Origin of the sequence: Pseudonocardia humida, from assembly GCF_023898865.1 — a bacterium.
GTDB classification, from domain to species: domain Bacteria; phylum Actinomycetota; class Actinomycetes; order Mycobacteriales; family Pseudonocardiaceae; genus Pseudonocardia; species Pseudonocardia humida.
In genome coordinates this window covers 56,419-112,926 of sequence record NZ_JAGSOV010000061.1, presented here as the reverse complement: position 1 = coordinate 112,926, position 56,508 = coordinate 56,419, and the positions used below count along the sequence as shown (strand labels likewise).

Annotated in this window: 50 protein-coding genes (2 of these 50 cut by a window edge); 20 read left to right on the top strand and 30 right to left on the bottom strand. The window is 74.3% G+C overall.

What is annotated here, in order from left to right; all coding sequences use genetic code 11:
• The 4 genes from KDL28_RS29045 to KDL28_RS29030 form a co-directional block, all read right to left on the bottom strand.
• A protein-coding gene (locus KDL28_RS29045) for an ABC transporter permease (protein WP_252443689.1) crosses the window boundary here: on the bottom strand, window positions 1-224 show its 5' portion. 568 nt of this gene lie to the left of the window's left edge; 224 of the gene's 792 nt are visible here — the first part of the coding sequence; it begins with the start codon at window positions 222-224; its stop codon lies beyond the left edge, outside the window.
• A 4-nt stretch (window positions 225-228) separates the two neighbouring features.
• Complete coding sequence (locus KDL28_RS29040) at window positions 229-1,041, bottom strand: ABC transporter permease (RefSeq protein ID WP_252443687.1); 813 nt, start codon at window positions 1,039-1,041, stop codon at window positions 229-231.
• Between the two features lie 21 nt (window positions 1,042-1,062).
• Window positions 1,063-2,025, bottom strand: a complete 963-nt coding sequence (locus tag KDL28_RS29035; protein ID WP_252443685.1) for an ABC transporter substrate-binding protein — start codon at window positions 2,023-2,025, stop codon at window positions 1,063-1,065.
• A gap of 315 nt (window positions 2,026-2,340) precedes the next feature.
• The gene (locus tag KDL28_RS29030) at window positions 2,341-3,150 is read right to left on the bottom strand and encodes an IclR family transcriptional regulator (RefSeq protein WP_252443683.1); all 810 of its coding nucleotides are present in this window, start codon (window positions 3,148-3,150) and stop codon (window positions 2,341-2,343) included.
• A gap of 96 nt (window positions 3,151-3,246) precedes the next feature.
• Between KDL28_RS29030 and KDL28_RS29025 the strand changes: the two genes are divergently transcribed.
• Window positions 3,247-4,857: an FAD-dependent monooxygenase gene (locus KDL28_RS29025; RefSeq protein ID WP_252443681.1), complete on the top strand. Its 1,611-nt coding sequence runs from the start codon at window positions 3,247-3,249 to the stop codon at window positions 4,855-4,857.
• A gap of 81 nt (window positions 4,858-4,938) precedes the next feature.
• Here the strand turns inward: KDL28_RS29025 and KDL28_RS29020 are convergent, their stop codons facing one another.
• Window positions 4,939-5,499: a dihydrofolate reductase family protein gene (locus tag KDL28_RS29020; RefSeq protein ID WP_252443679.1), complete on the bottom strand. Its 561-nt coding sequence runs from the start codon at window positions 5,497-5,499 to the stop codon at window positions 4,939-4,941.
• Window positions 5,500-5,815: 316 nt separating this feature from the next.
• Here KDL28_RS29020 and pdxR point away from each other — a divergent pair, with 316 nt between their 5' ends.
• The 4 genes from pdxR (at window position 5,816) to KDL28_RS29000 (ending at window position 10,103) form a co-directional block, all read left to right on the top strand.
• Window positions 5,816-7,273: a MocR-like pyridoxine biosynthesis transcription factor PdxR gene (pdxR, locus tag KDL28_RS29015; protein WP_252443677.1), complete on the top strand. Its 1,458-nt coding sequence runs from the start codon at window positions 5,816-5,818 to the stop codon at window positions 7,271-7,273.
• 418 nt (window positions 7,274-7,691) lie between these two features.
• Window positions 7,692-8,831 carry a Tm-1-like ATP-binding domain-containing protein gene (locus tag KDL28_RS29010; RefSeq protein ID WP_252443675.1) on the top strand — a complete coding sequence of 380 codons (1,140 nt, stop codon included), beginning with the start codon at window positions 7,692-7,694 and terminating at the stop codon, window positions 8,829-8,831.
• A complete protein-coding gene (locus KDL28_RS29005; protein ID WP_252443673.1) occupies window positions 8,828-9,661 on the top strand; it encodes a phosphoenolpyruvate hydrolase family protein in 834 nt (277 codons plus the stop codon). The genes KDL28_RS29010 and KDL28_RS29005 overlap by 4 nt, the downstream gene beginning before the upstream one ends.
• Before the next feature lies 1 nt (window position 9,662).
• Window positions 9,663-10,103 carry an SRPBCC family protein gene (locus KDL28_RS29000; RefSeq protein ID WP_252443671.1) on the top strand — a complete coding sequence of 147 codons (441 nt, stop codon included), beginning with the start codon at window positions 9,663-9,665 and terminating at the stop codon, window positions 10,101-10,103.
• A gap of 254 nt (window positions 10,104-10,357) precedes the next feature.
• Here KDL28_RS29000 and KDL28_RS28995 read toward each other — a convergent pair whose 3' ends face one another.
• From KDL28_RS28995 to KDL28_RS28985, 3 genes are read right to left on the bottom strand one after another with little or no spacing between them, the layout of a single operon-like run.
• Window positions 10,358-11,227: an NAD(P)-dependent oxidoreductase gene (locus KDL28_RS28995; protein WP_252443669.1), complete on the bottom strand. Its 870-nt coding sequence runs from the start codon at window positions 11,225-11,227 to the stop codon at window positions 10,358-10,360.
• 13 nt (window positions 11,228-11,240) lie between these two features.
• On the bottom strand, window positions 11,241-12,818 hold the full coding sequence (locus KDL28_RS28990; protein WP_252443667.1) for an MFS transporter: 1,578 nt from the start codon (window positions 12,816-12,818) through the stop codon (window positions 11,241-11,243).
• The gene (locus tag KDL28_RS28985; protein ID WP_252443665.1) at window positions 12,815-13,453 is read right to left on the bottom strand and encodes an NADPH-dependent FMN reductase; all 639 of its coding nucleotides are present in this window, start codon (window positions 13,451-13,453) and stop codon (window positions 12,815-12,817) included. Before KDL28_RS28985 ends, KDL28_RS28990 begins: the two co-directional genes overlap by 4 nt.
• A gap of 122 nt (window positions 13,454-13,575) precedes the next feature.
• Between KDL28_RS28985 and KDL28_RS28980 the strand changes: the two genes are divergently transcribed.
• From KDL28_RS28980 to KDL28_RS41175, 4 genes are all read left to right on the top strand, one after another.
• A complete protein-coding gene (locus tag KDL28_RS28980) occupies window positions 13,576-16,803 on the top strand; it encodes an AfsR/SARP family transcriptional regulator (RefSeq protein ID WP_252443663.1) in 3,228 nt (1,075 codons plus the stop codon).
• Between the two features lie 159 nt (window positions 16,804-16,962).
• Window positions 16,963-17,571, top strand: coding sequence for an NADPH-dependent FMN reductase (locus KDL28_RS28975; RefSeq protein ID WP_252443661.1), 609 nt, complete (start codon window positions 16,963-16,965; stop codon window positions 17,569-17,571).
• Window positions 17,568-18,782 (top strand): MFS transporter, encoded by a 1,215-nt coding sequence (locus KDL28_RS28970; protein ID WP_252443659.1) that lies wholly within the window; start codon window positions 17,568-17,570, stop codon window positions 18,780-18,782. The genes KDL28_RS28975 and KDL28_RS28970 overlap by 4 nt, the downstream gene beginning before the upstream one ends.
• 27 nt (window positions 18,783-18,809) lie before the next feature.
• Window positions 18,810-21,833 (top strand): ATP-binding protein, encoded by a 3,024-nt coding sequence (locus KDL28_RS41175; protein ID WP_308216078.1) that lies wholly within the window; start codon window positions 18,810-18,812, stop codon window positions 21,831-21,833.
• Window positions 21,834-22,036: 203 nt separating this feature from the next.
• On the opposite strand, the gene KDL28_RS28960 is transcribed toward KDL28_RS41175, so the two are convergent.
• A complete protein-coding gene (locus KDL28_RS28960; protein WP_252443657.1) occupies window positions 22,037-22,900 on the bottom strand; it encodes a CPBP family intramembrane glutamic endopeptidase in 864 nt (287 codons plus the stop codon).
• Window positions 22,901-23,011: 111 nt separating this feature from the next.
• Between KDL28_RS28960 and KDL28_RS28955 the strand changes: the two genes are divergently transcribed.
• Both KDL28_RS28955 and KDL28_RS28950 read left to right on the top strand, forming a co-directional pair.
• Window positions 23,012-24,247 carry a sensor histidine kinase gene (locus KDL28_RS28955; protein ID WP_252443655.1) on the top strand — a complete coding sequence of 412 codons (1,236 nt, stop codon included), beginning with the start codon at window positions 23,012-23,014 and terminating at the stop codon, window positions 24,245-24,247.
• On the top strand, window positions 24,235-24,888 hold the full coding sequence (locus tag KDL28_RS28950) for a response regulator (protein WP_252443654.1): 654 nt from the start codon (window positions 24,235-24,237) through the stop codon (window positions 24,886-24,888). The genes KDL28_RS28955 and KDL28_RS28950 overlap by 13 nt, the downstream gene beginning before the upstream one ends.
• On the opposite strand, the gene KDL28_RS28945 is transcribed toward KDL28_RS28950, so the two are convergent.
• On the bottom strand, window positions 24,861-25,145 hold the full coding sequence (locus tag KDL28_RS28945) for a hypothetical protein (protein WP_252443653.1): 285 nt from the start codon (window positions 25,143-25,145) through the stop codon (window positions 24,861-24,863). The genes KDL28_RS28950 and KDL28_RS28945 overlap by 28 nt on opposite strands.
• A gap of 125 nt (window positions 25,146-25,270) precedes the next feature.
• Here KDL28_RS28945 and KDL28_RS42235 point away from each other — a divergent pair, with 125 nt between their 5' ends.
• Window positions 25,271-25,891 carry a dihydrofolate reductase family protein gene (locus KDL28_RS42235; RefSeq protein WP_372497101.1) on the top strand — a complete coding sequence of 207 codons (621 nt, stop codon included), beginning with the start codon at window positions 25,271-25,273 and terminating at the stop codon, window positions 25,889-25,891.
• A 106-nt stretch (window positions 25,892-25,997) separates the two neighbouring features.
• On the opposite strand, the gene KDL28_RS28940 is transcribed toward KDL28_RS42235, so the two are convergent.
• Window positions 25,998-26,852 carry a universal stress protein gene (locus KDL28_RS28940; protein ID WP_252443652.1) on the bottom strand — a complete coding sequence of 285 codons (855 nt, stop codon included), beginning with the start codon at window positions 26,850-26,852 and terminating at the stop codon, window positions 25,998-26,000.
• A 281-nt stretch (window positions 26,853-27,133) separates the two neighbouring features.
• Between KDL28_RS28940 and KDL28_RS28935 the strand changes: the two genes are divergently transcribed.
• Window positions 27,134-29,857, top strand: a complete 2,724-nt coding sequence (locus KDL28_RS28935; RefSeq protein WP_252443650.1) for a winged helix-turn-helix domain-containing protein — start codon at window positions 27,134-27,136, stop codon at window positions 29,855-29,857.
• Window positions 29,858-29,885: 28 nt separating this feature from the next.
• Here KDL28_RS28935 and KDL28_RS28930 read toward each other — a convergent pair whose 3' ends face one another.
• The 9 genes from KDL28_RS28930 to KDL28_RS41735 form a co-directional block, all read right to left on the bottom strand.
• The gene (locus KDL28_RS28930; protein WP_252443648.1) at window positions 29,886-31,067 is read right to left on the bottom strand and encodes a serine hydrolase domain-containing protein; all 1,182 of its coding nucleotides are present in this window, start codon (window positions 31,065-31,067) and stop codon (window positions 29,886-29,888) included.
• Window positions 31,068-31,105: 38 nt separating this feature from the next.
• Window positions 31,106-32,743, bottom strand: coding sequence for a flavin-containing monooxygenase (locus KDL28_RS28925; protein ID WP_252443646.1), 1,638 nt, complete (start codon window positions 32,741-32,743; stop codon window positions 31,106-31,108).
• A 212-nt stretch (window positions 32,744-32,955) separates the two neighbouring features.
• Window positions 32,956-33,381 (bottom strand): DUF1810 domain-containing protein, encoded by a 426-nt coding sequence (locus tag KDL28_RS28920; protein WP_252443644.1) that lies wholly within the window; start codon window positions 33,379-33,381, stop codon window positions 32,956-32,958.
• A 67-nt stretch (window positions 33,382-33,448) separates the two neighbouring features.
• Window positions 33,449-34,360 (bottom strand): SDR family NAD(P)-dependent oxidoreductase, encoded by a 912-nt coding sequence (locus KDL28_RS28915; RefSeq protein WP_252443642.1) that lies wholly within the window; start codon window positions 34,358-34,360, stop codon window positions 33,449-33,451.
• Window positions 34,361-34,516: 156 nt separating this feature from the next.
• Entirely contained in the window at window positions 34,517-36,124 is a 1,608-nt protein-coding gene (locus tag KDL28_RS28910) for a class I adenylate-forming enzyme family protein (protein WP_252443641.1), read from the bottom strand.
• A gap of 3 nt (window positions 36,125-36,127) precedes the next feature.
• Entirely contained in the window at window positions 36,128-37,384 is a 1,257-nt protein-coding gene (locus KDL28_RS28905; protein ID WP_305882257.1) for an ABC transporter substrate-binding protein, read from the bottom strand.
• Window positions 37,381-38,556, bottom strand: a complete 1,176-nt coding sequence (locus KDL28_RS28895; protein ID WP_252443639.1) for a branched-chain amino acid ABC transporter permease — start codon at window positions 38,554-38,556, stop codon at window positions 37,381-37,383. The genes KDL28_RS28905 and KDL28_RS28895 overlap by 4 nt, the downstream gene beginning before the upstream one ends.
• A complete protein-coding gene (locus tag KDL28_RS28890; RefSeq protein WP_252443637.1) occupies window positions 38,549-39,439 on the bottom strand; it encodes a branched-chain amino acid ABC transporter permease in 891 nt (296 codons plus the stop codon). The genes KDL28_RS28895 and KDL28_RS28890 overlap by 8 nt, the downstream gene beginning before the upstream one ends.
• A complete protein-coding gene (locus KDL28_RS41735) occupies window positions 39,436-41,019 on the bottom strand; it encodes an ATP-binding cassette domain-containing protein (RefSeq protein ID WP_308216077.1) in 1,584 nt (527 codons plus the stop codon). Before KDL28_RS41735 ends, KDL28_RS28890 begins: the two co-directional genes overlap by 4 nt.
• Before the next feature lie 177 nt (window positions 41,020-41,196).
• Between KDL28_RS41735 and KDL28_RS28875 the strand changes: the two genes are divergently transcribed.
• Complete coding sequence (locus KDL28_RS28875) at window positions 41,197-42,096, top strand: PaaX family transcriptional regulator (RefSeq protein WP_252443635.1); 900 nt, start codon at window positions 41,197-41,199, stop codon at window positions 42,094-42,096.
• An 81-nt stretch (window positions 42,097-42,177) separates the two neighbouring features.
• The gene (locus KDL28_RS28870) at window positions 42,178-42,867 is read left to right on the top strand and encodes a class I SAM-dependent methyltransferase (RefSeq protein WP_252443634.1); all 690 of its coding nucleotides are present in this window, start codon (window positions 42,178-42,180) and stop codon (window positions 42,865-42,867) included.
• 94 nt (window positions 42,868-42,961) lie between these two features.
• Here the strand turns inward: KDL28_RS28870 and KDL28_RS28865 are convergent, their stop codons facing one another.
• Genes KDL28_RS28865 through KDL28_RS28850 form a run of 4 tightly spaced genes read right to left on the bottom strand, consistent with a single transcriptional unit; the run spans window position 42,962 to window position 46,057 of the window.
• Window positions 42,962-43,261: a hypothetical protein gene (locus KDL28_RS28865; RefSeq protein ID WP_252443632.1), complete on the bottom strand. Its 300-nt coding sequence runs from the start codon at window positions 43,259-43,261 to the stop codon at window positions 42,962-42,964.
• Window positions 43,258-43,872 (bottom strand): response regulator transcription factor, encoded by a 615-nt coding sequence (locus KDL28_RS28860; protein ID WP_308216076.1) that lies wholly within the window; start codon window positions 43,870-43,872, stop codon window positions 43,258-43,260. Before KDL28_RS28860 ends, KDL28_RS28865 begins: the two co-directional genes overlap by 4 nt.
• Window positions 43,869-45,065, bottom strand: coding sequence for a sensor histidine kinase (locus KDL28_RS28855; RefSeq protein ID WP_252443630.1), 1,197 nt, complete (start codon window positions 45,063-45,065; stop codon window positions 43,869-43,871). Before KDL28_RS28855 ends, KDL28_RS28860 begins: the two co-directional genes overlap by 4 nt.
• Window positions 45,062-46,057, bottom strand: a complete 996-nt coding sequence (locus KDL28_RS28850; protein WP_252443628.1) for a sensor histidine kinase — start codon at window positions 46,055-46,057, stop codon at window positions 45,062-45,064. Before KDL28_RS28850 ends, KDL28_RS28855 begins: the two co-directional genes overlap by 4 nt.
• Before the next feature lie 315 nt (window positions 46,058-46,372).
• Between KDL28_RS28850 and KDL28_RS28845 the strand changes: the two genes are divergently transcribed.
• A complete protein-coding gene (locus KDL28_RS28845; protein WP_252443626.1) occupies window positions 46,373-47,023 on the top strand; it encodes a dihydrofolate reductase family protein in 651 nt (216 codons plus the stop codon).
• Window positions 47,020-47,559, top strand: a complete 540-nt coding sequence (locus KDL28_RS28840; protein WP_252443625.1) for a hypothetical protein — start codon at window positions 47,020-47,022, stop codon at window positions 47,557-47,559. The genes KDL28_RS28845 and KDL28_RS28840 overlap by 4 nt, the downstream gene beginning before the upstream one ends.
• 870 nt (window positions 47,560-48,429) lie before the next feature.
• On the opposite strand, the gene KDL28_RS28830 is transcribed toward KDL28_RS28840, so the two are convergent.
• From KDL28_RS28830 to KDL28_RS28810, 5 genes are all read right to left on the bottom strand, one after another.
• Window positions 48,430-48,924: a DUF1772 domain-containing protein gene (locus tag KDL28_RS28830; RefSeq protein ID WP_252443623.1), complete on the bottom strand. Its 495-nt coding sequence runs from the start codon at window positions 48,922-48,924 to the stop codon at window positions 48,430-48,432.
• Window positions 48,925-49,000: 76 nt separating this feature from the next.
• Entirely contained in the window at window positions 49,001-49,492 is a 492-nt protein-coding gene (locus tag KDL28_RS28825) for a nitroreductase/quinone reductase family protein (protein WP_252443621.1), read from the bottom strand.
• A gap of 69 nt (window positions 49,493-49,561) precedes the next feature.
• Window positions 49,562-50,131 carry a dihydrofolate reductase family protein gene (locus KDL28_RS28820; protein ID WP_252443619.1) on the bottom strand — a complete coding sequence of 190 codons (570 nt, stop codon included), beginning with the start codon at window positions 50,129-50,131 and terminating at the stop codon, window positions 49,562-49,564.
• 48 nt (window positions 50,132-50,179) lie between these two features.
• On the bottom strand, window positions 50,180-51,001 hold the full coding sequence (locus tag KDL28_RS28815; protein WP_252443617.1) for an alpha/beta fold hydrolase: 822 nt from the start codon (window positions 50,999-51,001) through the stop codon (window positions 50,180-50,182).
• Between the two features lie 269 nt (window positions 51,002-51,270).
• Window positions 51,271-52,425, bottom strand: coding sequence for an MFS transporter (locus KDL28_RS28810; RefSeq protein WP_252443615.1), 1,155 nt, complete (start codon window positions 52,423-52,425; stop codon window positions 51,271-51,273).
• A 5-nt stretch (window positions 52,426-52,430) separates the two neighbouring features.
• Between KDL28_RS28810 and KDL28_RS28805 the strand changes: the two genes are divergently transcribed.
• The gene (locus KDL28_RS28805) at window positions 52,431-53,003 is read left to right on the top strand and encodes a MarR family winged helix-turn-helix transcriptional regulator (RefSeq protein WP_252443613.1); all 573 of its coding nucleotides are present in this window, start codon (window positions 52,431-52,433) and stop codon (window positions 53,001-53,003) included.
• A 239-nt stretch (window positions 53,004-53,242) separates the two neighbouring features.
• On the opposite strand, the gene KDL28_RS28800 is transcribed toward KDL28_RS28805, so the two are convergent.
• Window positions 53,243-54,364, bottom strand: a complete 1,122-nt coding sequence (locus KDL28_RS28800) for a LacI family DNA-binding transcriptional regulator (protein ID WP_252443611.1) — start codon at window positions 54,362-54,364, stop codon at window positions 53,243-53,245.
• Between the two features lie 161 nt (window positions 54,365-54,525).
• Between KDL28_RS28800 and KDL28_RS28795 the strand changes: the two genes are divergently transcribed.
• Complete coding sequence (locus KDL28_RS28795; protein ID WP_252443609.1) at window positions 54,526-55,620, top strand: ABC transporter substrate-binding protein; 1,095 nt, start codon at window positions 54,526-54,528, stop codon at window positions 55,618-55,620.
• A 57-nt stretch (window positions 55,621-55,677) separates the two neighbouring features.
• A protein-coding gene (locus tag KDL28_RS28790; protein WP_252443607.1) for a sugar ABC transporter ATP-binding protein crosses the window boundary here: on the top strand, window positions 55,678-56,508 show its 5' portion. It continues 705 nt past the right edge of the window; the window shows 831 of its 1,536 coding nt (coding positions 1-831); it begins with the start codon at window positions 55,678-55,680; its stop codon lies beyond the right edge, outside the window.

Here is a 56,508-nt window from a genome sequence, read left to right as displayed (position 1 = left end):
ACGGTGTAGCCGACGGCGAAGTGGCCCAGGCTCGACCACAGCTCGCGCCGGGCGTCACCCACGATCCACAGGGCGTGCAGGCGTTCCAGGATGCGCTGCAGCGGTGGGAAGAACGTCGACGTGCTGTCCGCGGAGAGCACCCACCAGAGCACCAGGATCGCGGCGGAGAACCACAGCCGCCAGACGTTCGACCAGACCCACCGCAGCGCGACCGCACCGGTCATCGCCTCACGCCCCCGTCGGCGCGAGGTTGCGCTGGCTCTCGTGCCAATGCAGGACACGGCGCTCGAGCCGGGCGAACGCGCTGGTCACGACCACCCCGGCCACCCCGGTGACGAGGATGAGCGCGTACGTCGCCGGCAGCCGCTGCGGACCGGCGTTCACCGACGTGAGGATGCTCAGGCCCAGGCCCTTCGCGCCGCCGATGAGCTCGGCGATGATCGTCAGGATCAACCCGACGGCCGCGGCGACCCGCAGGCCGGTCGCGATGAACGGCGCGGCACTGGGCAGGGTCACGCCGACGAACCGGCGCACCCCCCGCAGCCGCAGGACGACGGCCGTGTCCCGCACGACCGGGTCCACGGCGCGGACCCCGTAGATGACCTGGATGGTCAGCGGCCAGAACACCCCGAACGCGACGAGGAAGACCTTCATCTGCAGCGTGGCGCCCCAGACGACGATGGCCAGCGGCAGGATCGCGATGACCGGGACCGTCTTCAGGAACTCGACGACGGGGATGACGCTGAGGTAGGCGAAGCGGTTCAGGCCGAGCAGGGTGCCCACCAGGACCGCCAGCGAGCCGCCGATCGCCAGGCCGGTCGCCCAGCCCCGGACGGTGTTCCAGAGCGCGGTCCAGAGGTCGGCGGACAGCAGTTGGCGCGCCAGCTCCGCCATCGTGTCCGTCATGCTCGGGAACGAGCTCGCGTCCAGCGATCCGGACGCGCTGAGGTACTCCCATCCGGCGAGCACGGCGGCGACGACCAGCAGCCGCGCCGCGATCGGCGACCAGCGCCTCTCGACTCCGTCGCTGCTGGGGCCCACGTCATCGCTCCCGGTCCGGGCCTATCCCTGCGGCTGCCAGACGACGTCGGCCGGGTCGACGCTGCTGTCGATCGCACCCTGCGCGCGCATCAGGTCCTGGATGGTCGTGATCGAGTCCAGGTTGATCTCGGGGACGTAGTTGCTCGGGATGATCTGCGCCTGTGCCTGCTCCGGGGTGAGCTGGAGGTGCTCGACCAGGGTCGCCTTCGCCTCGTCCTCGTGCTGTCCGGCGTAGGTGATCGCCTCCGTCATGGTCTCCTGGAAGGCGCGGGCGAGCTCCGGGTTGTCGGCGAGGAAGCGGTCCGTCGCGGCGTAGCAGTAGATCGTCCCGGTCGGGAACAACTGCGAGCTCGGGTTGGCCAGGGTCACCGCACCGGCGTCGAGCGCGGTCTCCACGTACGGCGAGGTGATCACCGCGGCGTCGACCCGCCCGTCGGCGAGGGCCTGCGGCATCTGCGGGAAGGGCATCGCGACGTACTCGGTGCCGGTGGCGCCGGCGTCCTCGATGAGCTTCTTGGCGCCGATCAGGTTGATGCTGGCCAGTTGCACGACGGCCACCGTGCGGCCGGACAGGTCGTCGAGGGAGTCGATGCCGCTGCCGGCCGCGGCGACCAGCGCGCTGGAGTCGCGGTCCGGGCTGACCTGACCGTCGACGGGGCTCACGCACTTGATCGGGGTGCCTTCGCGGTTGGCGTTGATGAGCACCGGTGTGGTGACGAAGCCGAACTCGGCCTGCTCGGCGACCAGCGAGGCCACGACGGGGATGGGCGAGGCCGCGGGCTCCACGGTCACGCTCAGCCCGCGCTCGGCGAACATCCCGCGCTCCATGGCCAGGAAGAGCACCGCGTTCGGGCTGAACGGGACGATGCCCACCGTCACCTCGGTCAGCTCGGTCCCGTCGGGGGCGGTGGCCGCCTCACCGCCGCAGGCTGCCGCGGCGACCGCCACAGCGGCCAATACGCACGGCATCAGGCGGTTGCGCATGTCGGCCTCCCGAGGTCGTCCACCGCGGATGGGGTGTCGGGTGCCAGGTGCCGTGTCGACGCCGACCCCGCAACCTCCCGCTCCCGTCGTGGCGAAGCGAGATGCGGGTCACACTAGGGTCGCGGCAGGAGAGATGTCCACGCATGCGGACTCATGTGAGGACTAGTTCCGCTCTGTCGAACGATCGCCCGCACGCCGGGCATGCACGGGCTGCGGTCGACATCGCAGGATGGAGCGGGTGTCGCAGCCATGGCTGGGTTCTCGCAGCGCGCGGGCGGGCTGCGAGAACACCGCTGGGTTTGCGAGGTGACCGAGCTACTCGGGCGCGCGCAGCCGCTCCAGCACCATCTCGGCGCCGCGCTGCACGGCCGGGGCGAACGCGCGGATCCCGTCCAGGCTGGTCACCCGGCTGCTCGGGGCGGCCACGCCCAGCCCGGCAAGGGGCTGGCCGACGGTGTCGCGCAGCGCCGCCGCGACCGCGCACACCCCGTCGGTGCTCTCCTCCCAGTTCAGCGCGTAGCCCTGGGCCCGGACGACCGCGATCTCGGCCCGGAGCGCGGCGACCTCGGTGAGGGCGGCGGAGGTGGTGGCGGGCGGCAACTCGTCACCGGGGTAGCGCCGGTCCAGTTCGGCGTCGGGCAGCCCGGCCAGGATGGCCTTGCCGACCGCGGACGCGTGCGCGGGCCGGACCACCCCGATGCGGTTGCCGACCCGGACCGAGCGCGGGCTCTCGACGCAGTCCAGGAAGCGCACCATCGTCCCCTCCAGCACGGCGAGGCTCGCGGTCTCCTGGGTCATCTGCTGGATCTGCTCGAGCACGGGGCGGGCGACGCGGCGGATGTCGATGCGGCTCACCGCGGCCAGGCCGATCTCGTACAGCGCCGGACCCGGCCGGTACGCCCCGTTGGGGCGGTCCTGCATCACGAAGCCCCGCCTGCGCAGTGCCGTCAGGAGGCGATGCGCGGTCGAGCGGGCGACCCCGAGCAGGTCGGCCGCCTCGGCCACGCGCAACGCCTGGTGCTCCCCGACGAGTTGCAGCAGCCACAGCGCGTTGTCCACAGACGTCGACGTCGCGCCGTCGAGGGCCGGAGCGGCAGGCGTCCTGCGGCGACGCGGATTCGACATGGGGGAATTCTAGGTGAGTTCCTTCGTGGGATGCGGAATCGTAGCTAGCCTGCTGCATGGCGCGGCCCCGCGGGTCGGTCGCGATCAGGGGGATCCATGACGGACGGGCACCGGGTGGTGATCGTGGGGGCCGGCCCGGTCGGTGCCGGGCTCGCGCTCGAGTTGGGGTTGCGCGGTGTGCGGTGCGCGCTGGTGGAGCGGCGGACCGGGCTCGGCACCATCCCCAAGGGGCAGAACCTGACCCAGCGCAGTTTCGAGCACTTCCGGTCGTGGGGTGTGGCCGAGCGGGTGCGGGCCGCGGCGGTGATGCCGCCGGGGTGTCCCACCGGGATGGTGACGGTGTACGGGGACCTGCTGGCCGAGCACTGGCTGGCTCCGCCCGGCCGCGAGGCGATGAGCGCCTACTACGCGCAGGCGAACGGGCGGCTGCCGCAGTACCGCACCGAGCGGGTGCTGCGCGAGCGGATCGCGGAGGTCGATCCGATCGACGCCCTCCTCGGTTGGCGCGCCGTCGAGACCGGCCAGGACGCCGACGGCGTCCGGGTGCTCGTCGAGAAGGAGGGGGAGCGGAAGGTCCTGCGGGGCGACTTCCTCGTCGGCTGCGACGGCGGCCGCTCGCTGGTGCGCGAGCACGGCGGCATCGCGCGGCACGGCACCGACTTCGACGCGCTGATGGCGCTGGTGGTGTTCCGGTCGCCGGAGCTGGACCGGGTCCTGCGACGGTTCCCCGAGCAGGCGACCTACCGGGTCATGCATCCGGACCTGCGGGGCTTCTGGCGGTTCTTCGGCCGCGTCGATCCGGCGAGCGGGTTCTTCTTCCACGCCCCGGTGCCCCGCTCCGCCGCGGCCGACCTGGACGTCCGGCGGGTCCTGCACGAGGCCGCCGGCTTCGAGTTCGCCTGCGACATCGAGCACACGGGCCTGTGGGACCTGCGGGTCCGGATCGCCGACAGCTACCGGTCGGGGCGGGTGTTCCTGGCCGGCGACGCCGCGCACACCCACCCGCCCTACGGCGGGTTCGGGCTCAACACCGGGCTGGAGGACGCGGTCAACCTCGGGTGGAAGCTGTCGGCGGTGCTCGACGGCTGGGCGGGCGACGCCCTGCTCGACTCCTACACCGCAGAGCGCCGGGCCGTCGTCGACGACATGGCCGAGAACGTCATCGCCGCGACGATCCGGCAGGAGGCGGCGTTCCTCGAGGCGCACGACCCCGGGCGGGACGGGGACGGCTTCGGGGCGGGTCTGCGGACGCTGCTCGGCGAGACCGCGGCCCGGCTGCGTGAGGTCGAGCCGCACTACGAGGGCTCCCCGGTGGTGTTCGGCCCGGCCGGCGGCGCGAGCGGGGCCAGGGGTGCGCACTCGTTCGCCGCGCGGGCGGGACACCACCTCGCGCCCGGGCCGCTGCCGGACGGCCGCGACGTCTTCGACGAGCTGGGCAGGGGCTTCACCCTGCTGGCCCTGGACGCCGACCCGACCGGCTTCGCCGCGGCGGCCGAGGCCCTGCGGCTCCCGCTGACCGTCGTCAGGGGCACCGGCGATGGGCCACTCGGGCGGTACGGGGCGCGGCTGGTCCTGGTCCGGCCGGATCAGTACGTGGCGTGGGCGGGCGACGAGGCGCCGGCGGACCCGCCCGGGATCCTGCGCCGGGTGGCGGGCAGGGATGGCAACGGCTCACTGCCCACCCTTGCCGAGGGCGGAAACCGATGACCACGGCAACCCCGGGCAACGGGGTCGTGGTCGCGGGACGGACAGTCTCGACGGGCGCGCAGCGGCGTCCCGGTCGGGGGCTCACGGCCGCCGGGGTCGGTAGCGCACGTTGACCTCGGCAGTCGGGTCCGGGACGCACATCCGGTCGAGCCTGATCGGTGCGGCGCCGGGATTGTCGTAGAGGCGGATCCCGTCGCCGAGCAGGATCGGCGCGATGTGCAGGTCGATCTCGTCGATGAGACCGAGCTCGAGGAGCTGGCGGCCGATGTCCGCCGAGAACACCTCCACGTTCTTGCCGGCGGCGGCCTCCAGGGCGATCGCCACCGCCTCCTCGACGGGGCAGCTGAGGATGGTGATGTCGCCGACCGGCCGCGCGTCCTCCGGGTGGTGGGTGAGCACGAAGAGCGCGCCCCTCCACTGATCGCCGTAGGGCCTGGCGTCGCCGATCGCGCTGTCGAAGGCGTCGCGCCCGGCGAGGACGGCCCCGGTGGTCGCGACGTACTCGTCGGTCAGGCTGGGCCGGTTGGAGAAGCCGTTCATCCAGTCCATGGCGTGCCCCGGACCGGCGACGTAGCCGTCCAACGACATGGCGAAGTGCCACAGGACCTTGCCGTCGGCGCTCTGCGGGTCGGTGTCGTACACGAGGATCTCCTGTTGGTGGGTGCGGGAATCCGGAAACCGACGAGGCCGACCACCACCGGCAGCACGGCCGCGCCGACGGCGGACGCAGGACGACGACGGCCATGCGGCCCTGGGGGAGTGCCCGGAGGAGGACGATGCCGGCGGCCGCGCTGCCGAGTCCCGCAGCAGGCGCGGTCCCGATGCTCATGTCCGGTTCTCCTGATCGGTGGCCGTGCTGGACGCCTCCAGCCTCGCGCTGAATCGGTCCATTGCGAAGGTCCACTCCGAGCTCGACGAAATGGTCCATTTCGGCACTCTGCGCGCTAGGGTCGGCCCCATGCCCGTCGACTTCTCCGGGGTCGTGCCGGAACTCATGCTGGCGGTGGACCGGGCCGCAGGCACTCCGCTGGGGCAGCAGGTGCAGGAGGCCCTGCGCACGGCGATCCGCACGGGACGGCTGCGCTCCGGCGAGCGCCTGCCGTCGACCCGGCAGCTCGCCGACCAGCTGGGCGTGTCCCGGGGCCTGGTGGTCTCGACGTACGAGCAGCTGCTGGCCGAGGGCTACCTCGTCTCCGCCGTCGGCTCCGGCACACGGGTCGCGGACCGGGTCACCGGAGACGCCCACCCGCGCGCGGCGGGCGCCGGGGCACCGCCGGCCGACCCCGGTCCGAGGCCGCTCATCGACTTCGGTTACGGCGTTCCCGACCTGCGCGCGTTCCCCGCCCGCGACTGGCTGTGGGCGCTGAGCGATGCCATGAGCGCGCTGCCCACGGCCGCCCTCGGTGACGGCGCGACCGAGGGCGACGACCACCTGCGCGACGTGCTGGCGGGGTACCACCGCCGGGTGCGCGCCGGGTGCGCCGACCCCGCGGACACGGTCGTCGTGGGCGGCTTCCGGCAGGGCCTGACGTTCGTCCTCGGTGCCCTCGTCGCGCACGGCATCGACCGGATCGGCCTGGAGGACCCGGGCCCCAGGTACCACGACCGCATCGCGCGACGTGCCGGCCTGCGGGTCTCGGCCGTGCCCGTGGACTCCCAGGGGGTCCGGGTCGACGACCTGCACGCCAGCGGCGCACGCGCCGTGCTCCTCACCCCGGCGCACCACTGCCCGACCGGGGCGGTGCTGAGTCCGTCCCGTCGCCACCAGTTGGTGGAGTGGGCGCACCGGGTCGACGGAGTGATCCTCGAGGACGACTACGACGCGGAGTTCCGCTACGACCGACAGCCGGTCGGCTCGCTCCAGGGCCTGGCGCCCAGCCACGTGGTCGCGCTGGGGTCGGTCAGCAAGACCCTGGCACCCGCCCTGCGCATCGGATGGGTCCTCACGCCCCCGCGCTTCCGCGACGCCGTGCTGGCCGAGAAGGCCCTCTCCTGCCGCGGGGTCCCCCAGCTCGACCAGGCAGCGCTGGCGCGGCTCATCGAGACCGGCCGCTTCGACCGGCACCTCCGCAAGGTCCGCGACAGCTACCGCAGACGTCGCGACGCCCTCGTCACGGCCGTGGCCGAGCACATGGCCGGCGCTTCGATCACCGGGCTCGACGCGGGTCACCACGCGCTCCTCCGACTGCCGGCCGACGTCGACGAGTCGCGCGTGGTGGCGCGCGCGGCGGCAGCGGGGGTGGCCGTGCGCGGCGTCGGCGACTACCGGGTCACCCCCGACGACGACGGCCCCCGCCGTCCTCTCCCGCCCGCGCTGGTGCTCGGCTTCGGCAACGTCACCGTGAGCGAGATCCGCCGCGGCGTCAGCGTCCTGGGGCGGCTGTCCGACCCGGTTCCGGCGCCGGTGCCGGTGTAGCCCGCTCCACCGGGGTGCTGCGACGGGCCGGCACCCCACAGCGGGACCGGGGAACCAGGGCCCGTCCGCGCGCGGCAGGGTCTCCCAGCGCGGGGTCGCGCCGTCGCCGGGCAGCCAGCTCTTGCGGTTCAGGTGGGCGAGCTCGGCCCGTCCACCGTGCACCGTGCCCTCCGCGTGGGCGGTCCGCTGGCCCCCGGACCGGCCGCCGCTGACACCGAGGTCGTCCCAGGTGCCCTCGCCGCCGCGGCTCGATGGGTCGTGGTGCCGGTCGTGGCGGTGGCGCGGGTCCGGAAGACGCTGCCGTCTGTGGACGACGGCGTGACGCCACGGCGACTGACGGCGAAGTGGCCCATGGCTTACATGCTCCTTCGAGAACAGTCGGCTGCGCGAGGCGTGATCATGAGGTAGGACTCGTGTCATGGGTCCTGCGTTCGTGATCGGTACGCACGACACCAAGGGCGCGGAGCTGCGCCACGTCGCGGACCTGCTCCGCGCCGCGGGTGTGGCCGTGACCTCGGTGGACGTGTCCACCTCCGGCGCGCCGTCGACCGCGGACGTCACGCCGTCCGACCTCACGGGCCCGCTGTCGCGCGACCGCGGCGAGGCCGTCGCGGCCATGGCCCGGGCCCTGGCGGCCTGGCTTCCCGGACAGGTGGTCGGCGGCGTGATCGGGCTGGGCGGGTCCGGCGGGACCGCGCTGATCACCCCGGCGATGCGGGCGCTGCCGGTGGGCGTGCCGAAGGTGATGGTCTCGACTGTCGCGTCGGGGGACACCGCGCCCTACGTCGGCGCCGCGGACATCGCGATGCTCTACTCGGTCACCGACGTCGCCGGGATCAACCGGATCTCCCGGCTGGTGCTCGGCAACGCCGCGCACATGCTCGCCGGCGCGCTGCTGCGCGAGGTGCCGGCGGGGGAGGACAAGCCCGCGGTCGGACTGACCATGTTCGGTGTGACGACGCCGCTGGTCACGGCGGTCGTCGAGCGGTTGGGCTCGGAGGTGGACCCGCTGGTCTTCCACGCCACCGGTACCGGCGGCCGGGCCATGGAGAAGCTCGTCGACGACGGCTTGATCTCGTCGGTGCTCGACCTGACCACCACCGAGATCGCGGACCTGCTGGTCGGGGGCGTGATGGCGGCGGGACCCGACCGGCTGGACGCGATCGCCCGCACCGGGGTGCCCTACGTCGGGTCCGTCGGCGCCGTCGACATGGTGAACTTCGGCGCCCGGGTTCCCGAGCGGTTCGCCGGTCGGCTGCTCTACCGGCACAACCCGCAGGTCACGCTCATGCGCACGACACCGGCGGAGAACACCGCGATCGGGGAGTTCCTGGCCCGCAAGATCGCCGCGTTCACCGGGCCCGCGGTCTTCCTGGTCCCGACCGGCGGCGTCTCCGTGCTCGACGTCCCGGGCGCGCCGTTCCACGATCCCGAGGCCGACGCCGCGCTGCTCGCGGCCCTGGACGGGGTCGCGGCCGTGCGCACCGTGCCGGCCGCGATCAACGACCCCGAGTTCGCCGACGCCGTGGTCACGGCGTGGCGGGAGGTGACCGCATGAGGTTCGCCCGGTCGCAGCTGCTGGAGCGCTTCCACGCGATGGCCGCCCGCGGCGAGCCGATCGTCGGCGGCGGCGCCGGCACCGGTCTGTCGGCCAAGTGCGAGGAGGCCGGCGGGATCGACCTCATCGTCATCTACAACTCCGGTCGCTACCGGATGGCCGGACGCGGGTCGCTGGCCGGGCTGCTGGCCTACGGCAACGCCAACGACATCGTGGTGGAGATGGCCGCGGAGGTGCTCCCGGTCGTCGCGCGCACGCCGGTGCTGGCTGGCGTCAACGGCACCGACCCGTTCCTGCTCACCGACCGGTTCCTGGACGAGCTCGCCGACCTGGGGTTCTCCGGCATCCAGAACTTCCCGACCGTCGGGCTGATCGACGGCGTGTTCCGGGCCAACCTCGAGGAGACCGGGATGGGCTTCGGGCTGGAGGTCGACCTCGTCGCGGCCGCCCGCGCCAAGGACCTGCTGACCACCCCGTACATCTTCTCCGCCGCCGATGCCCGGGCGATGACCCGGGCGGGCGCGGACATCGTGGTCTGCCACATGGGGCTGACCACCGGCGGCTCGATCGGCGCGGAGACGGCCAGGACGCTGGACTCCTGCGTGGAGCTGATCGACGACTGGGCGGCCGCGGCCCGCGCCGAGCGCGACGACGTACTGGTGCTGTGCCACGGCGGCCCGATCTCCTCACCCGACGACGCCGCATACGTGCTCTCGCGCACCGCGCACTGCAACGGCTTCTACGGCGCCTCCTCGATGGAGCGCCTGCCCACCGAGACCGCCCTCGTCGCGCAGACCAGGGCCTTCAAGAACGCTCTCACGAAGGAGTGACATGCCGCGCCCGTACGCCAGTGGAGTCGTCGCCGCGCCAGCCGACAAGGTCTGGGCCCTGCTCCGGGACTTCAACGGCCTGCCGAACTTCCTGCCCGCGATCGGGCACAGCGAGCTCGTCGAGGGGGTCGACGGGCAGGTCGGCGCCGTCCGCAGGCTCACCCTCGCGGCCGGCGGCGACCCGTTCGACGAGCGGCTGGTCCACCTCGACGACACCGATCGCACCCTGACCTACTGCTTCACCGGCGCGAACCCGTTCGACGTCCGCCGCTACGTCTCGACCGTCCGGGTCGCACCGGTCACCGACACCGGCGAGTCCTTCGTGGAGTGGTGGTCGGAGTACGACGCCGACGCGGGCCAGGAAGAGGCCCTCAACCGCATGTTCGCCGATGACGTCTACGCGGGCGGGATCGCCGGCCTGCGTGCTGCGCTCAGCTCGTAGTTCGTGGCTCGCCAGTGCCCGCGACCTCGACGCGCCCTTCATCCACGTGTGGCGCTTCGCCGGGGGCGAGATCGCAGGGTTCCGGACCAGCTTCGACACCCAGCGGTGGCTCGAGGTGATCGGCAGCGCGCCGAGCTGACCCGGCCCGCGATCGCGTGTCCTGGGTTCAACCTGGCCGACCGCCTCGTCGGCGTCGAGTGATCAGGTACGTCCCGCGTCCGGTGTGACCGGCCGGCTCGTGGCGATGGCCACGATCATCTCGCCAACAACTCGAACAAGCTCGAGAAGCCCTGATCGCCGTGCCCGTCGGCGATCCGACGATCCATCAGCTCCTTGACCTCCCGCATCCGCACGGACTCCACGCCGAGGGATTCCCGGTGGCTGATCATGTCGTCCATGAGTGCGGCCTGGACGTCGAGCGAACCGAGGTCGGGTCCGTACTCGCCGCTCTTGACCGCCTTGCCGAACGAGGTCAACAACGGCGGGTAGCCGGCCAGCGAGCCGGCGACGCGCTCCGCGAACTCGGCGACGTCGACGCCTTCCGCCTGAACGAGTCGGAGCGTGTGCAGGAAGCCGATGAGGAACTCGTAACCCACCGCGACCTGGGCCATGAACTCGACGGCGGCCGATCCTGGGTCTTCGCCGTGGTAGGCCACGGTGCCCAGTTGCCGCAGCGTCGATCCGTGAGCCTCGAACGCGCTGCGGGAACCGCTGAACGCGAACATGACGTTCGGGGTACCCACGTACGGTGGATCGCCCATGATCTTGCCGTCGAGGTAGTCGGCCCCGCGGTCGCGGGCCCAGCGTTCGTTCGCCCGCGCCCGCGCGGGGGAGCCGCTCGTGAGGTTCACCAGCACCTTGCCGGCAACCGCACCCTCGACCGCAGCCAGTACTTCGTCGACCGCTGTGCCGTCGAGCAGGCAGACCACGACGAGCGGGCTCGCCGCCGCGGCCTCCGCAGCGGTCGCGGCCGCCGCCGCGCCGGCGTCGACCAGCGGCGCGCTCCTGCTCGCGGTCCGGTTCCAGACCGTCGTGCGATGTCCGCGGTCGACGAACGTCTTCGCGATCGCCGACCCCATGGCGCCGAGGCCGAGCACGGTGACTGGCGTTGTCGTCGTCGTCATGTCGTTCCTTCCATCAGTGAGAACTCGGGGCCCGGTCGCCCTGCGCGTCGTCGGTGTCCGCGCCGACCGGACGGACGTGGCGGAGCACGGTCACCGCGACGACGGCGAGGGTGAGCGCGAGGGCGGCGGTGAGGGCGGCGGCGGCGTTCAGCCCGCTGGTGAACGCCGCGCGGGCAGGTTCGAGCAGCGCGGTGCCGAGCTGACCGGGCAACCGCTCAGCCGCTGCGACCGCAGCGGGGAGACCGTCCGCAGTGGCAGCGGCGGCCTCGGGCGGGAGGCCGGCGGGCACGGAGTCGGCGACGTGGTTGCGGTAGACCGCGGTCCCCACGCTCCCGAGTACGGCGATGCCGACCGACACCCCGAGCTCACCGCTGGTCTCCGACATCGCGGCCGCCTGCCCCGCCTTCTCCTGCGGGGCAGAGGCGACGATCAGGTCCATGCTCAGGGCCATCATCGGGGCGCTCCCGATGAAGGCGACGACGGTGCCCGCCATCAGCACCGCGAGCCCGGTGGTGGCGTCGACCTGGGTGAGGACGAGGTAGCCGATCGCCGAGGTCGTCAGTCCGGCCCCGACGACGTAGGCCGGCGGCACCCGGCGCGCGATCACCGGGGCGAGGAGGGCGCCGACGATCTCGCCCACCGCGGCGGGGATCATCCACGTGCCGGCCTGCAGCGGCGACAACCCGGCGACCAGCTGCAGGTACTGGGTGACGAACAGGTAGGTGCCGGCGAGCGTCGCCATCCCGACCGTCAGCACGCCGAGCGCGGCGCGGAAGGTGCGATCGGCGAACAGGCCGACGTCCAGCAGCGGGTCGGGCAGAGCACGCTGCCGGCGCACGAACACCGTGCCGAACACCGCGCCGGCCACGATCGAGAGCACCGGCAGCCACGCCGGTCCGCCGGCGGCCAGTTCCTTGAGCCCGAAGACGACCGGCAGGATCGCCGCCAGCGACAGCGCGACGCTCGTCAGATCCACCCGCGCGGCGCCCGGTGCCCGGTACTCGGGGAGCAGCAGCGGCGCGGTGACCAGGAGCAGCACCACCACCGGGACGCCGAGCAGGAACACCGAGCCCCACCAGAAGTTCTCCAGCAGCGCCCCGCCGACCACCGGGCCGATGAGCGTGCCGCCGGAGAAGCTGGCCATCCAGACCGCGATGGCCATGCCCCGTTGCCTGCGGTCCCGGAACATGGTGCTGATCAGCGCGAGCGTGGACGGCATCATGGTCGCGCCGGCGAGCCCCAGCAGCGCACGGGTCGCGATCAGCATCTCCGCGCTGGTCGAGTACGCGGCGACCACCGAGGCGGCGGTGAACGCGGCCGCGCCGGCCATCAGGAGCCGGCGCCGGCCGATCCGGTCCCCGAGGGTGCCCATCGTGACCAGGAACCCGGCGATCATGAACCCGTAGCTGTCCATGATCCACAGCAGTTGGGTGCTGCTTGGCCGCAGGTCCGCGCTGAGATGGGGCAACGCCAGGAAGAGGACGCTCGCGTCGAGGGCGAGGAGCAGGGTGGTGAGGGTGAGCACGGCCAGTCCGAGCCACTCGCGCGTGCCGGCGCGCGGCGGCTGCGGAGGTGCAACGTGGGAGGTCATCGGTGCGGTCCTCGGGGAAGGGGATGGTTGTCGGGTGGCACGTCGCAGCGGGTGTCCGGCGGCGGGCCGGCTCGGTTGTCGCGCAGCAGTGCGGCCCACCAGGTCAGCTGGCCGAGCAGCGCCGTGGCGGCCGCGTTCGTCGTGCCGCGGTCGAGGGGGCGACCCGCGGAGTCGAACCGGTCGCGGTGGTCGCGGAGGCTGACGGTCTCGCGGATCGGCACCGCGCCGACCGCCGTGAAGACCAGGCGCAGCTGCTCGACCGCTCGCAGGCCCCCGGCCGGGCCGCCGTAGCACACGAAGGCGACCGGCTTGGCCCGCCACTCCTCCCGGAACCAGTCGATCGCGTTCTTGAGCGCCCCCGGGAAACCGTGGTTGTACTCCGGGGTGACGACCACGAACGCGTCGGCCGCAGCCAGCCACGGGGCGAGGTCCCGGACCGGCTGTGGGGTGGGCAGGCGGGCGCGCACGTCGGGCAGCACCTCGGGCAGCCACGCCTCGGCGAGGTCGACCACGTCCACCTCGACGTCGTCGCGCTCGCTCGCGTGCGCGGCGAACCAGCCGGCCGCGGTCGGGCCGAACCTGCCCCGACGGATGCTGCCGATGATGACCACCACCCGCAGCCGTTCCACGCTCATGACCCCTCACCTCCGTCCGCTGCACCACTGTCGCGAGCGGGCCTGTGGGTCGGCTGCCGGTCGGCTGTCGCTCGGCTGCCGCGCAGCACGGTCCGGAGCACGGGCAGCGTTACCGTTGTGGCGTGCACTTCGGGCTGCTCGGTCCACTGGCGGTGTGGACGGCCGACGGCCGGCCGGTGAGGCTGCCCGAGCTGAAGGTCCGTGCGCTGTTGGCCCACCTGCTGGTGCACCGCGGCCGGCTGGTGTCCGCCGAGCGGCTGATCGACGACCTCTGGGGCGCGGCGCTGCCCGCCAACCCCGCCAACACCCTGCAGGGCAAGGTGTCGCAGCTGCGACGGGTGCTGGACGCGGCCGAGCCGGGTGGCCGAGGTCTCGTGGCCTACCGGCAGGGCGGGTACCTGCTGCAGGTCGAGGCCGACTCGGTCGACGCCGACCGGTTCCACGCCCTGACCGAGCGGGCGCGGCGGGCTCCCGACCCGAGGACCGGGGCGGGGCTGCTGGGTGACGCGCTGGCGCTGTGGCGCGGTGACGCGTTGGCGGACTTCGCGGGCGAGGCCTTCGCCCGGGCGGCGATCGTGCGACTGGAGGAGGCACGGCTGGTCGCGCTCGAGGAGCAGGCCGCCGCGCGGCTCGAGTTGGGCGAGCACCACCTGCTGGCCGGTGAGCTGAGCGACGTGGTCGCGCAGCATCCCCTGCGGTCGAGGCTGCGGGAGGTGCACATGCGGGCCCTGTACCGCGCCGGCCGGCAGAGCGAGGCCCTCGACAGCTACCACCAGCTGAGGTCGCGGCTGGTCGACGAGCAGGGCCTGGAACCCGGTCCGGAACTGGCCGCACTGCAACAGGCCATCCTGCGGCGCGCCCCGGAACTCGACGCGCCGGCCGACCCTCCCGCCGCGGCCCGGATGTCGACGAACCTGCCCACCCCGCTCACCGACCTGATCGGCCGTGAGGATGCGGTCGCCGCCGCGCGGTCGCTGTTGGCGTCGGGTCGGTTGGTGACCCTCACCGGACCGGGCGGTGTCGGGAAGACGCGGCTGGCGGTGGAGACCGCAGGCGGGATGGCCGGCACCTTCCCCGACGGGGTGTGGTTGGTGGAGCTGGCCTCACTCGGGGGCCGGGCAGCCCAGGGCCCGGCCGCACTCGCCGGCGCGATCATGGCCGTCCTCGACATGCGTCCCGACATCTGGGCGCCCGCGGCGCGCGCCGACCCCGTGAACGTCCTGGCCGCGGCTCTGGGCGCCAAGCAGCTGCTGCTGATCCTGGACAACTGCGAAGGTCTGGCCGACCCCGTCGCCACGCTGGCCGCGCGGCTGCTGGAGGCGGCTACCGGTCTGCGGATCCTGGCGACCAGTCAGGAGCCGCTGCGCGTCCCCGGTGAGCTGCTGCAGGTGGTCGAGCCCCTGGCCCTGCCCGACCCTGCGGCCGCCACCGACCTCGGGGTCGTGCGTCGCTCAGCGGCTGTGCAGCTGTTCGAGGTCCGCGCCACCGCCGCGGCGCCCGGGTTCGTGCTCGACCGGAGCAACGCCGCGGACGTCGCCGCGATCTGCCGGGGCCTCGACGGGATCCCGCTGGCGCTCGAGCTCGCGGCCGCGCGGGTCCGGGCGCTCGGGGTGCGCGAGCTCGCCTCGCGGCTGTCCGACAGGTTCCGGCTGCTGGCCTCCGGGTACCGGGACTCGCCGCCGCGGCAGCAGACCCTGCGGGCGGTGATCGACTGGAGCTGGGAGCTGCTCGACGAGCCCGAGCGGATCCTGCTCCGCCGGGTGGCTGTGCACTCGGGCAGCTTCGCGCTGGAGGCCGCCGGGTCGATCTGCTCCGGGGACGACCTGCCGGCCGGCGACATCCCGGAGGTGCTGGCCCGGTTGGTGGACCGCTCGCTGGTCGGCGTCGATGCGCACGCCGACGGGCACCGGTACCGGCTGCTGGAGTCGGTCGCGGCGTACGGGCGCGAGCGTGCCGGCGCCATCGACGAGCTGTCGTGGCTGCGGGAGCGCCACGGCCGCTACTACACCGCGCTCGCCGAACGCGCCGCGTCGCAGCTGCGCGGTCCCGGTCAGCGGACGTGGCTCGACCGGTTGGACGCCGAGACCGGCAACCTGCGCAGCGCGCTCGAGTCGGCGGTCGGCGACCGCGGTGCGGTGCTCGCGCTGCGCCTGGTCAATGCGCTGACCTGGTACTGGGTCCTGCGCGGCAGGCTCAGCGAGGGCAGCCGGTCGTTGGCGACGGCGCTGGCCCTCGACGGCGAGGCACCCTCCGTGGCTCGCGCCCGGGCCGTCGCAGCGCATGCGGCCATCCTGCTCGGTGCCGGCGAGGCCGCCGAACCCACCGCCGTGGCCGAGGCGGCTCTGGAACCGTTCGACGGGGTCGACGACCCGCACGCGCGAGCGCACGCCGAATGGATGATCGGCTACGGGCTGACCTTCGGCGTCGGCGAGACGGGCCTGGGCGAGGAGCTCGTGGAGCGCGGGCTGGCCACGTTCCTTGCCCTGGGCGACCAGTGGGGCATCGCGGCAGCGCTCGGCGTCCGCGCCGTCCAGGCGCTGGCCAAGGGCGATCTGGCCGCGGTCGCCCGCGACAGCGAACAGAGCCTCGCGATGTTCCGAGCGCTCGGTGACCGCTGGGGGCAGCTCATCGCCATGCAGGGCCTCGCCGACCTGGCCAGGCTCACCGGCGACTACGACCGGGCCGCGCGACTGCACCGGAAGGCGCTGCGGACCTCCGAGGAGCTGGGCCTGTGGGCCGAGGCGTCGTTCTGGGCGTCCGGCCTCGGCCGGATCGCGCTGCTGACCGGTGACCACGAGCAGGCCCGTGCGTTCATCGAGCAGGGCCGACGCCTCGCCGCGGAGCACGCGATCCGGTTCGCGGAGGAGTACGCCGACGTCGGGCTCGCACTCCTCGCGCGCGCTGAGGGCGAGCTCGACGCGGCCGAAGCCCACCTGCGCCGCTGGCTCGACTGGGACCGCCAGGTCGACGCGCACGCGAACGCGGCCCTGATCCTGACCGAACTCGGGTTCATCGCCGAGTTGCGCGGCGACGCGGAAGCGGCGCGCGTCCTGCACCGGGACGGCTATGCGGCCGCACTCGCCGGCAGAGACGCCCGCATGGCAGCGCGCGCCCTCGACGGGCTCGCCGGCGCGGACGCGCTCGCCGGCGAGCACCACCGCGCCGCACGGCTGCTCGCAGCCGCAGCCCGCAGCCGGGAAGCCGCCGGTGGACCGCTTCCGCCTGCGGAGCGGGGCGACGTCGAACGGATCACGGGAGTCGTCCGCGCCGCGCTGGGGACCGGATTCGCGACCGTGGTCGCCGGCGGGGAGGCCGACGCTCCCGCCGAACTCGTCCAGGGTCGTGGCTGACCCGCCCGTCCGATGCGGCGAGCGCGCCCCACCGGGGTTGCCGGCGGGAGAGGGGTGCGGCGGGGGGTCGGAGAGGCGACGGTGCGGCGGCTTCTCACGGGTGTGAGGTCGGATCTCGCGCCTCCGGGGTGAGTCCTGCACACCCACCCGAGGAGAGAGATGTCCACCGCCCTAGAGCTCCCCGATCCCCGTCCGACCGCGTCCGGAGGCCCGCTGCGCGTCGCGCTGGTCATCGGCAGCGTGCGCGAGGGGCGGGTGGGCAGCTCCGTCGCCCGCTGGGCCGCGAGCCACGCCGAGCGGCGCGCCGACCTGCAGATCGACGTCGTCGACCTGCGCGACCTCGACCTGCCCCCCGACCTGCCCGACGACCCGACCCCCGGGCTGCGGGCCTGGGCCGAGCGGGTGGAGGGCGCCGACGCCTTCGTCGTCGTCACGCCGGAGTACAACCGCGGGATCCCGGCCTCGCTCAAGCACGCCATCGACGCCGTGCGGCAGGAGTGGTTCGCCAAGCCGGTCGCTGTGGTCGCCTACGGGGGCAAGGCCCGCGGGCTGCGCGCGGCCGAGCAGCTTCGCCTGGTGTTCGGGGAGCTGCACGTCCAGGTGCTGCGCGACACCGTGTGCCTGGGGCTGGAAGACGGCGCGCTCGACGAGAACGGGTGGGTGTGCGACCCGGGCGCGGTCCGCGCCCTGGAGCTCGCCCTCGACCGGCTGGCGTGGTGGGGGACCGCGCTGCGTGCCGCCCGCACCGAGCAGCCCTACGTCCGATGAGCCTGCCCGCCACCGCTGCCGGCCGCACGCGGGGCCGTCCGGTCGCGCTGGGTTGGCTGGCGCTGCTCGCCGGGCCGCTGTCGTTCGGCATCACCGCACCCGCGCTCGTGCTGGACGACATCGCGGCGGCGCTCGGCACATCGGCCGGGAGCACGGCCACCCTGGTCACGGCGTTCGGCTGGGGGATCGCGGTCGGCAGCCCACTGGCCGGCCGGGCCCTCGCACGCCACGGCGGGCGCACGACGCTCGCGTTCTCGTCGGCGCTCGTCGTCACCGGCGCCCTGCTCGTGCTGGCCTCCACCGCGCTACCCCACCTGGTGCTCGTCCTGGCCGGGTGCGCCCTGCAGGCGCTCGGTGGTGTGGGGCTGACCGTCACCGCGATCGGGATGGCCGTCGGACCGACCGCCATGGGCACCGTGTCCGGCGCACTGGCCTCGTTCGGTGCGGTCGCGCCCCTCGTCGGGAGCCAGGTCGCGGACGCGCTGGGCTGGCGGGCGGCGCTCGTGCTGCCGCTGCTCGCCCTGCTCGCGGTACCGGCCGCGGCTCGCGGTGCGCAGCCCCCGGTCGCGTCCGGGCCGCGCGATGCGTCCGGCGTCGCGCTCCTGGTGCTCACGGTGAGTGCGCTCGCCGTGCTCACGGCGCTGCCGGTGGTGTGGGCCGCGGCCGCGGCGGCGGTGGCCCTCGGGTCCGGGCTGCTGCTGGCGCGGCACGCCCGCCGGCACCCGACCGGTGTCGTACCCGGGTCGGTGCCGCGCTCCGTCCGGTTCCTGCTGGCGAGCGCGGTCGCGTTCGGGCTGGCGGTGGTGAACTTCGCGATCGTGTACGCGGCACCGCCGTTGCTCGCGACGGCCACCGGCTGGGACGCGGACCAGCTCGGCACCGCGCTGCTCGGCCCGTACCTCGCCGGCGGGCTGCTCGCCCTGCTGCTCGTGCCCGCGACGGCCGGGCTGCGGTACCGGGCCGTCGTGCTCGTGCTGCCGGCCCTCGCGCTGATCGCCGCCGCGCTCATCGCCGCGAGCGGCTCTGCGGTGGCGCTGTTCGCCGCGATGCTGCTGGGGTCGGTCACCGCGTCCACCGGCCAGGGCGCGCTGGGTCTGCGGGCGGGCGACGCGGTGCCCGCGGCGGACCGGGGACCCGCGCTGTCCCTGTTCACCCTCTGCTATCTGTTGGGGGCCGCGTTCGGGCCGGCGATCGCCGTCGCGGTGGTCTGACCGGCCCGGCCGGACGGGAGGACGAGCGTGGGCGGCGAGTTGATCGGGCGAGCGCACGCCCTCGCCGTGGCGGAGCGCGAGCTCGACCGGGTGGCGGCAGGCCGCGGCGGACTGCTGCTGGTCAGCGGGGAGGCCGGGATCGGCAAGTCCGCGCTGGCCGCCGAGATCGGAACCGCCGCGTCCCGCCGCGGCGCCCTCGTGGCCGCTGCGGCGTGCACGGACACCGAGGGAACGCCGGGCCGGTGGCCGTGGGTGCAGGTCGTGCGTCGACTGGCGCGCATCGCGGACAGCGCCGAGTGGGCCGCCGCCACCGGCGCGGCGGGCGACGCCCTCGACCCGCTGCTGGGTGAGCGCTCGACCGCGCCCTCCGGCGGGGACGAGTCCTTCCGGCTGCACGACGCGCTGACCACCCTGCTCGTCACGGTGGCCGCCCGGCGTCCGGTCGTCGTCGTGCTGGAGGACCTGCAGCACGCGGACCCGGCATCGATGCAGGTGCTCGACTTCGTCACCCGCCACGCCTGGTTCGAGCCGGTGCTGGTGGTGGCCACCTACCGCGACACCGAGCTCGAAGCGGCGGCGCATCCCGGACGCCCGCACCTGATTCCGCTGCTGGGGCGGGCGACGCAGCTGCGTCTCACCGGCCTGGACCACGACGGCGTCCAGCAGCTGCTCGCCCGAGCGGGCCGGGATCTGGACCACGCCGCGGTCGCCGACGTGCTGCGGCGCACCGGCGGCAACCCCTTCTTCGTGGAGCAGACCGCGCTGCTCGACGGGGCGCCGAGCGCCGGTGTGCGCGATGTGGTCGAACGACGGCTGGAGGCACTGGCCGGCGCCGCACCGCGCGCCGTGGACGTGCTCGCGGCCGTCGCCGTTGCCGGCCACGCCTTCGACCCGGACGTCCCCGCGCTGCTCACGGGCGTGGCCGTCGACGGTGAGCTCGCGGCGGCCGAGGCGGCCGCCCTGATCGTGCACCGCGACGGGCGCTGGACGTTCGTGCACGACATCGTGCGGGAGCACCTGTACGCGCGGCTGCCCGCCGGGCGAAGGCGAGACCTGCATGCCGCGCTCGTCGAGATCCTGCGGCGCAGGCCCGCGACCGCGCCGGCGACGGTCGCCCGGCACGCGCGGCTGGCGGTACCGGTGCTCCCGGTCGCCGAGGCCGTGCCGCTGCTCGTCGCCGCCGCCGAGGCCGCCGCGGCACGTCTCGCCGCGGAGGAGGCGGTCCGGCACCTGCGGGACGCGCTCGCCCTCATCGACCGGCTCGAACCGCCGGATCCGCACCTGCAGGCGGAGATCCAGCTGGAGCTGGCCGCGCAGCTCGACCGCGCAGGGGAGATCACCACGGCGCGGGAGACCGCGATGGGCGTGCTCGCCGCCGCGGGCCAGGCGCAGCTGCGGGCGCGAGCCGCTCTGCAGGTGCACCGGCTCGGCAACCCGGGCCGACCGGGGTACGACGAGATCGAGATGCTCGACGCCGTCCTGCCCGGCCTAGCCGACGGGCCGCTGCGCGCGCGTGTGCTCGCCGCGGCCGGCATGGCGCGCATCCACCAAGCCGTCGACCGCCCCGCCGGCGTGGACCTCGCCCGGCGCGCCGTCGAGCTCGCCAGGGCGTCGGGCGATCCCGACGCACTGGGCTGGTCGCTGCTCGCCTGGCACGACGGGCGCTGGGAGCCGGGCACCGCGGCCGAGCGGCTGGAAGTGCTCGACGAGCTCTCCGCGCTGGCCCGCACCCACGGGGTGCGGGAGCTGGAAGGGCTGGCCGCGTTCCTGCGCTTCGTCGCGCTGCTGGAGCGCGGTGACCCGGCGGTGCACGATGCCTTCGCGGCCTTCCGCACATTGACCGACCGCACCCGGTTGCCGCGCCACCGCTACCTGGTGGCGTCGCGCAGCGCCAGCCTCGCGCTGCTCACCGGCGACCTCGACCGTGCCGCCGAGCTGATCGACGACGCGCGGGACCTGGGCGCACGGTTCGGGGAGGTGGACCGCATGCCGGTGTGGCGCGACCAGGCCTGGGCGCTGCACTCGCTGCGCGGCGACCACGACTCCGCACGCGAGGTCGCGCGCACGGCCGTCCCCGGGCACCCGTTCACCGCGCTCCTCGAGGGCCTGACCGCGGCCGCCACCGGGGACGCGGATCGCGCCCTCAGCAGGCTCGACGACGTGGAACGGCTGATGGCCGGGCTGCCACGCCGGTTCGGCTGGATGCACCTCGTGTACCTGTGCGAGGTCGCAGCCGTGACCGGTGATCCAGCGCTGGCCGAGCGTGCCCGCGCGACGGCCGGCCCCGTGCGCGACGCGTGGGCGGTGCTGTCCGGCCTCGTGTGGGGGCCGATGGCCTATTGGCTGGCCCGGGTGGACGCCGCGACCGGCCGCCGCGCGGAGGCGATCGACGGGCACACCGCGGCCCTGCGGGCCGCGCAGCGGTGGGGCGCACAGCCGTGGGCGCAGCGTGCGAAGGAGGCACTCGCCGCGCTCGACGCGGGCGAGCCGGCCCGGCCCGCGGCGCAGTTCCGCCGCAGTGCCGGGGTCTGGACGCTCGCCTTCGCCGACCGGGCCGTGCACGTCCCCGATGCGAAGGGGCTGCACGACATCGCCGCCCTCCTCGCCGCCCCGCACACCGACGTGCCGGCGGTCGACCTCCTGCACGGGTCCGTCAGCACCTCGACCGCACGCAGGCGCCCCCGGACCCCGGGCGCGGATCCGATCATCGACGAGACGGCCCGCGAGGCCTACCGGCGGCGTCTGACCACGTTGGACGCCGAGATCGACGATGCCCTCGACCACGGCGACGACCACCGCGCGGCCCGCCTCGACGCCGAGCGCGACGCGCTGCTCGACGAGCTGCGCAGGGCCGCCGGCCTGGCCGGGCGCACCCGCCGGTTGGGCGACGAGCGCGAGCGGGCGCGCCAGACCGTCACCGCCCGGATCCGCGACAGCATCCGCCGGCTGCGCAACGCGCACCCGGAGCTCGCGACCCACCTGACGGAGGCGGTGCACACCGGCACGGCGTGCTCGTACCGTCCCGCCGAGCCCGTCGGCTGGCAGCTCTGACGTCACCGATGGCCCGGCGTACCTTGTCCGGGCGGCGCTCCTCTGGGGCGTTCTCCTCAGCCTGGGAATCCCGACTCGATCGCTGCGAGGAGGACAGGACGCGGGCGACGGATACACACCGAAACACGGCCCGACGTGCACGTGGACCCGGCGGGACCCTGATCGGTCGGGTCCGGAAGGGCACTCGTCGACGGGACGCGTGATCAGCGCGCAGGCATCGGCAACGCCGTGCGCGCCGCCCTGGCGAGCCGGCCGGTCGCGAGGAGGACCCCGACCGCGACCGCCATCGCCACCCAGCCCGGCCAGCCGGCCAGCGTGGTGTCGAAGACTGCGCCGGCCGGGTCGGTGGGCGCGCCGAACGCCGCCGGGATCTGCAGGGCGAGACCGTTGGCCGAGGCGTGCGCCGCAACCGCGGGCCAGATGCTGCCGGTGGCCAGTCGCAACCAGGCCATGAGCGTGCCCAGCAGCACCGAGGCGACGGTGAAGCAGAGCACCGCGAGCCACCCGGGCCGGTCCGGGAAGTGGTAGCCGGCCAGGGTGAACGGCGCGTGGAACAGGCCCCACACCACGCCGCTCACCAGCAGCGCCGGTCCGAGGCCGAGCGGGAGCAGCCGGGGCAGCAGGAAGCTCCAGCCCACCTCCTCACCGAGGACCAGCACCACCAGGACCGGCAGCGCGGCGAGCGCCGGAACCAGGACCTCCACGGTTCGGGCGATCGGGTCGCCGTGGAAGGCGAAGGCGCCGGCCGCCACGCTCGGCCCCAGGGCGAGCACGCCCAGCAGCGGCGGCAGCAGCAGGCCCACCGCGCAGTAGACCAGGAGCTTGCGGGCCGGGCGGACGACGGTCACCCCCGTCTCGACGAGCAGGGCGCGCAGCCGGCGACGGGCGAGCAGCGCAGCCAGCGCCGGCGTGTACATCGCGACCCAGATGACCGGGGCCGACCCCGGATCGTCGACGCCGGCGCCCAGCAGGAGCGGGGTGGCCACCAGCCAGACGCCGGCGAACGTGCAGAACAGGAAGACGGCGACCTCGCGGCGGGGCGCCGCGGGCGCAGAGGCGATCGACATGCTCGGTGACGCTAGGAGCGGCCCGGGGTGGCCGACGATACCGCGCGCCGGAGCCGGAATGGTGGAGCTGGCGGTACTGACAGCGAGGCGCTGGTTGGCAGACTCGGGTGCGTGCTGGATCGGATGCACCACCGGCTCGCGGCGGCGCGCTACCTGCTGGTCGCGCTGGTGGCGGCGATGGCGACGACGTTCGCCCCGCTGCTGCTGCTCGGAGCGACGATGACGGTCGTCGCCGGGGGCGCCGGCTTCGTGCTGCTGCCCAGGGCCCTCGCCGCGCTGCGGACGTGGGCGGAATGGCACCGCCGCCGCGCCGGGGCGCTGCTGGGCACATCCGTGGCGGGCCGGCCGCTCCCCGGGACCGGCGCGGGGCCGCGGTGGCGCCGGTACACCGCCGACCCGGATGTCCGCCGCGACCTGCGCTGGATCGTCCGGGCGGTGGCGAGCGGGCTGCCGGCAGGCCTGGTGACGCTGGTCTGCGTCGGCGACATCGTCTTCACCACGCTCGCCGCCCCGGTGTGGTGGCTCTTCCCCACCGGCACCCCGCTGCGCCTGATGCTCGTCGTTCCGATCACCAGCTGGACGGCCGCCCTGCTCGCCCCGGTGCAGGTCCTCGCCGTCGGCGCGCTCGGGTGGTGGGCGGTGCCCCGGTTGGCCCGCTGGCACGCCCGGACCTGCCTCGCCGCCCTCGCGCCGTCGCCGCAGGAGGCGATGGCCCAGCGGGTCGACGCGCTGACCCGCAGCCGAGCCGACGCCGTCGACTCGCACGCCGCCGAGCTGCGCCGGATCGAACGTGACCTGCACGATGGCACCCAGGCCCGGCTGGTCGCGATCGCGATGCGGCTCGGAGTGGCCCGCGAGGCACTGGCCGCCGATCCCGGTGCGGCGGCCACCCTGCTGGACGAGGCGCACGAGGGCACCGAGGAGGCAATGGCAGAGCTGCGGGCGGTGATCCGCACGATCTACCCGCCGATCCTCGCTGACCGCGGGCTCGCCGGAGCGGTGCGGGCGCTCGCCGCGCGGGCCGGCATCCCGGTGCGGTTGGAGGTCGACGACCCAGGCCGGCTGCCCGCGCCGGTCGAGGCCGCCGCGTACTTCGTGGTCTCCGAGGGGCTGAGCAACGCGTCCCGACACGGCGGGGCCGCGGAGGCCACCGTCCGAATCGCCCGGCGGGGCGCCACGCTCGCGGTGGAGATCCACGACAACGGCGGCGGCGGCGCGGACGAGGCGCGGGGCAGCGGCCTGGCCGGGCTGCGCGGGCGGGTGGCAGCCCTGGACGGCGCCGTCACCGTGGCCAGCCCTGCGGGCGGTCCGACAACCGTGCGCGCGGAGCTGCCGTGCGGGTCGTGATCGCCGAGGACAACGTCCTGCTCGCGGCCGGTCTGGAACTGCTGCTGGGCACCCACGGCATCAAGGTCGCGGCCAGCGCCCGGGATGCGAGCGAGTTCCGCGCGGCCGTCGCCGAGCACCGACCGGACGCGACGATCGTCGACATCAGGCTGCCGCCCTCGTTCCGCGACGAGGGCATCCGCGCCGCGCTGGACGCGCGCCGGACCTGGCCGAACCTGCCGGTCCTGGTGCTGTCGCAGTACGTCGAGCAGGACTACGCCCGCGAACTGCTGGCCGACGGCCGCGGCGGGGTCGGCTACCTCCTCAAGGACCGGGTCGGTCGGGTCGGCGAGTTCGTCGACGCGCTGCGCCGGGTGGCCGCCGGGGGGACGGCTATGGATCCCGAGGTCGTCGCCCAGCTGCTCAGCGCCCACCGCGGCGACCTGGTCGACACCCTGACCCCACGGGAACGGGAGGTGCTCGCTCTGATGGCCGAGGGGCACGACAACACCGCCATCCGCGACCGTCTGTTCGTCTCGGACAACGCCGTGCACAAGCACATCGGCAACATCTTCGCCAAGCTCGGCCTGGGCCCCGCCGACGGGCGCCACCGGCGGGTGTACGCCGTACTCGCCTACCTGAACCGCAGCCAGCGGAGCTGAGCCATGGGGACCGCGAACCGGCCGGCCACGGCGTCCACCCCGACGCCGGCCGGCCGACCGGGCGACCAGGTCCAGATCGACTCCACCCCGATCGACGTCATGGTCCGGCCGCCGACGGCAGCCCGGTCCGGGCGGACCTGACCATCGCGGTCGACGTCGCCCACGCGCACGATCTGCGCGGCGGTGCTGCGCCCGGTCGGCACCAAGGCCGTCGACGCCTCGCTGCTGCCGGCCAAGACGCTGGTGCCCGAACCCATGCGGCCGGGCTGGGCCCAGAGCCTGCGGAGTCCAACCGAGGTCGGGCCGGCATGCGGTGCGCCGTGTCGGCGGTCGTGGATCGGGCTCTCCACGACGGGCGAGTAAGGAGAGGGACGGATGAAGCATGCGTAGGTTGGTTGCCGGACTGCTCATGTCCATGGATGGCGTCGTCGAGAGCGTTGACGGTTGGGAGGAGCCGTTACTTCGACGAGGAGCTACACGCGCTGCTGGCCGAGGGATCCGACGCATCGATGCCCTGTTGATCGGCCGGAGAACCTTCGACGGTCACGAGCAACTGCGCAACGCCTATCCGGACGCTCCAGTGCTGGGCCTCATCGACGCGACACCCACCTACGTGGTGCCCTCCACCCTCCGACACCCGCCGCGACCTGGTACGCACCTCCTCGACGGGAGGATCACGGCGCACATCACCCGACTTCTCCGAGAAGGCGATGGCGATCTACAGGTCCTGGGCGGTCCGACGCTGGTGCGCTCCCGGTGGAGGGAGGGCCTGATCGCAGCCACCGCCTGCCGACCCGGGGACCGAGCTCGCCGTGGCCGACCACGCCGACGTCACCTTCGAGGTCGGCGAGATCGACCAGCGCATCCGCAGCGGGTGGAGCGTGCTGGTGCGCGGTCTCGCCGAGGGGGTACCAGCGAGCACCGCGCCGAGCTCGTCGCGTGGACGGTGGCGACCGGGGTGGAGCCGTCGACGCCGGGCGAGCACGGGCACCGGATGCGGTGATCCCGCAGGACATCAGCGGCCGGCGCATCGTGCCCGGTCAGCCCCCGCCGCCGTTCGAGGACGGGCCTACCTCCAGCCGGGGTCTTCTCGCCGGCCCTCGGCCGGCTCAGGCACGCACGTCGGTGGGGCGCATGACCAGGACCGGGCACGGGGCGTACTGCACCAGCACCTGGCTGGTCGAGCCCAGCAGCATGCCGCTGAACCCCCCTTCGCCGCGGTGGCCGACCACCAGCAGCCGCGCGGTCTCGGCCTCTCCGAGCAGGGCGCGCACCGGCCGGTCGGCGAGGACGCGGGACCCGACGACCACCCCGGGGTACGCCTCCCGACGGGCGGCCAGGCGTTCGGCGAGCAGCTCCTCGGCCCGGGTGGCCAGCGTGCTCCAGTCCTCCCGCAGCCGGACGACCTCGCCGCTCGGCCCGGGTACCACGTCGCTCCAGGTGTGCACCGCCACCAGTTCGGCGTCCCAGGCGGTCGCGATGTCGAACGCCTCGTCGAGGGCGGCGTCGCTGGTCGGGGAGCCGTCCACCCCGACCACGACCGGTCCCCGGCTCGCCGGCGCGGCCTCCGGCGCGCCGCCCCGGACGACCGCCACCGGGCAGGGGGCGTGCGTGACCAGCGCGAGGGCCACCGACCCGGCGAGCATGCCGGGGTAGGCGTCCGCGCCCCAGCCGCCGACCACGACGAGCCGAGCCCGCTGGGCCGCGTCGACGAGCAGCGACACCGGCGTGCCCCGCGGCAGCCGCACGTCGACCTCGACGGTCCCGCCCCGCCGGACGTCGGCTGCCAGCTCATCGAGCCATGGCGGTGCCGTGGTCGGACCGCCGTCCGCGGGCAGGGCGTGCACGACCGTCAGCGGCACCCCCCTGCGGGCCGCTTCACCGGCCGCCCACAGCGCCGCGTGCCGCGCCGACGGGGACCCGTCGACGCCGACCACCACTGAGCCGTCCTCGGTCCTGGACACCGCTCCTCCTCGCCGGGGTAGCGGCGCTGCCCCCCCGAGCACGCTAGCGCGCGCCGTCCACCCCCGACAGCGCCGGCCCGATCGAGGCCGCCCTTCCAGAGGTCGATCCGAAGACCTCGACCACGACCGGGCAGCAGCCGGCGCGCGTGAGCGTTCGGTCTCCACTACCCGTGCGGGTAGTCGGCGTGGTGCGGCCCACGCCGACGGCGTTGCCCACGGACCCGCGAGGCGCGACGATCCGTGCTGAGCACGGCCTCGCCCGAGCCCGATGAGGTGCGCCGATGACGCCTGCCGCGCGACCTGCGCACCCGCCGGACGCGTCGAGCCGGTTCCGTGCGCCGACCTACGTCCGCAACGTCATCGAGCGGCGGCGCCTGCTCGCGGTACTGCGCGCCGATTCCTGGCGCCAGCTCACCCTGATCCAGGCCCCGGCCGGGTACGGGAAGACCACCCTGGCCGTGCAGTGGCTGCGGGTGCTGGAGGCCGAGGGTGCGGCGGTCGCGTGGCTCGGGTTGCACCGCGACGACAACGATGCGCACTGGTTCCTCTCGCACCTGCTGGAGGCGGTGCGCCGGGCGCTGCCGGAGAGCGCGGACACCCTCGACGACCTGCGGGAGCTGATCGAGCAGGGAGTCGAGGACACCCAGCGCTACACGCTGTCGGCGGTGCTGGAGCTGATCGGCGGGCACCCCGCCCGGTTCGTGCTGACCTTCGACGACTGGCACGTGATCGACGACGCGCGGGTGCACCGCGCACTGGTCCACTTGCTGGACTTCGCGCCGCCGAACCTCTCGCTGCTGCTCACGAGCCGCACCCGGCCGCGGCTGCCGCTGAGCCGGCTGCGGGTGCGCCAGCAGCTGACCGAGGTGGACGCGGCGGCGCTGCGCTTCGACCTCGACGAGGCCAGGGCGTTCCTGGTGGACCTCAACGGGTTGGCCCTGCGGGGTGACGAGGTGGCGCGGTTGTCGGAGGGCACCGACGGGTGGGTCGCGGCCTTGCAGCTGGTCTCGCTGTCGCTGCGCGACAGCGCCGACCCGGCCGCGCTGATCCGGGACTTCTCGGGGCGCCACCACTCGATCGGCGAGTACCTCGCCGAGAACGTGCTCGACGCCCTGCCGGTCGAGATCCTGGACTTCCTGTTGGCCACGTCGGTCTGCGACCGGCTCTGCGGGGAGCTGGCCGGGGCGCTCGCCGGGCGCGGCGACGGGCAGGCGGTGCTGGAGGAGCTGGAGCGCCGCGACCTGTTCCTGCGCCCGCTCGACGCCGAGCGCACGTGGTTCCGCTACCACCACCTGTTCGCCGACCACCTGCGGCGGCGGTTGGAGCGCGACCGCCCCGAGCAGGTGCCCGAGCTGCACCGGTGCGCCTCGGACTGGTTCTCCGCGCACGACCTCGTGCCCGAGGCGGTGGCGCACGCATTGGCCGCGGGGGACCCCGGCCGGGCCACCGACCTGGTCGAGTCGCACGCGATGCCGCTGGTCGAGCACAGCCGCATGGTCAGCCTGCTCGGGCTCGCGGGCCGGCTGCCGGCCCGGGCCACGCACGACCGCCCGCAGCTGCTGATGGCCATCGCCTGGGCGAACTGCCTGCTGCAGCGCCCGCACGACGCGCAGCTCGCCCTCGACCACCTCCACCTGGCCGTGCCGGTCGGCCCCGAGCACGAGGAGATGCACAGCGAGGCCGACGTCGTGCAGGCGTGCATCGACATCTACGGCGACCGCACCGACCGGGTGGAGGAGCTGGTCGAGCGCAGCCTCACGCGGTCGGCCGCCTACCGGCCGTGGATCGTGGCGGTGGCGGCGAACATCCAGACGTTCTGCGACATCCACGCGATGCGGTACCGGGCGGCGCGGGACCGCCAGGCGTGGGCGCGGCCGTTCCACGACCGGACGATCGGGCCGTTCGCCGGGGTCTACGGGCGCTGCTTCGCCGGCATCGCCGCGCTCGCCCAGCTGGACCTGCCCGCCGCCGAGGAGCAGTTGCAGGGCGCGGTCGCGCTGGCCAGGGAGTCGGCCGGCCGGCGCTCGCACGCGGCACGGCTGGCCGGCGCCCTGCTCGGCGAGCTGCACTACGAACGCGGCGAGCTCGACGAGGCCGAGCGGCTGCTGGAGGAGAGCCGGGAGCTGGGCGCGGAGAGCGGGGTCGTCGACTTCATGGTCGCCAGCTACGCCCTGCTCGCCCGCATCCGGGCCGACCGCGGGGCCGGGGCCGAGTCCGGGGAGCTGCTGGCCGAGGGGACCGAGGTCGCCGAGCGGCTCGGCCTGACCCGGCTGCGGGCGGCCATCGAGGCCGAGCGGATCCGCCAACTGCTGGCCGCCGGCCGGCTGCGCGAGGCGCGCCGGGCCGCGCAGGACCTCCCCGGCGGTACGGGCTGGGCGGGCGGGATCGGGGTGGTGATCGACCAGATCCGGACCGGCTCGGTGGCCGCCGTCCGCTCCGCCGAGGGCGACCACGAGGGCGCCACGGCGCTGCTGGAGGAGCTGATCGCCGACCTGCAGCGGCGCGGGCAGGTCCGGGCGGCGGTCGCCGCGACCGTGCAGCTGAGCGTGGTCCAGGAGCGCGCGGCGCGGCGGATGGCCGCGGAGCGCAGCCTCGCCGCCGCGCTGGCCCACGCGCTCCCGGCCGGGCTGTACCACCCGGTCCTGGGCGGCGGCCCGGAGGTCGCCGCGGTGCTGGGCCGGCTGCTGGCCCGGGCCGAGGCCGACACCTGGCTCGACGGTGGGACCGGGGCCGGCGCGCCGATCGCCTCCGGCGAGCTGGCCGCGTTGCTCGCCCGCACCGGCGCCGGGCGGATGGGGCAGGCGTGCGCCGTCGAGCTCACCGGCCGCGAGCTGGCCGTCCTGCGCATGCTCGACCTCGGCCGCAGCAACCAGCAGATCGCGCGTTCGCTGACGGTCACCGTCAACACCGTGAAGTGGTACCTGAAGAACATCTACACCAAGCTCGGCGCCACCAACCGGGCCGAGGCCGTGTCGCTCGCGCGCCGGGGCGGGCTGCTGCCCTGAGCCGGACAGCAGCCCGCACCGGAGACGGTCAGAGCGCCGCGTAGACGGCGGCCTCGACGTCGGCGTAGGTCTTCCACGCCTCCTCGGTGATGAACGGCAGCGAGTTGGTGTAGATCGACGCGCAGATCCCGGTCGCGCGGTCGACGAAGAAGTGGGTGTTGAACAGCCCGGCCCACGCACCGGTGCCTGCCCGCCGCGCGCCCGGGACGTCTACGGTGTTCAGCAGCAGGCCGTAGCCCCACTTCCAGCCCGGTCCCACGTTCAGCGATGCGGTTATCGGCGGGTCGGCGGTCGGGATCTCGGCCGGGAAGTCGAGGTCGCCGATCTGGTTGGTGAACGCCGCGTCGACCGTCTCCGACCGCAGGATCCGGGCGCCGTCGAGCTCGCCGCCGCGCAGCAGGGCCCGCTCGAACCGGATGTAGTCGCGGGGAGTGGAGTACAGCCCGTGACCGCCGGCCCACCAGTCGGGCTCCTGGTTGAGGATCTCCCCGGCCGACGTCCACGCCCCGTCCTCGCCGCGGACGTGCACGCTGACGCAGTTGGCGTAGCGCTGCTGGTCGAGGCGGAACATGGTGTCGTCCATGCCCAGCGGGCCGGTGATCCCGTCCTTGATCACGACGTCCAGGGTCGTGCCGGCGACGGTCTCGACGACCCGCCCCAGCCAGTCGGTGTTGATGCCGTAGACGAAGCGGGTGCCCGGGTCGGTGACCAGCGGCGCCTTGAACGCCTCCAGGGAGCCCGGGACGACGTTCGGCTGGCCGGTGACCTTCTCGTAGCGGGCGAGGTCGGCGTCCCAGAACCAGTACGCCAGCCCCGAGGTGTGGGTGACCAGGTTGCGCACGGTCGCCCGGTTGCCGGCCGGGCGCAGCTTCGGGGTGTCGCCGTCGAAGCCCTCCAGCACCTGCAGGTCGGCGAACTCGGGCAGGTAGGTGTCGACCGGGGCGTCCAGCTCCAGCTCACCCCGCTCGACCTGCTGCAACGCGGCGGCCGTGCACACCATCTTGGTCATGGACATGATCCGGAACTGGGTGGAGGTGGTCACCGGGTCGTCGCCCTCACCGGCGACCCGCACCCCCGCGCCGCCCTCGTAGAGGATGCCGTCGCGGTCGGCGACGATCGCCGCGACGTGCGGTACCGCGCCGGTGCGGACCGCGCCGGCCAGCACTTCGTCGATGGCGGCAGCGGCGCTGCCGTCGAACCCAGAACCCATGGTCGAACTCCTTCGGTCGAGACGATGGGGATGCCGCGTCAGCGGATGTCGAAGCCCGGGTAGCCCTCGCGCGCCACCTCGTCGCACTTCTGCCGGTAGGTGCCCACGCCGCCGGTGTAGGACAGCACCCGCCGGGGTTTGCCGGGAACGTTCGAGCCGAGGTACCAACCGGTCGTGTTCGCGATCAGGGTGGCGCCGGCGGTCTCGTCGTGGTGGGCGACCCAGGCGGCCTCGCCCTCCGCGGTCGCCTCGATCGTGGACAGACCGCGTTCGCGCACGTGCCGGATGGCGTCGGCGATCCACTCGGTCTGCTGCTGCAGGCAGGTGGTCATGTTGCACAGCGCCGCCGACGGGGCCAGCGGGACCGCGGTCGTGAGCAGGTTCGGGTAGCCGTGCACCTGCAGGCCCATCATCGTGCGGATGTCGCGGCCCCAGTCCTCGGTGAGGCTGCGCTCGCCGCGCCCGCGCACGTCGATGCGGGTCAGCGACCCGGTGCCGGCGTCGAACCCGGTGGCCAGCACGATCACGTCGAGCTCGTGCGTGGTGCCGTCGGCGAGCTCGATGCCGGACGCGACGATCCGGGTGATCGGGTTGTCGCGCACCCCGACCAGCTCGACGTTCTCCCGGTGGTAGACCTCCAGGTAGCTGCGCTCCAGCGGCACGCGGTGGGTGCCGAAGCCGTAGTCGGTCGGGACCAGGACGTCGATCAGCCGCGGGTCCTTCAGCCGGACGCGCATCTTCTCCCGGACGAACCCGGAGATCTCGTCGTTGACCTCCTGGGAGAAGAACATCTCCCCGAAGCCGGCCAGCCACAGCTTGAGCGAGCCGTCGGCGTAGATCTCCTCCAGCACCTCCCGGCGCTGCTCGGGCGTGCACTCGGCCCACACGTGCTCGAAGTCGTACTCGAAGCCGGTGAAGGTGTGCGGGATCGTGGACTTCAGCTCGTCGAAGCGCCCCTTGTAGGCGGCCTGCTCGGCCTCGCCGTAGGCGGGGCTCTTCATCGGCAGCACGTACTGCGGGGTGCGGGCGAACACGGTGAGCTGCGCGACCTGCTCGGCCACGGTCTGGATCACCTGGATGCCCGTGGCACCGATGCCGACCACCCCGACCCGCTTCCCGGCCAGCTCGACGCCCTCGGCGGGCCATCGCGAGGTGTGGAAGATCCCACCGGTGAAGTCGGCTTGTCCCGCGAAGACGTCCTCCAGCGGCGCCGACAGCATCCCGGCGCAGCTGACGAAGAACTGGGCGTCGACCACATCGCCGCGATCGGTGCGGATCGTCCAACGGCCGCGGTCCTCGTCGTAGTGCGCACTGGTCACGGTGGTGCCGAACCGGATGTCGCGGCGCAGGTCGAGCCGGTCGGCGACGTAGCGCATCCAGCGCTCGATCTCCGGCTGGCCCGGGAACTTCTCGCTCCAGCTCCAGCCCTTGTACAGGTCCTCGTCGAACAGGTACTGGTAGATGTAGGCCTCGCTGTCGAAGCGGGCACCCGGGTAGCGGTTCCACCACCACGTGCCGCCCACGTCACCGGCCCGGTCGAAGACGAGCACGCGCAAGCCCTGCTGGCGCAGCTGGTGGAGCTGGTACAGGCCGGCTACGCCGGCGCCGAGGATCACGGCGTCCAGCTCGAGTGTCTCACCGGTCTCGGGTGGCGTGGTCTGCGTAGCGGACGTCATCGTCGCTGCTGCTCCTTCGTCGGCGTGTCGTGCCGGTGTCGGCCGTCGCAGCATGCGGTGCGGCCGGGCCCCGCCACCCACCCGAGCGGGTAGTCGCCGCGGGGGGATCCCCGTGGTCGACGACGACAACCCCGTCGAGACGCCGGTCGTCGTGGGCGGGCGGGGCGGTGGCGATGGCCGTCCTCGCCCGTCGCTGACGGCCCCCGCTCGGTTCAGACGCGACTTGTCGTCCCGTCGTCGAGGGCCCCGCCGTAGTACTGGTCGAGCACCGCGCGGAACGCCGGCTCGTCGGGGTCGGCGAGGGTGAACAGGGTCATGGACGAGTGCAGCTTCAGGGCGTCGACCGGGCCCAGGACGTCGACGGGGTCGCTCGTGTCGAGCCCGGCGAGGGCCCGGGCGCACTCGCGCAGGCGCGGACCCAGCACGGGATCGGCCAGGTAGCGGCGCGCCTCGTCCAGGTCGGCGATGGCGTAGTGCTGGGCCGTCGGGCTGTGCCCCAGACCGGCGATCTGGGGGAAGACGAACCACATCCAGTGCCCGTGCTTGCGGCCCCGGCGCAGTTCGGCGAGTGCGAGGGCGTACACGCCGGCGGAGTCCTGGGCCTCGACGAAGCGGTGCAGATCGGTGGACGGGGGCATGAGGTCGATGTTCCCGCTCGGACCCGGTGCGACGCAGCTGGTTCCCAGGTCCAGTGGCCCGCGACCACTAGCTCGCGGGCGGGGGCTCGAGCTGCTGGCCCACGGTCTGCTGGGCCGGCGCGAACCGCTCGGGCCAGACGGCGGCGATGTCGTCGGTGGACCACCCGGTGCCGTCGGCGAACTCGACGACGAACTCGCTCGGGTGCGACCACAGGGCGAGCCGGTCGCCGCCGATGCCGACGGCCTGGCCGGTGACGGCGGCGGCGGCGTCGGAGGCGAGGAAGGCGACCAGGCCGGCGGCGTCCTCTGGCGGGCCGAAGCTGAGCTCGCGGCGGGCGTGGGGCGGCAGCGGCTCGCCGGCCCTGAGCGCGTCGACGTAGGGCTTGACGAAGGGCAGGGTCTCGGTCATGGCGGTGGCCGCGACCGGGATGACCGCGTTGACGGTGATGTTCGCCCGGGCCAGCTCCATCGCCCAGGTGCGGACCATGCCGACGATGCCGGCCTTGGCCGCGGCGTAGTTGGTCTGGCCGAAGTTGCCGACCTGGCCGGTGGGGGAGCCGACGCAGATGATCCGCCCGCCCTCGCCCTGCTCGCGCAGCCTGACCGCAGCGGCGCGGGTGCAGGTGAAGGTGCCGCGCAGGTGGGTGGTGATGACGGCGTCGAACTGCTCATCGGTCATCTTCCACAGGGTGGCGTCGCGCAGGATGCCGGCGTTGTTGACCAGGACGTCGAGCCGGCCGAACTCGGTGACCGCCCGGTCGACCAGGGCCTGGGCGGCCTCGCCGGTGCCGACCGCGACGACCTCGGCGACGGCGCGACCGCCGGCCCCGGTGATCGTCGAGACGGCGGCCCGGGCGACGTCGGCGTCGACGTCGTTGACGACGACCGCGGCGCCGCGGCGGGCGAGCTCGGTGGCGTAGGCGAGACCGAGGCCCCGCCCGCTCCCGGTGACGACGGCGACCTTGCCGGAGAGATCCACTGCAGTACTCCTCCACGTGGGGGGTGCGCCCGCCGGAGACGGACGCGGTGACGGGTCAGCTCGTGCCGGCCCGGGGGACTCGGCCCCGGCCGGGTGGTCCGGCGAAGGCCTGCGCCAGGGCGAGGTCGTCGAGCAGCCCGGTCAGCAACGTCGGGGTCATGGGGCCACCGCGGGTCGCAGGGCCGGGTCCGCGGCGGCCATCCGGCGCAGCTCGGCCCGCTGGACCTTGGTGGAGGCGGTCATCGGCAGCTCCTCGAGCGCGCGCCATGCCCGCGGCACCTTGAACGGCGAGAGCCGCGCACGGCAGTGCCGCTCCAGCTCCGCCGGGTCGATCGCGGCGCCGGGCTCGGGGACGACGAAGGCGACCACCAGCTCGCCCCAGCGCTCGTCGGGGGCACCGACGACCGCGGCGCGCGCCACCGACGGATGGCTGACGACGGCCTCCTCGACCTCCTCCGGCGAGACGTTCTCGCCGCCGGTCTTGATCATGTCTTTGAGCCGCCCGACGATCCGGCAGGCGCCCGCGGCGTCCATGACCGCGAGGTCCCCGGTGTGCAGCCAGCCCCCGGGGTCGATCGCGGCCGCGGTCGCCTCGGGGTCCCGGTAGTAGCCGGGGGTCAGCCGCTCCCCGCGCAACCAGAGCTCCCCGACCTCGCCGGGCGCGGCGGGGACGCCGTCCGGGGTGGCGATGCGGACGCCGGTTCCGGCCAGCGGTCGCCCGACCGTCGTCCGGCGCACCGGATCGGGGTCCGTGGGCGCAGGCAGCAGGGCCGAGCCGCAGGTCTCGGTCATGCCGAAGGTGGTGATCAGCGGCGCGGCGAAGGCCGACTCGACCCGGTCGACGAAGCCGGGCGACACGGTCTGGCCGCCGGTGAACACCACCCGCAGGCTGCTCAGGTCCGCCTGGCCGATCTCGGGGCGGGCCATCAGCAGGTCGAGCAGGGTCGGCGCCGCCGACAGCAGGGTCGCCCGGTGCTGGGTGATGAGCTCCAGCACCCGGGCGGGCTCGAACGCCACGACCACGTGCTCGCACCGCTGCCAGAGGGCGCCCATGACGCCCAGGACGTTGCCGGCCGTGTGGAACAGCGGCATGGGATTGACCCACACGCCGCCCTCGGGCAGTCCGATGCGGTCGCGGAAGGCGTGCGACGTGGCCACCATGCCGGAGTGGGTGATCTGCACGCCCTTGGCGCGGCCGGTGGTACCGGAGGTGAACTGGATCTGCGCGAGGCCCTGCGGCGGGACGGTCGGGAGATCGACGGTTCGGTCGTGGCGCAGCGCCCGCCAGTCGCCGGTGCACCGGTGGACCTCGCGCAGCGCAGGCAGCCGGCCGGCCACCTCGGCGGCCAGGTCGGCCGCCGGGTCGCCGGCCGCGTCCTCGGCCGCGTAGACGGCCTCGGCGCCGGACAGCCGCAGCGCGTGTTCCAGCTCGGGCCCGCGGGAGCGCGGGTTGACCGGGACCAGGACCATCCCGGCCAGGGCCACGCCGAACTGCAGCAGCACGGCCTCGGGGCCGTTGACCAGGCAGGTGGCGATCCGGGCACCCGGGTCGTGGCGGGCCAGCAGGCCGGCGGCCACCCGTTCGGCGTCGGCCAGCAGCCCGGCCGCCGTCCAGACCCGCTCCTCGTGCGGGGTCACCGTGCGGACCAGCGGATCGGCCGGACCGAGCCGGGCGGCCCGGCCGAGCACGTCACCGATGACCTGCTCGGGCACGTCGGCGGCGGCGGGGGTGAGCAGCTCGCAGCGCTGCAGGGTGTCCGCCACGGGTCAGCCGACCGGGTAGCTCTGGGCGCTCGGGCCCTCGAAGGTGCCCAGGACCTCCAGGCCGCCTTCGGCCTGGCCCGAGGCGCGCGAGACGTAGACCGTGCGCGTCGGCGGCTGCGCGGCGTCGGTGAAGTCCAGCGGCGTCGCGTACAGGCCCTCGGTGTCCAGGCCGGTGGTCTTGCGCATGGCGGCGACCACGCCCTCCGGGGTCAGGTCCCCCGCGTCGCAGGCGCCCCGGAGCGCGGTCGTGAGCAGTTCGGCCTGCGCGTAGGCCAGGGGCACCTCCCAGCCCGTCTCGCCGTCGGGGGCGGCGGCCTCGTACAGGTCGCGGGCCGCCTGAACGCCGGGCTGGTCGAGGCTGAACGGTGCGATGCTGGTGACCGTGTAGAAGTTCTGCTCCAGGGCCGGCCCGGCCGGCGTCGCCAGCAGCGAGGGGCCGAAGGTCGGGGTGTTGCCGAAGAGCGGGACGTTCAGGCCCTGCGCGGCCAGGACGCCGGCCAGCGAGGCGAGCTGGGCCGGCGCGGCCCCGAGGATCACCGCGGACACCCCGGCCTGCTGGAGGGCGGAGGCCTGGGCGGTCAGGTCGGTGTCGCGCGGGGTGATCTCCTGCGGCACGATCTCGAGACCGCGCTGCTGGGCGGCGTGCTGGGCGCCGGCGAGGGAGTCGCTGCCGTAGTCGCCGACGAAGTAGACGACGCCGACCTTGGAGCCGGGGGCCAGGCCCAGCTCGTCGACGAGGTAGTCGATCGCGTTCGCGCTCTCGATGCTGTAGGTGGTCCCGGGGATCTGGGCGTTCTCGTACTGCAGCGCGACGCCGGCCCAGCCGTGCCCGCCCAGGTAGAGCCCGTCGGCCTCGGCCAGCGGCAGCACGGCGGCCGACGTCGGCCCGCCGAGGACCTGCTGCAGGGCGACGACGTTCGAGGCCATGCTCCGGTAGAGCGCCACGGCCTTCTGCGGGTCGTAGCCGTGGTCCTGCACGTCGACCTCGACGTCGCGCCCGCAGATCCCGCCCTCGGTGTTGACCTGGTCGTAGTAGGCCTGGGTCTCGGTGACCTGGACCGCGGCGCCGGCGGCGAAGGGGCCCGAGAGGTCGGTGAGCATGCCGACGGTGATGGTGTCGGCGGTGACGCCGGTGCCGGTCCGCACCTCCCCTTCCGCGCCGCCACCGGCGGGGGCGGCGTCGGGGTCCTCGGTGGAGCAGGCGGCGAGGACGGCGACGCAGCCGGCGAGCGCCAGCGTCGTGCGGATCCGGTGCTTCATGGGGAGGTCTCCTTCGACCTGGTGGGGACGCCGGGGTGCGACGGTGCGGGTGTGGCCGCGCCGGGGGGAGCCGGCGATGGGGGAGGAGGTGCGGGTGGGGGATCGTCGGTGTCGGCCGGGTGGGGGGCGCGCCGGTGGCGGAGCCGGCCGGTCGCTCCGGCCAGGCCGCCGCGGAGGAAGAGCAGCACGGCGATGATCGCCGCGCCGTAGAGCAGCCGGGCGAGCGTGGCCGCGTCCAGGCCCCCGGAGCCGGGCGTCGCGAGGAACGGCAGGTCGGAGCTGTACTGGGTGAGGACCAGCGGCAGGATGACGACGAAGGCGGCGCCCGCGGCCGCCCCGGCGATCGAGCCGAGACCGCCCAGCACGATCATGATCAGGAAGTCGATCGACAGCTGCAGGCCGAACAGGTCCGGCGCGATCCGGCCGTAGGCCAGGGCCATGAGGGCGCCGGCGATGCCCGCGTAGGCCGAGGAGATGACGAAGGCGGTGGCCTTGGCCCGCGCCACGTGGATGCCCATCGCGGCCGCCGCGGTCTCGCTGTCGCGGACGTTGGCCAGTGCCCGGCCGGTGCGGCTGGCCTTGATGTTGCGGCCGAGCCACGCGGCGAGCAGGACGACGACGAGGAACAGGTACCAGAGCCGGTGCAGGCCCTCGAACTCCACGCCGGCGACGGCGAGGTAGTCGGGATCCTCGTTGCTGAAGCTGAAGCCCGGCACGGAGAACGGCTCCACGGTCCGGCCGTTGAAGCCGCCGGTCGCGTCCTCCAGGTTGACCATCAGGTGGCGGGCCAGGAAGACCAGCCCGATGGTGGCCAGGCCGAGGTAGATCCCGCGCAGGCGACCCGAGATGGGGCTGAAGAGCGCGCCGGCGACCGCGGCCACCACACCCGCGAGGACGAGGGCGAGCAGGGGCGGCAGACCCAGTCCGGCCGCCCGGCCGCCGCTCTCGCCGACGGCCCAGGCGTAGGTGTAGGCGCCCAGGGCCGCGAAGCAGGCGTGGCCGAGCGACAGCTGCCCCGCCACCCCGACCAGCAGGGTCAGCCCGATCGCCCCGACCACCGCCGCCATCGTGAACAGTCCGGTCTGCAGCCAGAAGTCGTCGAGCAGGAACGGCAGGGCCGCGGCGACCAGCACGGCCAGGGCGGCCGGGAGCCGGCGGAGGACCTCAGACACGGACGGCCTCCGCGCGGCCGAACAGCCCGGACGGCCGCACGAGCAGCACCAGGATCATCACGGCGTAGGGGACGACCTCACCGAGGCCGCGGCCCAGGAAGTGCAGGTGGGACTCGTAGCCGACGGCCAGCGCGGTGACCACGCCGATGATCAGGCCACCGACGATCGCGCCGACGACGGAGTCGAACCCGCCGAGCACCCAGGCCGGGATCGCGGCGAAGGCGCTGATGGCCAGCGCCGGGCCCACGCCCGGCGCGGGGAACGAGGCGAGGAAGACGCCGGCGATGGCGGCGAGCGCCCCGGCCAGCGCCCATCCCGCCGCGCCGGTGCGCGAGAGCCGGATCCCCATCAGGGAGGCGGTGTCGCCGTCGGCGGCCGCGGCGCGCATCGCGACGCCGGTGCCGGTGCGCGCGAAGAGGAACCAGAGCAGCCCGAAGACCACCACGGCCAGGCCCGCCGCGATCGCCCGGCTGGTGGGCAGGGTGACGCCGCCGATGGCGACCACGTCGGCCCCCCAGGGCGCGCCGATGGGCAGGACCCGGTTGCCGATGCGCCGGGTCAGCTCGGTGAGCAGCAGGATGTCGACGCCGAGCATGAGGATGGCGGCCGTGCCGGGGTTGGCCTCGGCGAGGTTGCGCACCAGGACCGCGTTGATCAGCACGCCCAGCAGCGCCGCACCGGCGATCCCCACGACGACCGCGGCCCAGAAGCCGACCGGGCCCTGCAGGACGGCGACGAGGTAGGCGCCGGTCAGCAGGACCGAGCCGTGCGCGAAGTTCAGCACGCCGGTGGAGGTGAAGACGATGACGAAGCCGACCGCGATCAGACCGAGGATGAGCCCGTAGGACAGGCCGTTGGCCAGCTGGGTGAGGAAGTAGCTCATGCCGCCGCCGTCCCCAGGTAGGCCCGCAGCACCTCGGGGTCGCGCTGGACGTCCCGCGGGGAGCCCTCGGCGATGCGCTTGCCGAAGTCCAGGACGGTGATCCGTTCGGCCAGCCCCATGACGAAGGGCATGTCGTGCTCGACGAGCAGGACCGACAGCCCGAGCTCCCGCTGCACGGCGCGGATGGCCTCGGCCATGACGGCGGACTCGCCGTGGGTCATGCCGGCCACGGGCTCGTCGAGCAGCAGCAGGGTGGGTTCGGCCGCCAGCGCCCGGCCCATCTCCACCCGCTTCCGGTCGCCGTAGGAGAGCGTGTGCACGGCGCGGTCGAGGACGTGCTCGATGCGGAGCAGGGCGGCGATGCGCCGCACGGCCTCCCGCTCGGCGCGCTCCTCCCGGCGGGCGCGCGGGAGCCGCAGGGCATGGGCGGCGGTGCCGGTGCGCATCACGCGGTGCCGGCCGACGAGGAGGTTGTCCCGGACCGTCGCCTCGAGCGACAGCGAGATGTTCTGGAAGGTGCGGGCCACGCCGAGGTCGGCGATGCGGTGCGAGGGCATGGCGGTCACTTCCGCGTCGCCGTAGTGGACGGTGCCGCTGGTCGCGCGGTAGGCGCCGCCGAGGACGTTGATGCAGGTCGACTTCCCGGCGCCGTTGGGGCCGATCAGCGCGTGGATGGTCCCGGCCTCGACGGTGAACGACACCGTCGAGAGCGCGGTGATGCCGCCGAAGCGGACGGTCAGGTCCTCGACCCTCAGCTGCCGGGCCCGGGCGGTCGTGGAGCGCCGGAGGTGCACCGTCGTGTCGTCCGGTGCGTCGTCAGTGGTGGCGGCGGCGGTGCTGGAGGTCCCCACGCCCAGGTAGCGGTCGCGGATCTCGTCGGTGGCGGCCAGCTCGGCCGAGCTGCCCTCGGCGGTGATGGTCCCGACCTCGAGCACGTAGGCCCGGTCGGCCACCCGCAGGCCCATCGCCGCGTTCTGCTCGATGAGCAGCACCGAGGTCCCCTGGGCGTGGATCTGCCCGATGATGTCGCCGATCTGCTCGACCAGCTGCGGGGCCAGGCCGAGGGAGGGCTCGTCGAGCAGCAGCAGCGTGGGCGAGGTCATCAGCGCCCGCCCCATCGCCAGCATCTGCTGCTGCCCGCCGGAGAGCAGGCCACCGCGCTGGTGGCGGCGCTCGGCGAGGATCGGGAAGAGCTCGAAGACCCGCTCGGCCGCCTCCTCGCGGGCGCGCTTGTCGCGGACCGTGGAGGCGCCGGCGCGCAGGTTCTCGGCCACGGTCAGGTCGCGGAAGATCCGGCGGCCTTCCGGGACCTGCACCAGACCGGCGCGCACCGCCCCCGCGGCGTCGCGGCGGGCGAGGTCGTGCCCGTCGAAGTGGATGCGCCCGGCGGTGACCGCGCCGCCGACGCCGCCCAGGGAGCGCGAGATGGCCCGCAGGAGGGTGGTCTTGCCGGCGCCGTTGCTCCCGAGCACGGCGACCACGGACCCCGCGTCGACGCGCACGGAGACCCCGCGCAGCGCCTGGACGGCGCCGTCGTAGTCGACCGCCAGGTCGTCGACGGTCAGTAGGGGGACTGGCACGGAGCACCTTCCGTCTGGGAGTCGCGTCCGAGGCGCCCGGAAGGGTGATCACGCAGCGCTCGGTGGTGCGGGTCACAGGGACCTTAGAAGCGTCTTTGACGTACGTCAAGATTGTGTCTAACGTTCGCCGCGTGGCAGGCTCGACCCGGGGAGCGGGTCGAGGCGGGAGGGCGAGGCGTGTCCGAGGGTGCGCTGCAGGACTGGGGCGCGGTCGACGCCGCCGAGCCGGGTGCCGATCCCGGAGCCGGGCCCGACGGCCAGCCGCACGGGCACCGCCCCCAGGCCCTGCTGTTCAGCTTCTTCGGGGGCGTGGTGCGCGGGCGCGACCTCCCGCCCGTCCCCTCCGCGGTGTTCATCCGCCTGCTCAGCGGGCTGGGGGTCGCCGAGGCCGCCGCCCGCGCCACGCTGGCCCGGATGACCCGCCGGGGCCTGCTGGAGCGCACGCAGGTCGGCCGGGCCGCGCACTACCGGCTCACCCCCGACGCGGAGGCCCTCGTGCGCAAGGCCAGCCTGCGGGTCGCCTCCCCGGCACCGTTCGAGCACCCCGACGGCGAGTGGACGCTGCTCAGCTACTCCGTGCCCGAGAGCCGCCGCGACCTGCGCCACCGCGTCCGCGCGACCCTGACGTGGGCCGGTTTCGGAGGGCTGCGCGACGGGGTGTGGATCGCCCCGGGGACCGTCGACGTGGCCGCGGTCCTCAACGACGCCGGGCTCGACGAGGTCACCGGCCTGGCCGAGTGGTTCGCGGCCTCGCCCATGCCGGACGTGCGGGTCCAGGCGTTCATCCGCAGGGCGTGGCCGGTGGACCAGATCCGGGAGCGGCACGGGGAGTTCATCCGGACCTGGTGGGCCGGACCCGGAGCGGGGGACCCCCTCGGGCGGATCACGCTGCTGGGCGCGGACTGGCTGCGGGTCCTGCGCGCCGACCCTGGGCTGCCCGCGCGGCACCTCTCCGCGGACTGGCCCGCCGCCCAGAGCGCCGCGGTGTACCGCCGGTGCTACTCCGACCTCCTCCCCGCCGCCGACCGGGCCCTCGACCTGGAGCTCGGTTCCTCGATGACATCCCCGACGCCCTGAACCGGCTCCCGGCGGGCTGCCTCGCCGATGGACATCCCCGGGCTTGACATCGAGGGCCCCTGAGCATCCACCGTGGTACCCATGAGCGCTCCGGCCACCCCCGCATCGCCCGCCCCGTCCTGGACCACCGGTACCACCCCCAACCGCTTCGCCGCGCTACCGGCCGGGCGCCTCGGTCGGCTGGGCGGGCGGCTGATGCGCCTGCTCAACCGCGGCCAGCAGCGGGAGGTGCTGGCGCTGCTGGCGGCGGGCGAGGTGGACGGGGCGGTCGAGGTGGTCGAGGTCGGCCCCGGGCCCGGTGCACTGCTCGGGCTGCTCACCGCCCGTGCGGACGTGCGGCGGGTGATCGGCGTCGAGCCGTCGGTGGACATGCGGGCACTGGCGATCCGGGCCAACGCCGCGGCAATCGCCGCCGCCCGGCTGGAGGTCCGACCCGGAGACGCCGCCACCACCGGCCTGCCCGACGGGTGCGCCGACGTGGTCGTCTCGGTGAACACCGTGGCGATCTGGCCCGACCTCGACTCCGGTGCCGGCGAGCTGCGCCGACTGCTGCGCCCCGGCGGCCGGCTGCTGCTGAGCTGGCACGGCGGGCGTGCCCCCAGCCGGGCCGCGCGACCCCTGCTGCTCGACGAGGCCACGCTCGGCCGGATCGAGACCGCGCTGCGGCGGCGCTTCGACACCGTCGAGCGCACCATGACGCGCCGCTGCACCGTCTTCGACGCCCGGGTCGCCCGGGCCACACGGCTCGACCCGAACCCGCCTGCACGCTGACCCCGGGCCCGGGATCGCGGCTGGAACCACTGGCGGGGGAACGCTCAACTCAGCGGTCCGTAGCGGAAGCGAAGCCTGCGGCGCCGCGCACCCGCTACACGTCGTCGACCTCCACGACCCGCACGTCGATGTGCGCAGCGCGAAGCCGGGCGCGGTGCGCGAGCCGCTCGGGGTCCGCCGCGTACGCCTCGTGGGCGGCGCGGGAGGCGAAGGACACGATGTGCACCTCGACCGTGCCGCCGGCGCCCCGCAGGCGCCGCTCGAGCCGGCCCGAGTGCCGTGCGAGCAGGGGCAGCACCAGGCTCTCGTACTCCTGGAACGCGCCGACGTCGGCCGCGGCGACGTCGGCCACCAGGACCATCGTGAGGCGCCGCTCGGCGTCGTCGGTGCTCACATCCAGCCGGCCTCTCGGGCGATGCGGATCGCGTCGATCCGGTTGCGGGCGCCCACCTTGGTGATCGCGTTGGACAGGTAGTTGCGCACGGTGGCGGTGGACAGGCACAGCCGGGTCGCGATCTGCTCGGTGGAGGCGCCGTCCTGCGCCGCGCGCAGCACGTCGGTCTCGCGGCCGGTCAGGGGAGTGGTGCCGGTCTCGATGGCCGCGGCGACGAGCTCGGGGTCGATCACCCGCTGGCCGGCGGCCACGCGGCGGATCCCGGCGGCGAGCGCGTCGGCGGGGGCGTCCTTGAGGACGAACCCGCGGACGTGGGACTGCAGGGCGCGCAGCAGGTGCCCGGGCTGGCTGAGCCCGGTCAGGACGAGGACCCGGCAGCTCGGGAGGCGGTCGTGGAGCTGAGCGGCGGCGGTGATGCCGTCGCAGCCGGGCAGCTCGATGTCGATCACGGCGACGTCGGGCCGGGTGCGCAGCGCCGCGTCGACGATCTCGTCGCCGCGCTCCAGCTCAGCGACCACCTCGATGCCCGGTTCCAGCGCCAGCAGCGCCACCAACGCGCCGCGGATCATGTGCATGTCCTCGGCGATCAGCACCCGGACGGGGTCGGTCACGGCAGCTCCTCGGGCAGGTCGACGGCGAGCCGGAACCGTCCACCGGGCAGGGGCCCGGAGGTCAGGACCCCGCCGAGGGGGGCCAGGCGCGCGGTGAGGCCGGCGATGCCGCTGCCGGGCGCAGCGCCGTCGGGGGTCGCGCCGTCGGGGGTCGCGCCGTCGGGAACCGCGCCGTCGTTGACGAGCTCCAGGTGCAGGCGCCCGTCGTGCTGATCGCCGCGGATGGTGACCCGGGTGGCCGTGCTGTGCCGCAGCACGTTGGTCACCCCCTCCCGCAGCACCCAGCCCAGAGCGTCGTTCTGGGCCCGCGGGGTGTCGGACAGCGCGACCTCGATCCGGGTCTCGATCCCCGCCGCGCGCAGCAGCCCCGCCGCGCCGTCGAGCTCGCTGCGCACCGACGTCGGGTGCCGGTCGAAGGCCACCGCGGTCACGTCGCGCAGGGCGGCCCGGGCGACGGCGGTGAGGCTCTCGACCTCGGCCAGCGCCGCCGGCCGGTCGGTGGCCCACAGCCGCATCGCCAGCTCACCCTTGAGCGACACCGCGGACAGGCTCTGCCCGAGGACGTCGTGCAGGTCGCGGGAGATGCGCAGGCGGTCCTGCGCGACGGCGGCCTCGGCGAGCTCGGCGTGGGCGGCGGACAGGTCGTCGAGCACGCGGACCAGGCGGGTCGCGGCGAGCAGCGCGATCGGACCCAGCGCGGCGACGGTGAGGTTGTAGGCGGCGGCCCACGCCGTCACGAGCGGCCCGAGCGCGTACTGCTGCACGGCCTGCAGCGTCAGCACCGCCTCCGAAACCAGGACGACCAGCGCGCCGAGCGCTGCGCCGGTCCGGCGGGGCAGCAGCATGACCAGCGAGGCCACGAGCGCCCACTGGGTGATGATCCAGCTCTGCGGCAGCCAGGTGAGTGGCAGGTACACCAGCACCGCCAGCGCGAGCAGGCTCAGCGGCCAGGCGGGCGGGCGCACGCCGTCCGCGGCGGCGAGCGCGTGGCGCACCTGCAGCAGGCAGACGCCGATCGCGGCGGCGGTGGCGATCGCCCGGTCGAGGGGGCTCGTGGTGTCGCTGAGGAACACGGCGAGCAGGACCGGGACGAGCAGCAGCGGCACGTGCGCCGCGGCGAGCAGCAGGCGTGACCGCACGCCGAGCGGGCGCCCCGACGGTGCGGACCGGGAGAGCAGGGCGGGTGGGGTCATCCCGGTACCCGCGCCCGCGCACCGGTGTCGTCGGGCAGGACGACGAGCCGGGGCGCGGCGCCCACCCCCTCGGTGTCGACGCGCAGGACGACGCCGCCGGTGGCCCCACCCCGCAGCAGCCGGGCCGTGGCCGACCGCAGCTGCCGGCGCACCGCCGCCTCGTCGTCGGCGAGCAGTGCGGCCCGCGGTCCGACGACCCGGGCGGGGATCCCGGCCGCTGCGAGCAGGGCCACCGCCGACTCCAGCTCCGCGTGGATCTCCGAGCGCTGGTACCCGCGGACCACGCGGCGCGCCTGCGCCAGCGTCCGGCGCGACGCCGCGACCAGCTCGGCCAGCTCGGCCGGGCCGCTGCGTGACGGGCCGGAGAGGCGTTCGCCCCGGTCGGCCAGGTCTGCGAGGGCGACGCCCACCGTGGCGCTCAGCTCGTCGTCGATGCGCAGCCGCTCCCGCAGCAGGGCCTGTTCGGACAGCTCGCCTCGGGCCTGCTCGAGGCGCCGCACCGCGGCGACGAGCGCGACGACCGCGTAGAGCCACAGCACCTCGGTCGGGTACCAGAAGTCCTGCACCGCACCGCCCAGGGCCACCGCGAGCGGCGCGGTCGCGGCGACGAGCGCGAGCAGGACCGCGGGTGCCCGAGCCGGGCGGACCAGCAGCATCGCCGCCACGGCGAGGGCCGGGAAGACCGCAAGGGACTGCGTGCCGGTGGTCATCGCCGCCGCGACGAGCACGGCGCCGATCCCGCCCACGAGCCACCACGCCCCGCGCGGCCGGCGACCGCCCACCACGGCGACCACGATCCACAGGAACGGCGGCAGGTAGCAGACGGTGGCGAGCACCGCGGGCAGCAGCGCCTCCGGTGTGCCGCCGACCGCGATCGCCGCGACCTCGAGCACCGGGAAGGTCGTGCACGCCGCGACCGCGACGCCGATGGACCACCGGTCGCCCCCGCGCGGCCGGTCCGCGGTCCCACCGGCGGTCTGCGTCGCTCTCACCTGCCCACGTCCGACCCGCTCGTCCCGCAGGGGCCGGGCCCGGACGGGCCCCGCCCCTGCCGGCAGTGTGGCCGCCGAGGTGCCCACCGCTCAACACCATTCCCCTCCCGGCGGGCGCCCGCCGCTCCCCGCTGGTCGCAGTCTGCGCCGCCGGCGACCGTCCGGGCAGATGCCTATGTCGTGGCCCGGACGGTGACGGACGTCATCACCGGCGGGCGCTGGACGTCACGGCGATCATCGGACTCCCGGCTCTGCCCCCCGTCGTCGCTCCCGGCCAGGCTTGCGGGACTCACCAGGACAAGACGGGAGCTCCACGTGCAACTCAGTGTGAACACCTTCCTCAGCCTCGACGGCGTGATGCAGGGTCCGGGCGCGGTCGACGAGGACACCAGCGGCGGCTTCGACCGCGGGGGGTGGCTCGTCCCGCAGGCCGATGCCGCCAGCAGCGAGGTGGTGGCGGGCTGGTTCCGCCTCGCCGACGCGATCCTGCTCGGCCGCAGCACCTACCAGATGATGCGCACCTACTGGTCGCGGGTCACCGACCCGGACAACTCCGTCGCGGTCGCGCTCAACACCTACCCCAAGCACGTGGTGTCGTCCTCGCTCGACGAGGCGGCGGCCGACTGGACGGGCACCAGCCTCGTCCGCGGGGACGTGGTCGACGCCGTGCGCCGCCTCAAGGAGCAGCCCGGCCGCGAGCTCCAGGTGCACGGCAGCCACCGGCTCGCCCGGACCCTGCACGACGCCGGGCTCGTCGACGTATACCGCCTGCTGTACTTCCCGGTCGTCGTCGGGACGGGCAAGCGCCTGTTCGACGAGGGCGCGGTGCCCTCGTCGTTCCGGGTGGACGGCGGCGAGATCCTCGGGTCCGGCGCGGTGTCCCTCACGCTGGTGCCGACGGCGTTCTCGACCGGCGACTACGTGGTGCGCGGCGGCCAGGAGGCCGTCACCTCCCCGGCCGGATGACCCGTACCGGGCGCCGCTTCGTCGCCGCGTGGCCGGCCTACGCGATCACCGCGGCGGTCGGGGCGTTCGTCGCGGTGGTCGGCGCCCTGTGGGTGGCCGCGCACGTCGTCGCCCGGCAGCCGGTCGACGCGACCGCGTGGATCATCCTGCTGGCCACCCTGCTGCGCGCGGTCACCGTCGTCATCGCCCTGTCGAGCGTGCGGCGGTGGGGCCGTGCCCTGCCGCCGGTGGTCGTGCTGACCGGGCTGTGGGCGTGCGCCGCGGCCCAGCTCGCGTACCCGGTCGCTGAGTTGGCGGTCAAGCTGGCGCTGGTGGCGGGCGTAGTGGACCTGCCGGCCACCGGGATCGGTGATCTCGGTGCGACCGGCTGGTTCAACCTCTCGGCCGCGTGGGTGATCTTCGGCCTGCCGGGGGCGCTGTTCGTCGCGGCCGCGGTGTCCTACCGCAACCGCCGGTCGGTGAGCGGTCCGTGGCCGGTCGTCGGCATGCTCACCGGCACCGCGCTGCTGTTCGCCCTCGGCTGGTTGATCGGCTGATTCCGTGGCCGGGCGTGTCCTACCGCTCGGCACGCAGCCACAACACGGTCGACGCAGAGACGGTCTCGACCGGTGGTGGGCCACCCGCTTCGCGTAGCGGGTGGCCGGCCGCCGCGCCAGCTGATTGGCTCACTGAGCCCATTCCACGTGGCGTCGCCAGCGAGGACGAGGACTGACCTGCACCGCCTTGACCAGGTCGTTGTAGCAGGTCGAAGGTCGGGCCGGCGCCGCGGTAGCCGCTGTCGGCGACCACCTGCACCCCGGCCGCGGTCCGGTCGGCCGCGGCGCGGCTTGCCGGGTTCCAACTCGCGCAGACGCTCCGGCACCGGACCGTAGCCATGGTCATCTTCCCGCTCGACATCGAGGCGCAGGTGCTTCTGGCGATCGGCTGGTCTGCGTGGCACTGGGTCCTGGCCGCGTTCTTCGCCATCCCACTGCCCACCACGGCGCCGGCCCCGGCTTCGACCTGCCCCAGCGGCGGCGTCGCACCGATCCCGAGACCGGGCAGCGCCGGCGGTTGTCGCGGCTCAGCGCGCGGTCAACGCCGCACACGCCGCTCAACGGGGGCCGGGTGAGCGAGCCAACGCGGTCCTCACGTCCTGGAAGGTCCTGCGCAAGATCCGCTGCTGCCCGTCACGAGCTACTGCCCTGGTCGACGCCGTGCAGGTGCTCGTTCTCGCCGGCTGGCGCCCAAGTGGAAGGGGCTCACTGACTGACAAGCGACCCGCAGTGGTGCAGATCGCACCGGACGATCGCGACCGTCGATCTGTGTGCGCGGAGATCCGCCAGCGCGGATCGAGGACGAGACCCGCTGTTCGACGCCTCCGAGCGCACGACGCTACCGCAGGTTGCGCCGCGGCCCAGTCGCGGTCATGCCAGGGCGATCACCTGCAGGGTCAGGGCTGCGACTGCGAGCGCAGCGCGGGCCAGGTGGCCGGTCTCCCATCGACGCCGCAGGGCCGTCCAGTCCACGACCGGCGCGCCGGCCCCGCTGGCCGCGACTCCGAAGAAGCGGGCGCCCCACGTCGACACCCCCGGCTTGTCGCGCAGCCACTCACGGTTGACGGGGTGAACCACCAGCCAGTAGGTCGCCACGAGTCCGATCAGCGCCACGCTCGCGGCGAGGCGCATGGCGAAGTCGCCCGAGCCCGGATACGTCAGGGCCGCCGAGACGACGACCGCCACCGTCGCCGGCACCTCCAGGACCCCGACCGCGGTGAAGCCGGGGTAGTAGATCGTCTGGACGAGCCGGTACCCCGACTCGTCCAGACGCCGCTTCCCCGGCACCTCCAGCGCATGAGCGGCCGCGGGGATCATGACGACGGCGGCCAGCAGCGTCGCGACGACGTGGACGAAGGTGTTCATCGATCACCGTCCCGGAGCGCGGGCACGATCAGCACGCCGGTCTTCGTGCACGGTGGGCGGATCGGCAGACGCGATGTCAGTCGGACGCGGGGTCGGAACGACCGGTGCGGGGCTCGCGAGGTTCGGTCTGCGGGGTGAGCAGGACGACCGGGATCGTGCGGTCGGTCTTCTGCGCGTAGTCGTCGTAGAGGGGGAAGATCTGCGCCATCCGGGTCCAGAGGGGTTCGCGCTCGGCCGCGGACGCGACCCGGGCGTGAGCGGTGAACCGGTGGGGGCCGACCTGCACCCCGACACTCGGGTTCGCCAGGAGGTTCTTGAACCACGCGGGGTCCTCGTCGGCACCCCCTTTCGAGGCGACGACGACGTACTCGCCGCCGGAGGTGCCGTAGATCAGGCAGGTGCGGCGCGGCCGGCCGGTCCGGCGTCCGGTCGTGGCGAGCACGAGCGTGAGCACCCCGCCGTTCTCGTGTCCCTCGGCGCCACCCGACGCCAGGTAGGTGCGGGTGTGCTCGGCGACCCAGTCCCACCGGGAGTCGGTAGCGCGGTCGAGATCCTCGGCGGTGGCCATGTCGGCTGTCCTTCCGGTAGGTGGGATGGTGCGGGCTCGCTGCTGCCCCTGTCCTGAGACTCGTCCCGCTCAACCCTTGATCTCGTAGCGCAGGAGCACCACGCCGTTGTCGAAGGAGGTGGCCTCGATCAGACGCAGGTCTCGCCGATCCTCGAAGGCGCGGGTTCCCTTGCCGCGTGACGCCGGGCAGACCAGCATCCGGACTTCGTCGACGACGCCGGCGCCCAGCAGGGAGCGCATGAGCGTCAAGCTCCCCCACAGCCAGATGTCCCGGCCGCTCTGCTCCTTGAGCCCCCGGATGGTGGCGACCGGGTCGCGCGTCACCGTCGCGGCGGGGAAGTCGCCCCAGGGCGCGTCGATCAGCTTCGACGAGACGACGACTTTGGCGAGGTTGTTGAGCTTCTCGCCGTACTCGCCCTGCTCGACGGCGTACGGCCAGTAGCCCGTGGACATGTGGTAGGTGGTGGCACCGAGGACCATCGTGTCGACCGAGTCGACGAAGCTCATCAGGCTGTTCTTGAACGGGTCGTCGGTCGTTTCGTCGTCGAACGGCTCCCCTGACACGAAACTGAGCCCGCCGTCCTCCTCCGCGGCGATGTTGTCGACGGTGACCCACTGCTGGACGATGAGCTTGCGCACGTCGGCGGTCCTCTCGAGAGGTATTGCGCTGGTGGCCGCGGCAGGTGGTCAGGTCCACGCGGCGTCGCGTCCTCGGGCGAACGCCAGGAGCTGCTCGTTCACCACGTCCCGCGCGGTGACGTAGAGGCCGTGCGGTGCCCCGTCGACGAGCCGGAACCGGGCCCCGGGCACGAGTTCCGCGGTGGGTCGTCCGGTGAGGTCGATCGGCGCGGAGGCGTCGGCATCGCCGTGGACGACGAGCAGCGGCACGTCGATCCGGCGCAGGTCCTCGGTCAGGTCGGTGCCGGTGAACGCCCGCAGGCACGCGACCTGCACCTCCAGCGGGGTGGTGAGGATGGCGCGCACGCCGTCGTCGACCAGGGCCTGCGACACCCACGCGCCGGTGCCGGTGGTGGCGAAGTAGGCGGGGGCGGAGTCGTGGAACCAGCGGGGCCGGTCGGCGACGATGTCGGCGACCATGGCCTCGACGAACGCCGGGCCCACCGCGCCGGCGAGGTGCGGGGTCATTGCGCCGACGAAGGCGACGCGGGCGACGCGGCTGCTGCCGTGCCGGGCCAGGTAGCGGGTGGTCTCGCAGGTGCCCATGCTGTGCGCGACGACGGTGAGGTCGTGCAGGTCGAGGTGGTCGATGAGCGCGGCGAGGTCGTCGGCGAGGGTGTCGAGGTCGTAGCCGGTCCCGGGGACGTCGGAGCGGCCGTGGCCGCGGCGGTCCATCGCGACGCACCGGAAGCCGGCCTCGACCAGGGCGCGGACCTGGTACTCCCACATGGCCGAGCTCAGCGACCAGGCGTGGACCAGGAGCACCGGGGGGCCGTCGCCGACGTCGGTGTGGAACAGGCGGGTGCCGTCGGGGCTGGTGTGGAAAGGCATCGGGTCCTCCGGCGCCGGGCCCGGCCGGGATGACCGGGGGACTCCGACGACCGTGCCAGCGCGCGGACCGGCGGAGCAGAGATCGATGTCCCCGGTGCGCGATGACGAACATCATCGGTACCTCCAGCCCGCCCACCTCCCGGGGCCATGGGCCCGGCGTCGGCGCGGTTGCGCCTCGCACGAGCCACGGTCAGGTGAGGCGTCCTGGAGCGGGCCGCCGCGTACGCCGCCCGGGAGACGTCGATGAGATCGAAGCCGACGATCCGGGATCAGCGAACCCGGTCCGGCGGGCCGGCGGGCAGGGCGCGTCGACCGAGCAGCGCGACCGCCAGCCCGACGCCGAGCGCGGCCGACACCACCAGGAAAGCCGGTCCGCCGCCGTGCCGGTCGGCCAGCTGGCCGGCCACTGCGGAGCCGACCGCACCGCCGAGCTGCCCGATGCTGGCCAGCCAGCCGTAGGCCTCGCCCGCCCTTCCGGCCGGGGCGGCGTGCCCGACCAACTCGTCGGAGACCGCCAGCCACGGCGCCAGTCCCATGCCGAAGATCCCGATGGCCACGGCCATCTGAGCGGGGACGGTGGGTAGGACGAGCGGGAGCGACGTCGCGAACAGCACCGCCAGCAGAGCCGGGTAGGCCACCGGGAGCCGGACCGACCGGCGCCGCGCGGCCAGCAGGAGGCCACCGGCCAGGCTGCCCACCGACCACACCGTCACCAGCAGGCCGGCCTGCTCCGGATAGCCGCTGTGCGCCGCGAACGCCGGCACGAGCACCCACATCGCGCCCATGCACACCCAGTACGCGAGGTACACGGCGCCGAGGACGCGGACGCCTGACGCGGCAAGCGGGGATCTCCCGGGAGCGTTCGCCGGCGCGTCCGGACGGCTGCGGGGGACGAGGGCTGCGACCAGCGCCAGGGCGGCGGCGCCGGTGAGCACGCTAGCCAGCAGAGCAGCCCGTGGACCGCTGAGCGCCGACCAGGCCGTCACCCAGAGCGGGCCGGCCACGTACACCACCTCCTGGCCCACGGCGTTGGCGGCGTAGCCGCGGGTGAGCGCGTCCGGCGGCAGCAACGTCGGCAGCATCGCCCGCACGCTGCTGGTCACCGGTGGTGTGACGACCCCGCACAGTCCGGCCATCAGCACGAACGCCGTCGGCTCGGTGGTCGCGGCGAGTGCAGCGCCGGCCGCCGACGCGGCGGCGGCGGCGACCAGCAGGACGCGGGCGTCGCCGAATCGGGGGAGCGCGCGGGCCCACGCCGCTGCGGTCCCGGCGAAGCCCAGCGCCGCCGCCCCTGAGGCGGTACCGGCCGCGGCGTAGCTGCCGGTGTTGTGCTCACCGAGCAGCACGATCAGCAGCGGGCGCATGGCGACCGGCAGGGAGGCGAGGCTCGCGACGGCGATCAGGATGCGAGCTGATACATTCATGACTTATGAATATGCCTGCGGACTCGTCGGCAAACCTGTTGGGGGCGCTCGCGCTGTTCGTCGGGGAGCGGATGCGTGAGGCCGTGACCGGGGCGGTCGGAGCCGGCGGCGCCCCGGCCGAGGCCCTCATCGCGATCAAGGACCAACCGGGGTGCACGGCGGAGTGGCTGGTGGGTGTGCTGAAGCTGTCCCAGCCGGGCGTGGCGCACGTGGTGCGGCGCCTCGGTGAGGCCGGCTGGATCGAACGCCGCCCCGGCCCCGACGGCCGCAGTCGCGGCCTGCACCTGTCCCCGGCGGGTAGGGAGGTCGCCGCTCGCGTTCTCACCGCGCGCGAGGACGTGCTCGTCGACATGGTGGAGGATCTGTCGGTCGCCGAGCGGGACCACCTGCGTGCGGTTGCCGACCGACTGCTCCGCCCGTCAGCACGCACCGACCGGGATCTCGGGCGGCTGTGCCGTCTGTGCGACCGCTCCCGGTGCGCGCCATGCCCGGTCCACGAGGGTTACCTGACCGCATGCGACGAGCGGCCGGCGGGGGACGAGCACGTCGGACCGGTCACCCACCTCCCCGAGGGCTGACCCGCTGGATCGCGGTTGCCGGAGCGGTCTGACAAGGGGGCCGACGGCGTCAGCGGGCGCGGCTCGCCGGCTGCCACCGACGAGGCTGGCGTCGGGTACCACGAGCCCTCGCCCGACGAGGCCCGCCCGCGCCCGCGCGCACGGGGACCGCAGGCGCGGGCCGCATGCCGACGGTCGGGCACCCGGCTCTGTGCTCCGCGCGGGGTCGCTCGCCCCGATCGAGCCCGACGCGCAGGAGCTCAGCGGGGTGGTCGAGGTCGTGCACGGGACCGTCCAGTAGCGGCGGACCGCGGTGGGCCGGGCTCCCCGCCTGCGACCTCCTGACGACCGGCCGGGCGCGCGGTGGATCGCCGCTCCACCACGACGGGGCGCGTGGGCACGACGACGTCGGCGGGCGGTTCGCCGCCCAGCTGGCGCAGCACCGCGTCCACCGCGGCCGCGCCGAGCTCCAGCAGCGGCATGCCGATAGTGGTCAGCGGCGGGTCGAGGTGGTCGGCGAGGGGGAGGTCGTCGTAGGCGACGACCGAGACGTCGTCGGGGATGCGCAGCCCGAGCGAGCGGACCGCGTGCAGGGTGCCGACGGCCTGGCCGAGCGTGCTCGTGTAGAGGGCCGTCAGGTCGGGGACGCCCCGCAGCAGCTCCTGCGCCGCGCCCGCTCCACCGCGCTCGTCGAAGGACCCGCGGGCGATGCCGCCGGGGTCCAGCCCGAGCTCCCGCATCGCCGCGACGAACCCCGCGGCCCGCGCCCGCGCGGGTTGCAGCTCCTCGGGGCCCGACACCAGCCCGATGCGCCGGTGGCCCAGGGCGTGCAGGTGCCGCACCGCGGTGGCGCTCGCCGCCGGGAGGTCCATGCCGACGTTGCGGCCGGAGCCGGGGACCTCCCGGTTGACGAAGACGTGCGGCACCCGCGACAGCCGGGGGGAGGCCAGCAGCTGGTGGTCCGGCCGGGCCGAGGCGATGAGCAGCCCGTCCACCCGCCCGGCCTCGACGAGCTCGGGGAACGCCTCGTCGGCCGCGTCGTCGGTGGTGTCCTCGGCCAGCAGCACGACGTAGCCGTGCTCACGGGCGCGCCGGTAGGCGCCGCGGATGATCCGCGAGTAGACGGGGTTGCCCAGGTCGGGGATCAGCAGCGCGAGCGCCCGCGTCTCGGCGCCGGCCAGTGCCCGCGCCCCGGCGTGCGCCCGGTACCCCAGCCGCTGCGCGACGGCCCAGATGCGCCTGCGGGTCTCGGGCCGGACCGTGAGCGTCGGGTCGTCGTTCAGCACGCGCGACACGACGGACTTGGTCACCCCCACCTCGCGCGCGATGTCGATCAACCGGGCCCGCTCGGGGCGCGGCGTGGGGACGGGCGGGTCGATCACGCGGCCTCCTGGAGCTCACTCCGAGCGTAGTGCAGGAAAACCGGTTTCCACCTGCGCCTCCCCGGCCACGGAGGGTTGACTGCGGTGCCGGGACGGGGCACCGTGGCTCCATCAGAAAACCGGTTTCCTACCGGGCCCAACGACGGGATGGAGGACATCGGATGCGAGTCGGGACGAAAGCTGTGGCCGGGGGTCTGCTGGCGGCGGCGCTGGCGCTGGCGGGGTGCTCGAACGACGCCAGCCCCGCCGGCGGAGGCGGTGAGGCGGGGGCGGCGCCCACCGCGTCGGCCGACTGCCCGCTCGCGTCCGCCGCCGACCCGGGCAACTCGGCCCCGCCGACCGGGGTTCCGATGGCGACCGCGGCGCCCAAGCTCCCCGTGAAGGACACCTACACGGTCGCCTTCAGCCAGAACGCGAGCAACAACCCGTGGCGGCTCGCGGAGACCGCGAGCATGCGCGAGGAGGCGGAGGAGCGGGGCCACCAGCTCACCGTCACCGACGCCAACAACGAGCAGGCCAAGCAGATCCAGGACATCAAGGGCCTGATCGCGCAGAAGCCCGACGCGCTGTTCATCGCCCCGATCACCGAGCAGCTGGGCAACGTGGTCGTCGAGGCCGCCGCCGCGGGCATCCCGGTGTTCCTGCTCGACCGCGACGTCGACAACACCGTCGCCAAGCCCGGCGAGCAGTTCGTCACGGTGATCGTCTCCGACTTCGTCCAGCAGGGGAAGCGCGCGGCCTGGGCGATGGCCAAGGCCACCGGGGGCAACGCGAAGATCATCGAGCTGGAGGGCACCACCGGCTCGTCGCCGGCGATCGACCGCAAGAAGGGCTTCGACGAGGCGATCACGCAGTGCCCGGGCCTGGAGGTCGTGGTCAGCCAGTCCGCCGACTTCACCCGCGCCGAGGGGCAGAGCGTCACCGAGACGCTGCTGCAGTCCCACCCCGACGCCACGGCGATCTACGCGCACAACGACGAGATGGCGCTGGGCGCCATCGCGGCGGTCCGGGCGGCCGGGAAGGTGCCGGGCAGCGACATCCAGGTCGTCTCGATCGACGGCTCGCGCGACGCGCTCACCGCGGTCGACGCCGGTGAGCTGTTCGCCACCGTCGAGTCCAACCCGCGCTTCGGGCCCCGGGCGTTCGACACGATGGAGCAGTACGCCCGGGAGGGACAGGTGCCCGTCCAGCTGGTGCTCGAGGACCGGCTGTTCGACAAGGCGAACGCGGCCCAGAACATCGCCACCGCCTACTGACCGGTCCCGGCCGGGCGGGCCGCCGCGCCCGCCCGGCCCCGTCCCCGGGGAGCCCCCATGGCCGACGCGCCCCTGCTGCAGATGCGCGGGATCGACAAGTCCTTCGCCGGAGTGCCCGCCCTGACCGGCGTCGACCTGAGCGTCCCCGCGGGCGAGGTCCGCGCCCTGATCGGGCAGAACGGGGCCGGCAAGTCGACCCTGATCAAGGTCCTCACCGGCGTGCACCGCCGCGACGCCGGCCAGGTCGAGCTGGACGGGCGCCCGGTCGACTTCGGCTCCGTGCACGAGGCCCAGCGCGCCGGGGTGGCCACGATCTACCAGGAGGTCAACCTCGTCCCGTACCGCTCGCTCGCCGAGAACGTGTGCATCGGGCGGGCGCCGCGCCGGTTCGGGCTGCTGGACTGGCGGGCGATCAACGCCGAGGCCCGCGAGCGGCTGGCCGCGCTGGACGTGCACGTGGACGTGACGCGGCCGCTGCACGAGTTCCCGATCGCGACCCAGCAGATGACCGCGATCGCCAGGGCGCTGTCGTTCGACGCCCGGCTGGTGGTGATGGACGAGCCCACGTCGTCGCTGGCCGAGCACGAGGTCGGCGTCCTGCTCGACGTCGTGCGGCGGCTGCGCGACTCCGGGGTGGCCGTCGTGTTCGTCTCCCACCGCCTCGACGAGCTCTACGCGGTCTGCGACACGATCACGGTCCTGCGCGACGGCCGCTGCGTCGCCGACGCCCCGCTCGCCGAGCTGTCGAAGTACGAGGTGGTCTCGGCGATGCTCGGGCGGGCGCTGACCGAGTCCGAGCGGCGCGGCAGGCACGTCGGCGCCGCGCGCGCGGCCGGCGCGCCCACCGTCCTGGAGGCGCGCGACCTGCACCGACCGCCCGCGCTCAAC

What these genes read in the sequence shown, in the direction of transcription:
- KDL28_RS28810 (WP_252443615.1), bottom strand. Translation starts at nt 52,425, where the DNA reads ATGAATGTATCAGCTCGCATCCTGATCGCCGTCGCGAGCCTCGCCTCC.
- KDL28_RS29010 (WP_252443675.1), top strand. Translation starts at nt 7,692, where the DNA reads ATGGGTCCTGCGTTCGTGATCGGTACGCACGACACCAAGGGCGCGGAG.
- KDL28_RS28825 (WP_252443621.1), bottom strand. Translation starts at nt 49,492, where the DNA reads ATGGCCACCGCCGAGGATCTCGACCGCGCTACCGACTCCCGGTGGGAC.
- KDL28_RS28830 (WP_252443623.1), bottom strand. Translation starts at nt 48,924, where the DNA reads ATGAACACCTTCGTCCACGTCGTCGCGACGCTGCTGGCCGCCGTCGTC.
- KDL28_RS28935 (WP_252443650.1), top strand. Translation starts at nt 27,134, where the DNA reads ATGACGCCTGCCGCGCGACCTGCGCACCCGCCGGACGCGTCGAGCCGG.
- KDL28_RS28920 (WP_252443644.1), bottom strand. Translation starts at nt 33,381, where the DNA reads ATGCCCCCGTCCACCGATCTGCACCGCTTCGTCGAGGCCCAGGACTCC.
- KDL28_RS28930 (WP_252443648.1), bottom strand. Translation starts at nt 31,067, where the DNA reads ATGGGTTCTGGGTTCGACGGCAGCGCCGCTGCCGCCATCGACGAAGTG.
- KDL28_RS29025 (WP_252443681.1), top strand. Translation starts at nt 3,247, where the DNA reads ATGACGGACGGGCACCGGGTGGTGATCGTGGGGGCCGGCCCGGTCGGT.
- KDL28_RS28870 (WP_252443634.1), top strand. Translation starts at nt 42,178, where the DNA reads ATGAGCGCTCCGGCCACCCCCGCATCGCCCGCCCCGTCCTGGACCACC.
- pdxR (WP_252443677.1), top strand. Translation starts at nt 5,816, where the DNA reads ATGCCCGTCGACTTCTCCGGGGTCGTGCCGGAACTCATGCTGGCGGTG.
- KDL28_RS28840 (WP_252443625.1), top strand. Translation starts at nt 47,020, where the DNA reads ATGACCCGTACCGGGCGCCGCTTCGTCGCCGCGTGGCCGGCCTACGCG.
- KDL28_RS42235 (WP_372497101.1), top strand. Translation starts at nt 25,271, where the DNA reads ATGCGTAGGTTGGTTGCCGGACTGCTCATGTCCATGGATGGCGTCGTC.
- KDL28_RS28795 (WP_252443609.1), top strand. Translation starts at nt 54,526, where the DNA reads ATGCGAGTCGGGACGAAAGCTGTGGCCGGGGGTCTGCTGGCGGCGGCG.
- KDL28_RS29000 (WP_252443671.1), top strand. Translation starts at nt 9,663, where the DNA reads ATGCCGCGCCCGTACGCCAGTGGAGTCGTCGCCGCGCCAGCCGACAAG.
- KDL28_RS29035 (WP_252443685.1), bottom strand. Translation starts at nt 2,025, where the DNA reads ATGCGCAACCGCCTGATGCCGTGCGTATTGGCCGCTGTGGCGGTCGCC.
- KDL28_RS28945 (WP_252443653.1), bottom strand. Translation starts at nt 25,145, where the DNA reads ATGGGTTCGGGCACCAGCGTCTTGGCCGGCAGCAGCGAGGCGTCGACG.
- KDL28_RS28855 (WP_252443630.1), bottom strand. Translation starts at nt 45,065, where the DNA reads ATGACCCCACCCGCCCTGCTCTCCCGGTCCGCACCGTCGGGGCGCCCG.
- KDL28_RS28815 (WP_252443617.1), bottom strand. Translation starts at nt 51,001, where the DNA reads ATGCCTTTCCACACCAGCCCCGACGGCACCCGCCTGTTCCACACCGAC.
- KDL28_RS28985 (WP_252443665.1), bottom strand. Translation starts at nt 13,453, where the DNA reads ATGAGCGTGGAACGGCTGCGGGTGGTGGTCATCATCGGCAGCATCCGT.
- KDL28_RS28805 (WP_252443613.1), top strand. Translation starts at nt 52,431, where the DNA reads ATGAATATGCCTGCGGACTCGTCGGCAAACCTGTTGGGGGCGCTCGCG.
- KDL28_RS28975 (WP_252443661.1), top strand. Translation starts at nt 16,963, where the DNA reads ATGTCCACCGCCCTAGAGCTCCCCGATCCCCGTCCGACCGCGTCCGGA.
- KDL28_RS28890 (WP_252443637.1), bottom strand. Translation starts at nt 39,439, where the DNA reads ATGAGCTACTTCCTCACCCAGCTGGCCAACGGCCTGTCCTACGGGCTC.
- KDL28_RS28970 (WP_252443659.1), top strand. Translation starts at nt 17,568, where the DNA reads ATGAGCCTGCCCGCCACCGCTGCCGGCCGCACGCGGGGCCGTCCGGTC.
- KDL28_RS29005 (WP_252443673.1), top strand. Translation starts at nt 8,828, where the DNA reads ATGAGGTTCGCCCGGTCGCAGCTGCTGGAGCGCTTCCACGCGATGGCC.
- KDL28_RS28905 (WP_305882257.1), bottom strand. Translation starts at nt 37,384, where the DNA reads ATGAAGCACCGGATCCGCACGACGCTGGCGCTCGCCGGCTGCGTCGCC.
- KDL28_RS28960 (WP_252443657.1), bottom strand. Translation starts at nt 22,900, where the DNA reads ATGTCGATCGCCTCTGCGCCCGCGGCGCCCCGCCGCGAGGTCGCCGTC.
- KDL28_RS28990 (WP_252443667.1), bottom strand. Translation starts at nt 12,818, where the DNA reads ATGACCTCCCACGTTGCACCTCCGCAGCCGCCGCGCGCCGGCACGCGC.
- KDL28_RS28995 (WP_252443669.1), bottom strand. Translation starts at nt 11,227, where the DNA reads ATGACGACGACGACAACGCCAGTCACCGTGCTCGGCCTCGGCGCCATG.
- KDL28_RS28925 (WP_252443646.1), bottom strand. Translation starts at nt 32,743, where the DNA reads ATGACGTCCGCTACGCAGACCACGCCACCCGAGACCGGTGAGACACTC.
- KDL28_RS29030 (WP_252443683.1), bottom strand. Translation starts at nt 3,150, where the DNA reads ATGTCGAATCCGCGTCGCCGCAGGACGCCTGCCGCTCCGGCCCTCGAC.